Genomic DNA, 50,071 nt, shown 5'->3' on the forward strand with positions numbered 1-50,071 from the left:
GTCTTGCCATGATCGACGTGACCGATCGTGCCAATGTTCACATGCGGCTTGGTGCGCTCGAATTTACCTTTTGCCATAGTCTCTTTCCTTGGACGGCCTTGACCTTCAGTTCAGTCGAATGCGGGGCGATTAGCGACAACGGCTGAAAAACACAAGTACCTTGTGGCTGAGCGGATTCTTGCTCGACCCGAACCAATGGTCGATTTCGGTGGGATATGGCGCGGATATAGGGCTGCCGCGTGTAAAATCAAAGGCTCCGGGCTGGCCCATTGCCGCCACGACGCCGCTCTGATCTTGTTCGCCGATGCAGTTCATTCCATCCAATATCCGCGGCCCGCTGTTCATGATCGTCTCGACGGGGTCCTACCTCGTCAACGACACGATGATGAAGCTCGCCACCGTCGGATTGCCGCCCTATGAAGTTCTCCTGTTGCGGGGTGCTGCCGCCACGCTGTGGGGCGTGCCGCTGCTTCTGATGCTGGGCTATGCCAGGCAGATCCCGCTGCTCTTCGAGCGCAAGGTGCTGCGCCGCAACTTGTTCGAGCTGCTGGCGATCCTGTGTTACGTCGTCGCTTTAGCCAACATGCAGATCGCGGATTCCACCGCGCTCGGGCAAGTCACGCCGCTCATCGTGCTGGTCGGCTCCTCGATGCTGTTCGGCGAAAAGATCGGCGCCACGCGCATGGCGCTGATCGGCCTTGGCTTTGTCGGGGCGCTCATGGTGGCGCAGCCGACCATGCAGGGCATTTCGGTTTATGCGCTGCTGGCGCTCGGCAACGCCGCCTTCGCGGCGGTGCGCGACCTTGCCGGGCGCAAGGTGGGCGCCGAGGTACCGGGCATGATCGTCGCCATCTCCGCGGTCGTCGTGGTGCTGGCCGGCTCAGGCGCGGCGCATCTCGTCTCCGAGCAATGGGTAATGCCCGAAGGACATCATCTGCTCCTGATCGCCGGCGCCGGCCTGTTCCTGATCTTCGGCCATTTCTTCATCTTCATGGCCTACCGGGTCGGGCCGACAAGCGCGGTCGCGCCCTTTTATTACTGCTTCACCGTCTGGGCGGTCATTTCGGGCCTGCTGGTGTTCGGACAATTTCCTAACGCGCTCGCGGTCTGCGGCATCCTGCTGGTGCTAGCCAGCGGTCTCGCCATCGTCTCGCTCGACGAAAGAAAACGGCGGCTGGCCATGGTCGCCTGACGGCGCGAATCCAGCCTGGGTCGACCCGACCGGGTCGATCTCCAGCAGCCTACTGGCTGTTCCCTGGCCTTCTACAGCGTGCGCTTGCCCGAAAACTGGTGATAGGCCCAGAGCACGACGACCGAGCCGATGACGGCCACGATCAGGCTCCAGATGTTGAGACCGGTGACACCCGCCGAGCCGAAGGCGCTGAAGATCAGCCCGCCGACGATGGCGCCGACAATGCCGAGCACGATATCCATGATCATGCCCTGGCCTGTCTTGTTGACGATCTTGCTGCCGATGAACCCGGCGATAAGGCCGAGAATGATCCAACTAATAATGCCCATAATTCCCTCCAAAATTCCCCCGCCGCGCCATCATGGTCACATGATTGTCAAAAGCTCAAGTCAGCTTGAAATTCCGCCTGTTTGCGCCATTCTGGGGCCGGGCGGACTTGGCTGGACAAGGAGATCCATTATGGGCCTTTTCGACAATGCCGTTCCGGGCGGCAACATCACCAAACCCCTGATGATCGCGCTCGGCGCGCTTTTGGTCGGCAAGATGCTGAGCGGCAGAAGCGAAGAGGCGGCCGCGCCGCAAGCGCCGGCGCCGACGCCTGCGGGAACGGACGTGTCCGCCGATGGCGGCCTGCTCGGCGGTCTCGGCGGCCTGCTCGACAAGCTCAAGAACGCTGGCCACGGCAATGTCGCCGACTCCTGGGTCGGCACCGGCCAGAACCAACCGATCAACCCGGGTGATCTCGGCTCGGCGCTCGGGCCCTCGGTGATCCGCGAGATCGCGCAGCGCACCGGGATGAACGAGCAGGAATTGCTGCAGCAGCTCTCCACGGCGCTACCCGGCATCGTCGACAAGCTGACGCCAAACGGTCAGATCCCGCAGCACCATCAGGTCGCTTCCGCTTTCAACAGCTAGGGAGCGGCCTGCTAGCACGCCGCGTGCCACGGCGCGCGGCGTTTCATTTGAGGTTTCGCGGGAAGAAATCTGGAGCGGGTAGCGGGAATCGAACCCGCATATTCAGCTTGGAAGGCTGCTGCTCTACCACTGAGCTATACCCGCGCCTTGCACTGAGGTACCGGATTCATCCGAAAAGCGCCATGCACTTTCGGGTCCGAGACTTTTCGTTTCAGGGCTTCCGGGCCGGCAGTGGTGGAGAGGGTTGGATTCGAACCAACGTAGGCTAAGCCAACGGATTTACAGTCCGTCCCCTTTAACCACTCGGGCACCTCTCCAGTCTGCCGCCGGAGCCATGCAACGAGGCATTTCCGCCGATCCGGAGCCCGAGTAAGATCTTCTCCGAAATCAGCGAAGCGCCTTATGGCGGCAAGGCCGGTGGGTGTCAACCGGCGCGGCCAGGGTTTTTCGAGGATGTTCGGCATTCATTTGGCCAGCCCATATCCTTAGCCGGACGGGACGGCTATAGAGGCCGCCATGAGCGACGATAAAAGCAACAAGTCCGGCTCGCGCAAGGACACCCACTACGCCAAGCTGAGGCGCGCGCATCGCGACCAGAAGGCAGGCGGCGCGCTGGTATTCCGGCCGCGCCAGCCGGTGCCGCCGGGCGAAGTGCCCGGCGACGGGCTGGTGCGGCTTTACGGCCTGCATACGGTGCGGGCCGCGCTCGACAATCCGCGGCGCAAGATCAGGACGATGCTGGTGACGCGCAACGCCGCCGAGCGGCTTTCGATCGGCGATCTTGCCGCCCTGCCCTTCAAGGCCGAGCTTGTCGAGCCGAAGGACATCGACAGGATCACCGGGTCTGATGCGGTGCATCAAGGCGTGCTGATCGAGGCCGAGCCGCTTAAGCCGAAGCGTCTCGACGCGCTTGGCGACACCAGGCTGGTGCTGGTGCTCGACCAGGTGACGGACCCGCACAATGTCGGCGCCATACTGCGCTCCGCGGTTGCCTTCGGCGCCGGCGCGCTGATCACGACCGCCCGCCACAGCCCGCAGGAATCCGGCGTGCTGGCGAAATCCGCTTCCGGCGCGCTCGAGCATATCGACCAGATCGAGGTGAAGAACCTCGCCGATGCGCTGGGACAGCTGCACGAGGCCGGTTTCCAGACCATCGGGCTCGATTCCGAAGGGCCGGCCGAGCTCGAAAAGACCTTCGACGGCGACAAAATCGCGCTGGTGCTGGGCGCGGAAGGCAAGGGCCTGCGCCAGAAAACCCGCGAGACGGTGACGGCACTGGCCCGCCTCGACATGCCCGGCGCCATCCACTCGCTCAACGTCTCGAACGCGGCGGCGGTGAGTCTTTATGCGGCGAGGAAGTTCCTAGCGAGTAGTGAGTAGTGAGTAGTGAGTAGTGAGTAGTGAGTAGTGAGTAGGCTTGGACACGAATTCCCTACTGACTACTCACTAATTCCTACTCACTAATTCCTACTCACTCCTACCTCATGCCCCGCCATCCGCTCCAGTGCCCTGACCAGCGCGGAGTGATCCTCCTTGGCGCCGCCATTGGCGGCGCAGGAATTGAAGAGCTGCTGCGTGGTCGAGGTGTTGGGCAGCGAGACGCCGAGCGCCTTGGCGCCTTCCAGCGCCAGGTTGAGGTCCTTCTGGTGCAGCTCGATGCGGAAACCGGGCGCGAAGGTGCGCTTGATCATGCGCTCGCCATGCACTTCGAGGATGCGCGAGGCGGCGAGCCCGCCCATCAGCGCCTGCCTGACCTTGGCCGGATCGGCGCCGGCCTTCGAGGCGAAGACCAGCGCTTCGCCGACGGCTTCGATGGTGAGCGCCACGACGATCTGGTTGGCGACCTTGGTGGTCTGGCCGACCCCGTTCGGGCCGACCAGCGTGATGTTCTTGCCGATCTTCTCGAACACCGGCCTGGCGCGTTCGAACGACTTCTCCTCACCGCCGACCATGATGGTGAGCGAGGCCGCCTTGGCGCCAACCTCGCCGCCCGACACCGGCGCGTCGAGATAGTCGCAGCCGAGATCGTTGATCTTCTTGGCGAATTCCTTGGTGGCGATCGGCGAGATCGAGCTCATGTCGATGACGAGCTTGCCCTCGGTCAAGCCGGAGGCGACGCCGTTCTCGCCGAAGAGAACGTCGGCGACCTGGGGCGTGTCGGGCACCATGGTGATGATGATGTCGGCAACCCCGGCAACAGCGTCGTGGCCGGAAACGGTCTTCAGCCCTTTGGCAATCAGGTCAGCAGACGGCTTGGAGCGATGGTCGCTGGCGACGACCGTGTAGCCGGCATCGAGAAGATGGCCCGCCATCGGCGCGCCCATGATGCCGAGGCCGATGAAGCCGATGGTGTCCATGTTGTTCTCCGTCGTAATGTCGAGGTCGCGTTCCTTCGCGCCCCCCTCTGGCCTGCCGGCCATCTCCCCCACAGGTGGGGAGATTGGCAGCTTCGCCGCAGGCTCTTAAGCCGCCGCGCTCCCCTGCCCGGCGAATTCCTTGAACCAGCCGAGCCCGGCCTCGGTGCCTGCCTTCGGCTTGTATTCGGCACCGATCCAGCCGGAATAGCCGAGGCGGTCGATGTGGTCGTAGAGGAAGGGATAATTGATCTCGCCCGTCCCCGGCTCGTGACGGCCGGGATTGTCCGCAAGCTGGATATGCGCGATGCGGCCGAGGTTGGCCTCGATTGTACGGGCGAGATCCCCCTCCATGATCTGCATGTGGTAGATGTCGTATTGCAGGAAGATATTCTTCGAGCCGACGCGGTCGATCAGCGCCAGCGCCTGGTTGGAATAGTTCAGGAAGAAGCCGGGGATATCACGGGTGTTGATCGGCTCGATCAAGAGCCTGATGCCGGCCTGCTCCAGCTTCTCGGCCGCGAAGGCGAGGTTTTCGGCAAAGACGTTCTCCAGCACCGTGCGGTCGGCGCCCTGCGGCGCGATGCCTGCAAGGCAGTTGATCTGTTCGCAGCCCAGCGCATGGGCGTAGGTGATCGCCTTGGCGACCCCCTGGCGGAATTCCGGCACGCGGTCCGGCAGCACGGCAATCCCGCGTTCGCCCTTCGCCCAGTCGCCGGCCGGCAGATTGAACAGAACCTGTGTCAGGCCGTTCTTCTTCAGTCGCGCCGCCACGACATCCGGGGCATGCTCATACGGGCCGATATATTCGACGCCCTTGAAGCCCGCGCGGGCAGCGGCATCGAAACGGTCAAGGAACTCGTGCTCGCCGAAGAGCATCGAAAGATTGGCTGAAAAACGCGGCATTCCTTTTTCTCCTTCTCTCCGCCAAGCCTCAATCGAGCATCATGATGGCCGTCGGCGCATCCTCGTTGCGTTCGGCAAGCTCCTCGAATTCGGTGATCTTGTCGATTTCCGTGCCCATGGAAATGTTGGTGACGCGCTCGAGGATGAATTCGAGGACGACCGGAACCTGATGCTCCTTCATCAGCCGCTGCGCCTCCTTGAACGCGCCGGCGAATTCCTCAGGCTTCTTGACGCGGACCGCTTTGCAGCCCATCGCCTCCGCCACAGCGACGTGATCGACGCCGTAGCCCGCCTCCGGATCGCCTGCACGGTTGACGTTCTCGAAGGCGAGGCTCACCTCATAATCCATCGAGAAGCCGCGCTGCGCCTGGCGTATGAGGCCGAGATAGGCGTTGTTCACGACGACGTGGATGTAAGGCAGCTTGTGCTGGGCACCGACGGCCAGTTCCTCGATCATGAACTGGAAATCATAGTCGCCGGAAAGCGCGACGATGTCGCGGTCCGGATCGGCGGCGCGCACGCCGAGTGCTGCCGGCAGCGTCCAGCCGAGCGGGCCGGCCTGGCCGCAATTGATCCAGTTGCGCGGCTTATAGACATGCAGGAACTGCGCGCCGGCGATCTGCGACAGGCCGATCGTGGTGACATAGGTGGTGTCGCGGGCAAACGCCTTGTTCATCTCCTCATAGACGCGCTGCGGCTTCAGCGGCACCTGCTCGAAATGCGTCTTGCGCTTCATGGTCTTCTTGCGCTGCTGGCACTCCTTCGCCCAGCCCGACCAGTCGCGCAGCTTGCCGGCCGTGCGCCATTCGGTGGCGACGTCGAGCAGGATCTTCAGCGCGGCGCCCGCATCCGAGACGAGGCCTAGATCCGGCGCGAAGACACGGCCGATCTGCGTCGGCTCGATGTCGACGTGGATGAATTTTTTCCCCTTGGTGTAGACGTCGACCGAGCCGGTGTGGCGGTTGGCCCAGCGGTTGCCGATGCCGAAGACGAAGTCCGCCTCAAGCATCGTCGCATTGCCGTAGCGGTGTGAGGTCTGCAGGCCGCACATGCCGGCCATCAGCCGGTGGTCGTCGGGGATCGCGCCCCAGCCCATCAGCGTCGGGATGACCGGCACGCCGGTGACTTCCGCGAACTCGATCAAAAGATCGGAAGCGTCGGCGTTGATGATGCCGCCGCCGGCGACGATCAGCGGCTTTTCAGCCTCGTTGAGCATCGCCAGGGCCTTCTCGGCCTGGGCACGCGTTATCGCCGGCTTGAAGGCAGCGAGCGGCTCATAGGCGTCGATGTCGAATTCGATCTCGGCAAGCTGCACGTCGACCGGCAGGTCGACCAGAACCGGCCCGGGCCGCGAGGAGCGCATCAGATGGAAGGCCTTCTGCAGCGTCATCGGCACCAGATAGGGTTCCATGACGGTGACGGCCCATTTGGCGACCGGTGCTGCGATCGAGGCGATGTCGACGGCCTGGAAATCCTCCTTGTTGAGGCGCGCGCGGGGAGCTTGACCAGTTATACATAAGATCGGAATCGAATCCGCCGAGGCCGAATAGAGGCCAGTTATCATGTCGGTGCCGGCCGGACCTGAGGTGCCGATGCAAAGGCCGATATTGCCGGCCTTGGCTCGCGTATAACCTTCGGCCATGTGCGAGGCGCCTTCGACATGGCGCGCCAGCACATGGCGGATGGTGCCGCGCGCCTTCAGCGCCGAATAGAGCGGGTTGATCGCCGCGCCCGGCACGCCGAAGGCATTGGTAATGCCTTCCTTTTCGAGAACGAGAACCGCAGCGTCGACAGCGCGCATCCTGGCCATGGCAAGCCTCCATTTCGTTGGTTGGCTTGAGAATGCCAGTGTGCGTTCGATTTTTCAATTTTTTCAAAATATTTTTTCATTTCTAGAAAATCGCTGTTATCGGCTGATTTCGCCTCACTTTTCCTTTTCCAAAAAATCACTCAAGGCCATTACTGAAAAACTTTTTCATTGCATCCGATGTCAAATCGGCGAGAATGACCGGTATGGAAACGACGGAAAAACGCCAGCGCGGCCGGCCGCGCGCCTTCAACGGCCCATCCGAAGCGGCCTCGGTGCAGTCGCTCGACCGGGCGCTGCGGATCCTGGCCATCGTCGCCGAGGCCAGCGGGCTGTCGCTCAGCGAGATCGCGGCGCAAAGCGGCATTGCCGCCTCGACAGCCTATCGCATGCTGACGACGCTGGAGAACCACGGCATGGTCGAGTTCGATACGACCGACCAGCTCTGGTCGGTCGGCGTCGAGACCTACCGCATGGGGGCGGCCTTCCTGCGCCGCCGCAAGCTGGTCGACCGCGCCCGCATCGTCATGCAGGAACTGATGGAAAAGACTGGCGAGACCGCCAATCTCGGCGTCGCTGAGGATGACTGCGTCGTCTTCGTCAGCCAGGTCGAGACGCATCAGGCGATCCGCGCCTTCTTCCGGCCGGGCACGCGCAGCCCGTTCCATGCTTCCGGCATCGGCAAGGCGGTGCTGGCGCATCTCGAGCCCGAACGGGTCGCCGCCATCCTGCGCAAGGCGGGCCTGCAGCGCTACACCGACAAGACGCTTTCCGACATCTCGGCGCTTGCCCATGATCTGGCCGTTATCAAGCATCGCGGCTGGTCGGTCGACGACGAGGAGCGCCACCCCGGCATGCGCTGCGTGGCCGCCGCCATTTTCAACGAGTTCGGCGAGCCGCTCGGCGGCGTTTCGGTGTCCGGACCGACGGTGCGGGTCACGCCTGAGCGGCTGGCCGAGATCGGTCCGCTGGTGCGCGACGCCGCGGTCGAGGTGACGAAGATGATCGGCGGCGTGAAAGCCTACTAGAGCATTTCACCGTTTCATGGAAACGGAGAACCGCTCAAGCTCTTGTTTTTACGCAATTCCGAATGGAAAACCGCACACACTTTTCCTGGAATTGCTCTAGGACGCGCCTGGCAATGCGCTCTTTGCCGATATGTCGAAGAAATCGAGCAGGATCGCCAGGGCGACGCCACAGGCCGCGAAAATGAGGCCGGCGAGGAATATCCGACTGGCGCGGTCATGAATGCTTCGCTGCAGGGATTTGATGTCGAGCAGAATGGCCAGCGCCCGGATCTGCAGCGCAATGCCGACCAGGATCGGCAGGACGGCAATCAGATGGTAGCTCTGCCATGGGATGGGGTTGGCCGCCCAATGGGTGATGAAGCCTAGCGAGAACGCCAGCAGGATGCCGACGATGGTGATGGTGCCGTTGCGGAAAACCGGTTCGACCCGTTCTTCTTTGGGATCCTGATTGTCCAAGCGACCCTCCCCTCGATTGCCGTCAAAGCCAGACTAAACGCTTGCAAAATCGCTGTACATCGTTGGTTGCTCAGCAAGGCAGGCCGGCCATACCAGGACGGACGCCGGACTTGACCGGTCTTGCCGCGGCGTCGGAATGCATGCCAAAGGGCACGGATGCGGAAAACCCTTTACCTCCTATCCGCCGCTTCCCTTTGCGGATGCGTGGCGGCGACAGCGCCGCCGCCCTCGCCCAGCGGCAATCAACGCGTCGATCCTATTCCGATTTCGCTGGCCCTGGAGGAGATAATCACCGCCGGCGTCCGCCAGCATTTGAAGAACCCCATCGCTGCCAGATTCGGAACGATGCTCGCCGGAGAACGCACGTTGAACGGCCGACACGAAGTGGTGGCGTGCGGCTATGTCGACGACAAGGGCTCTCCCGGCGGCAACGAGCCATTCATCGGCAAGATCTATCCTGATGCCGGAAACAGCTTTGAACTGGTTGCGATAAATGACGTTTCGGTCATCGGCGCCTGCAAGGCGGCGGGATTGGCAATGCCGGAGCTGAAGCCCAATTCCTGAATTGCTGGAGGCCGAAACGTCGTCCGCTTCAAATCAAGCCAATCAGGCGGATGCTCAACGCAAGAAAAGGGGCTGCGGGCAGCCCCTCTTTCCAGCCGTTTGTTCAGCTCTCCTCTAGAGCCTGCAATAGCGCGGGCCGTCGTAGCTCATATAGGTGTCGGTGCGCTCGTCGTAGCTGGCGTAGCGGGCGTAGCAGCGGCGGACGTGGATCGAGTCGTAGCCGTCGTCCTCGACATAGACGGTACGAGGCTGCTGCTGGGCGAGCAGGCTGCCGAGAACGAAACCGCCGACGCCGGCGGCGATGCCGATGCCGAGCTCGCGGCGGTGATGATGGTCGTGGGCGGCCGAAGGCTGGACGGTGCCGACGAGCGAGCCGGCGGCGACGGTGGCGGCGATGAGGCCGGAAACGATGGTGCGCTTGAACATGACGATCTCCTGTTTCGTTGGAGAGGCGAACCATCCGCCTCTTGATCGTCTGTCGCTGCGGCCGGGAAAAAGGTTCGAAGTATTTTTGCGATTTTTTTCGCCGGGACTGAGCGAACAGGGAGTAGCGAATAGCGAGTGGGGAGAGCGGGGATATGCTGAATGCAAATCCCTATTCGCTATTCACTATTCGCTACTCGCTCTCTTTCACCCCATCCCCGTGACATGCCTCAGCCAGAAGGCCAGCACGATGAAGCCGATGAAGGTGGCGACGCCGGTCCAGTCGATGTTGGCCTTCTTCAGATCGCTGATGACCTTCACCAGCAGAAGCCAGGTCACGACGATGAGCGGCAGGATGATGACGAATCTGATCATGCGGCACCCGTTCGATGCGATTGCACCCGAGAACGATGTAGGAAGCGGCGCAGCGTTTTTCAGCATGCCGGCCAAGCCGCGCGGTCCATTGGGAACCCAAAACGGAGTTTTGTCTTTACTGGCGCACCAAATGTGCTACCGGAGCGCCGTGCCCTTGTAGCTCAGCTGGTAGAGCAGCGGTTTTGTAAACCGAAGGTCGCGGGTTCGATCCCTGCCGGGGGCACCATCCTGTAGCGGAGACGCCCGCAATGCCCTTCGAACAAACGCTGTTCGCGAGCGCACGCGGCTGAGCACGCCGGTTATGATCGCTAGTGGCGTGACGCAGACGCGGGGAAGCATGTCGCGAACCCTGATCATCGTTGGTCTCTGTTTGGTTGCCGTAGGTCTGCTATGGCCTTGGGTGGGCCGGATCGGCCTTGCCCGGCTACCAGGCGATATCGTGATCGAGCGCGAGCATTTCAGGCTCTACGTTCCCATCACCACGGGAATACTGATCAGCGTCGTGGTCTCGGCGATCCTGTGGCTGATCAACCGTTAGGGTCGCTTCGGCGGCAGCGATTTCGCTTCACACCCCAATCGCCACCACCAGCACCCTGTTTTGCCTTCGTATCGCAGCGCGCAGCTCTGGTATCTTCGCCTCGTCGCGCTTCACGAACTCGATGAACATCATGTTCATGTTGTTGAAGATCAGTTCGCCCACCGCCGGCCCGTCTATGTCCGAGCGCACAAGCCCGATCTCCTGCAGGCGGATTATTAGCGCGCTGATCTGCCTGGTCAGTTCCCGGTCGAGGGCGGTGTAGGCCTGGCCGAAGGGGCTGTCAGGCAGTTGCGTCGAGATCGCCATCGCCTGGCGCCACATCTCTTTGCTCAGATAGTTCAGCGAGTGCTCGATATAGATGCCGATCAGCGTGTCCAGCGCGTCGCCGACATTGGCGGGCGGGCTGGCGACAACCCCTCGCCCGGCATTCAGCACCTCGTTGACCTCCATGGAGACGATGGCGCCGAGGATGTCGCCCTTGTTCTCGTAGTAATTGTAGATCGTGCCGATCGAGACCTCGGCCTGCGCTGCGATCGCCTCGATCTTGGCGCCTTCGTAGCCGGCCTCGCGGAACAATTCCGTCGCCGCATCGATGATGCGCCTGTGCCGGTCCGCCTTCTGCCGTTCGCGCAATCCGCTCATATCGGCCTCTCTGCCACAAAATCATAATTGACTCAATTTTAGAATTGGTTCAACTTTTCTTCCAACAAGCCAGCAAGGCAGGGAGAACACTCAATGACCATCACCGCCCGGACTCCGCATTTCACCCTGAAGTCTTATCTCGCAGCGGCCTGCGCGGCTGCGGCGCTGCTCCTCGCGGCCGGAGGCGCCCAGGCGGCCGATCTCAACGCGCTGATCTGGTGCGATCATTCCGACCCGGCGCTGCTGCAGCCCTTCGAGGAAGCCAACAACGTCAAGGTCAACGTCAAGGAATTCGAAGGCACCGGCGCGGGGCTGGCCATCGTCGACCAGTCGCAACCGGGCGACTGGGACGTGATGGTGATCGATAGCATCGACGTGCCGCGCGGCGTCGAGAAAGGCCTGTTCGAGCCGCTGCCCGAGGACAAGCTGCCCTTCGCCGACCTCTTCCCGGAAGTGAAGATGGATAAGTCGACCGTCGTTAACGGCAAGCGCTACGGCATCACCGAAAAGTTCGGCTACAACACGATCGGCTTCAACAAGACCAAGGTCGATCCGGCCGACATGCAGTCGCTGGCCTCGCTCACCAGCGACAAATACAAGGGCAAGATCGCGATCTACGACTATTATCTGCCGGTGATTGGCATGGCCGCTCTGGCCATCGGCAAGAAGACCGCCGACCTCACCGAGGCCGACCTTCCTGCCCTCAAGGCCGAACTGCTCAAGATGAAGGCCAACGCCAAGCTGGTCGGCGAGGTCACCGCCAGCCAGACCGCTCTAGCCACCGGCGAAGTCGACATATTGGTCGGCGGCGGCGAATGGGTGACGGCCGGCCTTGCCAAGGAAAACCCGGCGCTCGATTTCTCGATCCCGAAGGAAGGTGCTGTGCTCTGGTCACAGTCGCTCGCCATGTTCAAGGATTCCAAGAACAAGGACATGGCGCTGAAATTCATCCAATACATCCTGAGCCCCGAGGGCCAGGCGCGGCTTGCCACCTCTTCCTGCTACTGGGGCATGCCGTCGAACAAGAAGGCGGCGCTCACCGATGATCAGAAGAAGATCCTGCGCTTCGACGAGCAGCCCGGCTTCCTCGCCCGCGCCCAGGCCTATCCGGCGCCGAACGCCGATCTCGACAAGAAGATGCAGGATATGTGGACCGAGATGCTGCAGGCACAGTAAACCGGCCGATGACATCAGCGGGAAACAGGTCGCGTGCCCTGCCCTGGGCGCTGGTCACGCCGGCGCTGGCATGGACATGTGCTTTCTTCGTGCTGCCCTTCATCGCCATGGGGTTTTTCAGCCTGACGGCGCATGAAGGCGGCGGCTTCACTCTGGCCAACTACAGCCAGTTCTTCACCGACGCGTCCTACTGGCGGGCGATGATGAACTCGCTGGAGGTAACGGCGATCGTCACCGTCATCTCGATCCTGCTTGCCTATCCCTTTGCCTGGATTCTTGCCGAGATGGTGCCGGAACGCTGGCAGCGGCTGGCGCTGATGCTGGCCGTGCTGCCGTTCTGGACCTCCTATGTCGTGCGCTCCTATTCCTGGCTGCTGGTGCTGGCGCAGAACGGCGTCATCAACCGGGCGCTGACCGGCATAGGGCTGATCGCCGAGCCGCTGCAGCTTGCCAACACGCGTTTCGCCACCGTCACCGGCTTCGTGCATTTTTTCGTCATGCTGTTGACGCTGACGATCTTCGCCAATCTGAAACAGCTCAGCCCAAGCTACCGCAAGGCTGCCGCCGACCTCGGCGCGGGGCCGGTGCGCACCTTCCTGCATGTCGTGCTGCCGCTCACCTTGCCCGGCATCATGGTCGGCGCCTTCCTCACCTTCGTGCTTTGCATCGGCGACTACATCACGCCGCAGATCCTCGGCGGCAACAACGAGCTGGTCATGCCGCAGCTCGTGATGATGCAGATCGGCCGCCGCGGCGATTTTCCGCTGGCTTCGGCGCTGTCGATCATCCTGATGGCTGTGGTGACCATCGCCTATCTCGCCTGCGCCCGCTGGCTGAAGATCGAGCGCGCCTGACCATGCGCGCCGCCGTTCGCCTTGTCGCCTGGGCCTACGCCATCGCCGTCTACGGCTTCATCTTCCTGCCGGTGGTCGTGCTGGTGCTGTTCTCGCTGCAGGCCACGTCCTTCCCGATCCCGCCCTTCACCGGCCCGTCGCTGCGCTGGTACCAGGCGGTGCTGTCGGATGCGCGGCTCACCTCGGCGCTCCTCAATTCGCTGCTGGTGGCGGTGCTCTCCTCGCTCGCTTCGGTCACGCTCGGCTTTCTTTCCGCCTGGGGGTTCGCGCGCTTCGTGCTGCCAGGTTCGGCCATCCTGCGCGGCCTGATCACGCTGCCGCTCACTGTGAGCTATCTCATCATCGGCATGGGCATGCTGGTGCTGTTCAACTGGGCCGGTGTGCCGAAATCGCTGCTCGCGGCCGGCATCGGCCATGTCGTGATCAACCTGCCGCTCTGCTTTGCCATCATCTACAGCCAGATGGGCGACCACCAGATCAACATCGAGCGCGCCGCACGCGACCTCGGCGCCGCCGAGTGGAAGGTGCTGCTCATGATCACCGTGCCGGTCATGGCGCCGGCGATCTTCGCCGGCTTCTTCCTGTCGATGACCTTCTCCTGGGATGAGTTCGTCATCTCCTTCCTGCTCACCCGCTTCGAGACGACGCTGCCCGTGGAGATCTGGAACCTGCTGCGTTCCGGCCTCAACCCCAAGACCAATGCCGTCGGCTCGCTGGTCTTCGCCGTCTCCATCGTCCTGGTGGTGCTTTTCGAGTTGACGCTGTTGCGGAGAAAGCCGGCATGAGCGCGCCCCTCGTCGACATTCGCAACGTCTCGCATCGCTTCGGCCAGCTACTGGTGCTGAAGAATGTCTCGCTGGCGATCGAGCCGGGCAGCTACACGATCCTGCTCGGGCCGTCCGGCTCCGGCAAGACGACGCTGCTTTCGATCCTCGGCGGCTTCGTCACGCCCAGCGAGGGCAAAGTGTTCATCCGCGGCGCGGATTGCACCGTCGTGCCGCCCGCCAGGCGGCCGACGACAACCGTCTTCCAGGATTACGCGCTGTTTCCGCATATGAGCGTCGGCGGCAATGTCAGCTTCGGGCTGCGCATGCAAGGCGTCGACGGCGCGACCAGAGCGACCAAGGCGCGCGAGGCGCTCGCTCTCGTCGGGCTGGCGGCCGCCTTCGACAAGAAGCCGCATCAGCTCTCCGGCGGCCAGCGCCAGCGCGTGGCGCTCGCCCGCGCGCTGGTCATCGAACCGGCGGTGCTTTTGCTCGACGAGCCGCTCGGTGCGCTCGATCTCAAATTGCGCCGGCAGATGCAGGACGAGTTGAAGGCGATCCAGAAGCGCGTCGGCACCGCCTTCATCCATGTCACGCACGACCAGGAAGAAGCGATGGCGCTGGCCGACCATTGCGTGGTGATGAATGACGGCCGCATCGAGGACGAAGGTCCGCCCGAGCGCGTCTATGCGCGGCCCGCGACGCGCTTTTCCGCCACTTTCATGGGCGAGAGCACGATTCTTGCCTGCACCGTGACTGAGGCGAGGAACGGGATCGTCACGGCCTCGACGGCGTTGGGGTCGATTTCACTGCCAGGTGCATCGCCTGCCGGCGCCAAGGTCACGCTCGCCATCAGGCCCGAGCATATCGCCCTCGGCGAAGCGAAGAGCGATGTCGCGCTCGGCACGGCCAAGGTCGGCGATGTCGTCTTCCAGGGCAGCTTCAAGCGTGTGCTGGCCATCTCGACGCAGGATACCGCGCTACAATTCATCGCCAAGGTGCCCGCTTCCGCCACCGTCCGGGCAGGCGACACGATCCCGGTTTCGTGCAACGTTCAAGACATCATCCTGCTGGCGGACTGATCCATGGGCACGCTCCCGGTCATCGAGGCTCCGGACTGGTACGAAACCATCCGCATGGGCGACGACATCACGCTCATCCATGAGCCGTGGATAAAACCGTTCTTTCGCTGCAACATCTGGCATGTTCGCGGGCGCTACCGCGACCTGTTGTTCGATACCGGCCTCGGCCATTTCAGCCTGAAACACCATGTGCCGCTGGTGAGCGAGCGCAAGCTGACTTGCGTCGCCAGCCACACGCATTTCGACCATATCGGCTGCCATCACGAATTCCCGGACCGCTGCGTGCACTCCGCCGAAGCGGCAATCCTTGCCGATCCACGCAATGAATGGACGGTGGCGGACCGCTACGCCAATGAGGAGATGTTCGACGGCGCGCCGGTGGGCTGGGATACGGCGCGCTACCGCATCCTGCCCGCGCCGGCGGGCCGGCTGCTCGAGCATGGCGATGTGGTCGACCTCGGCGACCGCGCCTTCGAGGTCATCCACACACCTGGACACTCGCCCGGCGGGATCGCGCTTTATGAGAGAAAGACCGGCATCCTGCTGTCCGGCGACATCGTTTATGACGGGCCGCTGATCGACGACGTCTATCACTCCGACATCGACGACTATGTCGAGACGCTGCTTGCGATGCGCGACCTCGACGTCTCGGTCGTGCATGGCGGCCATTTCCCGAGCTTCGGCAAGGTGCGCTACCGGCAACTCATCGATGAGTATGTCGCCGGCAAACGCAAGGCCGGGTGCCACTTGCAGAGCGGCTAAGCGATCAGGGAAGCGAAGCCTACAGCGCCCTTTGCGGGCAAAGTGTTCCCGTGGCGTCGCCGCAGCGGGAAGCTGTCGGCTGCGGCCGCTGGCTCATCTCTTCGGAATGACGCACCAGCTCGGCGAACATCAGCGCGAAACTTCCCATCATCAGGAAGACTATGATCAGACGCGTTACCGGCAATAGACAGGTCTCTCGACTGGCTAGCCCCCGCCAACCCATCCACTGTCGGCTAACATGATCGATCCGGCTTTACGAGTGTTTAAGCTTCGCCTTAACCATAGCAGCCATCACATTCATGTCGCGGCTGTCACGAAGCGCGATTGTCGGGTGTGACCGCCAGCTGGCGCACCCTTCACAGATGTGGGCGCCGCATGCTACGCCGTCGCCGGCGCGGCCCCGCAGACGGTCGCCCTCCGGGAGCCATGAGCAAAGCCGCCAGCCGTTTCGCCTTCGTTTCTTCCGACACCGACGACGCCCGCGCGGCGTTGGAAAGCCTGTCCGCGCGCTATGGACAGGTGCCTGTCGCGGATGCCGAGATCATCATCGCGCTCGGCGGCGACGGCTTTCTTCTGCAGACGCTCCGCGAGACGATGAGCACGGGCAAGAAGGTCTACGGCATGAACCGTGGCACCATCGGCTTCCTGATGAACGAATATCGCGCCGGCGGCCTCGAGGAACGCATCGCCAACGCCGTCTCCGAGACGATCCGGCCACTGGAAATGGTGGCCGTGACGCATGACGGCGAAACGATTTCGGCGCCGGCCATCAACGAGGTGGCGCTGTGGCGCCAATCCTACCAGACGGCGAAGATCCGCATCACCGTCGACGGCCAGGTGCGGCTGGAGGAGCTGAACTGCGACGGCGTGATGATCGCGACGCCCGCCGGTTCCACTGCCTACAATCTGTCGGCGCATGGGCCGATCCTGCCGCTCGATGCGCCGCTTCTGGCGCTGACGCCGGTCAGTCCTTTCCGGCCGCGCCGCTGGCGCGGGGCGCTGCTGTCCAACAAGGCGACCGTGCGCTTCGACATCCTGGAAGCCGAAAAGCGCCCGGTGAATGCCGCGGCCGATCATACCGAGGTCAAGGCAGTGGCCTCCGTCACCGTGCGGGAATCGCCGACGGCGACGGCAACTTTGCTGTTCGATCCGAACCATTCCTGGAACGAGCGTATCCTTGCCGAGCAGTTCCGCTACTGAGCCGGCGCAAGGATATTGTTTCGATCAATGCATATCGCCCAAAAGCGCGCAGCGGTTTTGGGCGATACGGCGTGATCAAGCAAAGACATAAAGCGCGAAGCCTCAAACCGTTTCAGCGCGACGCGCTTTAAGCATCGCGATTAAGGTTACGGCTTCACAATCGCTGTATTTCGGTCCGTTTCTGTTGACAAATCGAGGGCTTGCGCCTAACTGCAACACCGATCTTGCAGGCGCGCGGCGCCTGCCGCGGCTACTGTGTCGCGATTTTCCCAACCAACAAAGACAACAAACACTTGTCCTCAGACACCACGATCGCTCAAGAAGCGTTGACATTCTCAGACCTCGGCTTGTCGCCGAAGGTTCTCTCCGCCGTCACCGATGCCGGCTACACCACGCCGACTCCGATCCAGGCCGGCGCCATCCCGCATGCGCTGCTCGGCAAGGACGTGCTGGGTATCGCCCAGACCGGCACCGGCAAGACCGCTTCCTTCGTGCTGCCGATGCTGACGCGCCTGGAAAAGGGCCGGGCGCGAGCCCGCATGCCGCGCACGCTGATCCTCGAACCGACCCGTGAGCTCGCCGCGCAGGTCGAGGAAAACTTCATCAAATACGGCAAGAACCACAAGCTCAATATCGCGCTGCTGATCGGAGGCGTCTCCTTCGACGAACAGGACAAGAAGCTCGAGCGCGGCGCCGACGTGCTAATCGCGACGCCCGGCCGCCTGCTCGACCACCGCGAGCGCGGCAAGCTTCTGCTCAACGGCGTCGAGATCCTCGTCATCGACGAGGCCGACCGCATGCTCGACATGGGCTTCATTCCCGATATCGAGCGCATCTGCGAGATGATCCCGTTCACGCGCCAAACGCTGTTCTTCTCGGCGACGATGCCGCCGGAGATCACCAAGCTCACCGAGAAGTTCCTGCACGCGCCGGTGCGCGTCGAGGTTTCGAAGGCCGCCTCCACGGCGACCAGCATCACGCAGCGGCTGGTCAAGTCCGGCTCAAAACCCTGGGAAAAGCGCGAGACGCTGCGCAATCTGATAAAGGCCGAAGACGCCGATCTGAAGAACGCCATCATCTTCTGCAACCGCAAGGTTGAGGTGTCGGAGCTGTTCCGCTCGCTGTTGAAGCATGATTTCGATGCCGGCGCGCTGCATGGCGACATGGACCAGCGCGCCCGCATGCAGATGCTCGCCAATTTCCGCGACGGCAAGCTGCGCTACCTCGTTGCCTCGGACGTCGCAGCGCGCGGTCTCGACATTCCCGATGTCAGCCATGTCTTCAATTATGACGTGCCCATCCACGCCGAGGATTACGTCCACCGCATCGGCCGCACCGGCCGCGCCGGACGCGCCGGCAAGTCCTTCACCATCACCACCCGCTCCGACACCAAATATGTCGACGCCATCGAGAGGCTGATCGGCACCAAGATCGAGTGGCATGACGGCGACCTGTCGACCGTGACCGAGAGCGAGGGCGAGGAGCAGCCGCGCCGCGGCCGCGGGGCCCCGCGTCGCGCCGGCCGCAAGGACGAGGACCGCAAGGACCGGGGCGAGCGCAAGAAGGACCGTCCCGCCAAGCGCGACGAGACGCCCGATCCCGCGCGTGAGGAACAGCCTGTCGCCGAAGTGGCCGACATCGCCGAACGCCGCGCCCGCAAGGACGCGATCCGTTCCGAGAACGAGCGCAAGGGTCCTGGCAGCCGTCACGAGCAGCGCGGCGACGCCCGTCCGCAGCGCGACCGTCCCAGCCGCCATCGTCAGGAAGAAGACGACGCAACCGTCGGCTTCGGCGACGACGTGCCGGCCTTCATGCGGATCGTCGCGAAGGTCTGAAGCCGATATCAGCGTAGCCTGAATTGAAAACGGCCCCACATGGGGCCGTTTCGTTTTTGGCTTCGCCTGGAACAATTCAGCCAAAAGCGATGCCTACATCGGACCCGGCATCATCTTGGTCGGCTTCTCAAGCATCGGGAACTCGGCCTTGCTGCATTTCACGTTCGGGTTCGTCGGGCTGAACATGCCGTTCGGATTGTCCCTGAACAGCCATGCATGCAGGTCGTAATGGACGAACTCCCTCGGAATGAGCGGGTAGTGGCCTTCCATCGGCCCCATGAATTTCTGCCCGAACAGCGTCGGCACCTCCTTGGTGTCCGGCGTCAGCGGCACCAGCCATTCCACCCCGACCAGCTTCAAGCCTTTCTTGGTCGGCTCATAGATCAGAACGTTGGGCTTCATCGGGTCAAGCGGCTTGCCGACGCTCGGAACGTTGACGAAATGGATGCCCATCGCGCCCTTCTGATAGTACATAGCGCCGTCTATCTTCTCGCCGCCATAGTGGATGCAGCCGACGGTCGACAAATAGAGGTCACGAACAGCGGCGGTGTAATCTTCATACTTGGCCAGCGATTTCTTCAAGGCTTCGATGTCGGCCTTGTTGGCGTCCTCGGCCCGGGCCGAAGCGAGCCCGAACGATGTGCCGATAAGACATGCCAAAACGACGACGCTGCAGCGCCCCAAGCGAGCTGTTCTTGTCATGCATTCCTCCCAGATTCTCTTGATCTGGCCGTGCAAGACCGGGGCGGTAGATGTTGATTGCGCGGCCGATTGACCGCCCCATCCCCTCTGGAACAGCAGAATGTTAGTCCTTTCCCTGGCTCTGGAAAAGCATTAATTAGAACGAACTAATGTCCTAAGGCCTTCGACCCATCTTTGGACCATTTCAAACAAAAACGGCCCCCTTCGGAGCCGTTTGTCTTGATGGAATTGCGCCTCTGCGCGCCGTTTTCTCAGGTGAGCGGCGACAGCTGGATTTCGACGCGACGGTTCTGCTCGCGGCCGGCGGCGGTTGCATTGGATGCGATCGGGCGGGTCTTGCCGAAGCCGGTGACGGCGAAGCGGCGCTGATCGACGCCCTGGCCGGACAGGTAGTTGGCGACGGCAAGCGCGCGACGCTGCGACAGGTCGAAATTGTGCTCGTCGCCGCCTGTCGAATCGGTGTGGCCGAACACGTCCACAGTGGTCTGGCGGAATTTCTTCAGCACCAGCGCGACCGAATTCAGCACCGGATAGAAGCCCGGCTTCACCGCGTCCTGGTCGACATTGAAGGTGATGTCGGACGGCATGTTGAGGATGATCTGGTCGCCGCTGCGGGTGACGCTGACGCCGGTGCCCTGCAATTGGCGGCGAAGCTCGGCCTCGTTCTGGTCCATCGTCGCGCCGATCGCGCCGCCGGCGAGCGCGCCGATGCCGGCGCCGATCAACGCGTTGCGGCGGTCATTGCCACCGGCCAGCAGGCCAAGGCTGGCACCTGCCAGGGCGCCGAGGCCGGCACCGGCCGCCGTGTTGGAGATCTTCTGGTCGCCGGTATACGGATCGGTGGTGGTGCAGGCGCTCACCAATAGAGCCGTCGCCACGGCGACGAGCACAGTCTTCTTCATGAGATTGGTCCCTCTCCAATTCGCGGCCTTTGCGACCGCGCCAAATCAGCCCTTCCGCAGCCTTGTAGCATGAAATGCGGCGAAAAACGGAACGGGAATGCCGCCGGTAAAGTCCGGCGGTGGCTCCCGTGTCGGCTCTACCACAAATTCTTGCCGTCGATGACCACCACCTCGACCTTGTCCAGATCGAAATCATCGAACAGGCGCGAATTGACGCTGATCTTCGGGTTGTCGAAATCCGGCTCTCCGGTCGACCAATCAGGCGTCTCGGTGAAGGTGCCGCAGCCGCAAATGGCGCAGAAACCATGCTTCACCGTCTTTGAGCCCCAGCGATAGAAGGAGACATTCTCCGGCGGGCTCGTCAGCTTGAATTGCGACGGCACATAGTAGGCCCATAACGAGCCCCGCTTCGAGCAGAACGAGCATGTGCATTGCGTCACCGTCCGCGGCGCCTCGGCAACCTCGAAGGTTGTCGCCTTGCAGTGACAGCTTCCCCTGATGGTCATGGACTCAACCTCTCCGTTGTCCGCCGCGCCCTTAGTTTCATGCAATTCCGGGCGGAAAACCGCTACGCACTTTTCCTGGAATTGCGCACTCTGGATTCACGCAATTCCGGACGGAAATCCGCTGTGCACTTTTCCTGGAATTGCTCGTCCTGAGTGCACGCAATTCCGGACGGAAAACCGCTACGCACTTTTCCTGGAATTGCTTGATGCAAGGCAACATAAAGAAACCGTCCTGACAACCGTCTGTCAGCAAAGTCGGCAGCCTTCTCCTGCCGTGGATCGAGCCCCAGCGCCTCGCCTTCCGCGGCAGGTTCAGAGCCCTAGTAAGAGGGAGGCGGCACGAACAGGCAGATGGTCTTGCCGGCGTCGAGCCCGGCCTGGTGCGCACACCAGTGGTACTCGCCGTCGGGCGAATTCTTGACCCGCTTGTCGGCATAAGCCACCACCTCGCCCGTACCTTTTATGACGTAGCCCTCGGGCCGCTCGCTGATCGATGACTGCGGCACCTCCTTGCAATCGTAGTTGGCACAACAGGCAAAGGGGTATTTCCAGCCTTGCGGCATGGCCGCGGTGGGCTGGGCATCGTGCGCAGCAGCCGGCGGCGCCAGCGCCGCGATCGCTCCAACGGCGAACAGGGAGAACAAAAGTCGGCCAGCCGGTCGAACGGCTTGGGCCGATCTTGATATGGCAGCAGACATCGAAGCGTTCCTTTCGAGCATCAAGCGTTTTCGCTTGCCCGTTCCCGGAACGTGTCTTCCCAGTGGCCGGATCGTCGGTCGCAGATATGCCGCATCCGGCCATAAATGCTTTTTACCCAGCCCGAAGGCTGGGCTGATTCCCTGGCTGGCGCAAGCATCCGCTTGCAACGGCAATGCCGCGCTTCACGCCAACCTCTGCCATCCAGAATCGTGCGTCGGCTTGGTTAATGAGCGGTTAGCCGCGCGGATCTGGTGCCCGACAACGAGATTCGGCTCAAGCTGGTTCCAGACGTTCAGTCGGGAACGTGCTCATCATACTGCGGCAGGTCGTCAGCGATTGTGAACCACTTCGCCTTGGACCCGACAAAAATGTGCGCGCTGGGCCGTATCGTCGGCTCATCGACCAGCGTGCCCATGGCGACATGCACATAGGCGCCGTCGCGGACCAATGAATAGAGGAGCGAGCCGCATCGCCCGCAATGCGCGTCGTGGCCGCTCTCGTCGCCGAAGATCAGCAGCCCGCCCTCGCCCGCGATGAGACGGAACTTGTCGCGCTCGATACCGGCGAACGGCTTGAACGCGGAGCCCGTCGTGCGCCGGCAGTTCGAGCAATGGCAGTTCGCCGCGTAAACGAATTCGTCCGCAACCTCATAATGGACGGCGCCGCAGAAGCATTTTCCCGCAAGTACCGTAGACACCGGCTTCCTCCGCTCCTGCAACGGGTGCGTACTAGTCGAGGTCCGCCACCGCTTCGCCTGCGCCGCCCTCGATGCGATGCGAGAGCGAGGCTTCCATGAATTCGTCGAGGTCGCCGTCGAGCACGCTCGAAGGCGAGGTGCTTTCGACGCCGGTGCGCAGATCCTTCACAAGCTGATAGGGCTGCAGCACGTAGGAGCGGATCTGGTGGCCCCAGCCGATATCGCTCTTCGACGCCTCGGTGGCGTTGGCGACCGCCTCGCGCTTCTTCAGCTCTTCCTCGTAAAGCCGCGAGCGCAGCATTTCCCAAGCCTTGGCGCGGTTCTTGTGCTGGGAGCGCTCGGCCTGGCAGGCGACCGCTATGCCGGTCGCCAGATGGGTGATGCGCACCGCCGAGTCGGTGGTGTTGACGTGCTGGCCGCCCGAACCCGAGGAACGATAGGTGTCGATGCGCACGTCGGATTCGGAAACATTGATCTCGATCGAGTCGTCGATAACCGGATAGACCCAGACGCTGGCGAAGGAGGTGTGGCGCCGCGCGTTGCTGTCGTAAGGCGAAATGCGCACCAGGCGATGGACGCCGGACTCCGTCTTAAGCCAGCCATAGGCGTTGTGGCCCTTGATCATCACGGTGGCGGACTTGATGCCCGCTTCTTCGCCGTCATGGACTTCCAGCACCTCGACCTTAAACCGGCGGCGCTCGGCCCAGCGCGTGTACATGCGCAGGAGCATCGAGGCCCAGTCCTGGCTCTCGGTGCCGCCGGCGCCGGCATGGATTTCGAGATAGGTGTCGTTGGCGTCGGCCTCGCCCGACAGCAGCGTTTCGACCTGGCGCGCCTTCGCCTCGCCCTGCATCGAACGCAGCGCCGCCTCCGCTTCCGCGATGATGCCGTCGTCGCCCTCTTCCTCGCCGAGTTCAATCAGCCCGATATTGTCTTCCAGCGCCTGCGTCATCCCCTTGACGGCAGCGATGCCGTCCTCGAGCTCCTGGCGCTCCCGCATCAGCTTCTGCGCTTCGATGGGATCATTCCAGAGGCTGGAATCCTCGGCGCGCGAATTCAGGTATTCAAGTCGCTTTACAGCCTGATCCCAGTCAAAGATGCCTCCTCAGCAGGGTTATCGCCTGCCTGATCTCGTCGACGATGTTGAGCGTTTCCGCGCGCATGGCTCTTGGTTCGGTCCTGTTCTTTTCGGTCTTTTCGGAATAGGCGCGATACATAGGCACGGCATCGCTGCCTGTAAAGCGAAATGGGCCGGCACCACCCTGCCGGCCCATCGCCAAATCCGGCAACGTCAGTAGAGGCCGCCGCCGCCGTCCTGGATGGCCTGGTTGGCCTGCGGCGACAGCGCTCCGCCCGAACCGTTCGAGCCATCCGCGCCCATGCCGATCACCCAGTAGCTGTCAGCCGGACCGGTGCCAGGCTTGAAAGCCTCGATGATGGTGTTCGGATCGCCTTCGGCGGCGCGCATGCCGGTCTTGCGGTTGATTGCGATCAGCTTCATGCCGTCGGGAACCTGGAAGTCGGTGTTCGGCTTGCCGTCGAGCGCAACGCGCATGAAATCCTTGAAGATCGGGGCCGCCAAGCCGCCGCCGGTGGCGCCGTGGCCAAGGCCGCGCGGCGTGTCATAGCCCATATAGAGGCCGACAACGAGGTTCGGGGTGAAGCCGATGAACCAGGCGTCCTTCTCGTCATTGGTCGTGCCGGTCTTGCCGGCGATGTGGCGGCCGAGCTCGCCGATGGTGGCGCCGGTGCCGCGCTGCACGACGCCCTCCATCATCGAGGTGATCTGATATGCCGTCATCGGGTCGAGCACCTGCTCGGAATTGTCGACCAGCTCCGGCTCGGTCTGGTTCTTCCACTCAGTGGCGTTGCAGCCTTCGCAGCCGCGCTCGTCCTGCTTGAACACCGTCTTGCCGTAACGGTCCTGAATGCGGTCGATCAGCGAGGGTTTGATCGATTTGCCGCCATTGGCCATGATCGAATAGGCCGACACCATGCGCATGACGGTCGTCTCGCCGGAGCCCAGCGCCATCGGCAGATAGGGCGCCAGATGATCGTAGACGCCGAAGCGCTCGGCATATTCCACGACCAGCTTCATGCCCATGTCGTTGGCCAGCCGCACGGTCATCAGATTGCGCGACTTTTCGATGCCCGAGCGCAAGGTGGCCGGGCCCGCGACCGTGCCGTCATAGTTCTTCGGCGTCCAGGTGGTGTTGCCGCTCTGGATGGTGATCGGGCCGTCCATGATCACCGAAGCCGGCGTGTAGCCGTTGTCGAGCGCCGCCGAATAAACGATCGGCTTGAACGAGGAACCGGGCTGGCGCATCGCCTGGGTGGCGCGGTTGAATTCCGACTGCGCGTAGGAGAAGCCGCCGACCATGGCCAACACGCGGCCGGTATGCGGATCCATGGCGACGAGGCCGCCTTCGACCTCCGGCACCTGGCGCAGCATGTAGGTGTTGTCGGAGCCGTCGTTCTTCTGCACGAAGATCACGTCGCCGGGCTCCAGCACTTCCGCCGGAGACTTCGCCCTGACGGACTTGCCGTTGACGAAGTGGCGCATGGCGAAGCCCATGTCCTCCTTGCTGACGGTGCCCTGGACGCGCTCCTTGACCAGATCGCCGGAAATCTGCCGCGTCGGTTGGATGCCGATGGTCAGCCCGGTTGCCGAACTGTCGAGGACGACGGCCAGCGTCCATTCCGGAACATCCTCGAGACCCTTCACGTTGCCGAGCGGCACGCCCCAGTCGCCGGTGACGTCGATATGCGTCACCGGACCGCGATAGCCGCGCAGCATGTCGTATTTGAGCAGGCCGTTCTGCATCGCTTTGCGGGCGATAAGCTGGACATTCGGATCGAGCGTGGTGCGCACCGACAGGCCGCCCTCGTAAAGCGCATTCTCACCGTAGCGCGCGATGATCTGGCGGCGGACTTCCTCGGTGAAGTACTCGCCGGCAAAGAGGTAGGAACCGTTGCGGCGCGGCGTCACGCCGAGCGGTTCGGCCTTGGCCTTGTCGCCCTCCTCGCGGGTGACGTAGCCATTCTCGACCATCTGGTCGATGACCCAGTTGCGGCGCTCCAGGGCTCGGTCGGCGTGCTTGAAGGGGTGATAGTTGTTCGGGCCCTTCGGCAACGAGGCGAGATAAGCGGCTTCCGCGACTGTCAGCTCGTTGACGGACTTGTCGAAATAGGTGAGCGCGGCGCCCGCGACGCCATAGGCGCCAAAGCCGAAGAAGATTTCGTTGAGATAGAGCTCGAGGATGCGGTCCTTCGAATAGGCCTGCTCGATGCGGAAGGCCAGGATCATCTCCTTGATCTTGCGCTCATAGGTCTGATCAGAAGAGAGCAGGAAGTTCTTCGCCACCTGCTGGGTGATCGTCGAGGCGCCGACCTGGCGCCGGCCGGAACCTAAATTCTGCAGGTTGACGACGATGGCGCGGCCAAGGCCGGTGATGTCGATGCCGGGATGGTTGTAGAAGTTCTTGTCCTCGGCCGACATGAAGGCGGCCTTGACGCGGTCCGGGATAGCCTGGATCGGCAGATAGAGACGCCGCTCGCGCGCATATTCAGCCATCAGCGCGCCGTCGGAGGCATGGATGCGCGTCGTCACCGGCGGTTCGTATTTGGCCAGAACCTCGTAGTCGGGCAGGTCCTTGGTCAGATGGCTGATATAGATGGCAAGACCGGCCGCCACCAGCAGCGCCAGCGTCGTGCCGATGCCAAAGAAATAGCCGATGAGACGAATCATGCCCGCTCCAGTCCGAGGTTCGGGAATTTCCTAAACGAAGCCGACAGTCGCGCAAGCTTCCCGGGGCGGTCCCAATCCGCAATCGAAAAACCCATGTAGCGGCCATGTGGACAAAATACGGCAGCGCGAAATTTGAGGACTCGGTTGCCGAATAATAACGCCGGGTGTTGTCGTCATGCAACGCTGCTTGCGGTTGCAGGCGCCCGGCGGCTGCGGGCAGGTTCCGGCGGGTCAGCCGCCCGTCGCGGTTCCGGCCTTGGCGGCGGCAAACAGGGCGACCGCGTTGGTTATGCTTTGCGCCGCCTTGCCGCGCCAGTCGGCGTTCAGCAGTTGCGCCTCGTCCTTGTTATTGGAGAGGTAGCCGAGCTCGACCAGGACGGACGGCACGTCCGGGGCCTTGAGCACCCTGAAGCCGGCCGAGCGCTGCGGATTGTTGATCATGCCGACGCTGGTCGACAGCTGACCGACCAGTGTGTGGGCGAAGCTCATCGAGAAACCATGGGTCTCACGGCGGATCAGGTCGATCAGAATGTCAGTAACTTCCTTGTTGTCGTCCTCGATCTTCATTCCGGCGAACTGGTCGGACAGGTTCTCGCGATCGGCGAGCGCCTGGGCTTCCGGGTCGGAAGCCTTGTCGGAAAGCGTGTAGACCGTGGCGCCGCGAAGACCTTTGACGGCGATGGTATCAGCATGGACGGAGATCAAAAGATCGGCCTCGTGCTGGCGCGCGATGCGCACGCGTTCGTCGAGCGCCAGGTACACGTCGTTGTCCCGTGTCATGTAGACATCGTATTTGCCGACCGCGGCCAGCTTGTCGCGCAGTTCCTTGGCAAAAGCGAGCGTGACGTCCTTCTCGACCGTGCCGGCGGAGCTTTCGGCGCCGCCATCGACGCCGCCATGACCGGGATCGATAACCACCGTGAAGCGATGGCCGGGCGCCGAGACCGGTCCGGTGCCGACCCGTTCGCCTTTTTCGGTCGAAACCGTCGAACCAGTGGTCAGCGACTGGTTGGCGAGAGCTTCGTCGAACTCCCGCTCGGAGGCAGCCGACATATCGATGGCGATGCGGTAGCCGCTGCCGTCGTCATTCTTGAGCACGTCGAGCTTGTCGATGACGAAAGGGCCCTTGCCGGTGAGGATCAGGCGCGAGCCATGTCCCTGATCGCCGTAGCGAACTGCCCGTACAAGACCCCGCGGCTTCACATCCTTGGCGTCGAGCGCGAATCGCGTGCGCGGCAGATCGACGACCAGGCGATTGGGACCGCGCAGCAGGAACCATTTGACGTCCGGCTCGTGGTCGAAATTCACGACGATGCGCATCTTGGCGGCGTCGCCGGCCATCTTGTAGCCGGTCGCGCCAAGCAAGGTTTCGGCGTGCACGGCGGCGGCGAAACAGGACAGGACCGCCAGCAGCAAGCCAGTCCAGGTCACGCGCAGGAGATGCCCGGCGGCCCCACCTCTCTTGTTTGCGGCGCCCGCCGATCCCATCACTTATCCGTCGCTCCCGGTTTGACGCATTGCGCCCGGTCTTCTCGCAGAATGCCTGTCAGGCCGCCAACTCGATTAACGATTGGTATTCAGAGAAGGTTAACCAAGCCTTTCATAGAGCGGGATGAAGGCGCCTTCCCCAGGGGAAGCGCTTTTTGCCGGCATCCGAAATCGGGGTTGCCTTCCATCCCGCCAAATCATAAAAGCGACATTGGATCACTGCAATCCTGGAACCGCTCGCCTCAGCAGTTTCCTGCCAAAGGCTGGATGCAAAGGCGGCTCCTTTACCCTTCCAGGCTCAGGTGGTCGCGACGATTTTCGCAGGCGTGCCCTCGTGGCGGGGGAATCGCTTGCGTGAGGAAAACGGCCGGGATTGTCCCGCGCCGGCTCTTTATGAGCAAACAAGCTGGTCCGGCTTAGCCCGGGCTTTGGTTCAAAAGGTTCTGCCGGGTGCCGATGGCTTCAAGCGCAATCATGGAAAGGTCCGCATCAAACCGCGCCGTAATGGCTGCGGGCGGCACCGCCATTGCGCTCAAGCGGCGGCCGGCGGACATTCAATTATCCGGCATGCACACAGATACAGGCGCACAGCGGCGGGCATTGCCACGCCAGCTGCGGCCGTCGGCTGCCGGCAGGAAACAAAATAATGCCCAACAAGATGCTGATAGACGCCTCCCACCCGGAGGAAACACGCGTTGTTGTCGTTCGCGGTAACCGCATCGAAGAATTCGACTTTGAATCCCAGGACAAAAAGCAGCTCAAAGGAAACATCTACCTCGCCCGCGTAACCCGCGTCGAACCGTCCCTCCAGGCGGCCTTTGTCGAATATGGCGGCAACCGTCACGGTTTTCTCGCCTTTAGCGAAATTCATCCCGATTATTACCAGATCCCGGTCGCCGACCGTCAGGCTCTGCTGCGCGCCGAGGCGCAGGAGGCCGAGGACGAAGACGACGAGGAGGCCGAGAACGGCGAAGAGCAGCAGGCCCGCGACCGCGGCGGCCGGCGCAACCGCCGGCGCGGCGGCAAGAACCGCGACCGCGGCGAGCACAAGCACGCTTCCTCCGAGAACGAGGAAAGCCCGGTCGAAGCAATAGCCGTTGACGAAACCGCCGCTGCGGTTGCCGAGGGCGAGGAAGCCGCCGGCGAGACCGCCGCTACCCCGGCAGAAAATGCCGGAACAGCCTCCGAGGCCGTCGAGGCCGTATCGGAAGCGGCTGAAGGACCCGCCGCCGAGGCTGGCGGAGATGACGCCACGGACAACGACAATGGCAAGCCTTCCGAAGGCGGTCCTACTTCGATTGCCGCGAGCATCGATGCCGACGTGATTTCCGAGGCGATGCCGCAGGCGGATCAGCAGAGCGGCGAAGCAGCCGTTAGCGACGATGATCGCGGCATGCTGGAGGACGTCTCGGCCTCGCATTCGGACGAGCACGAGGTCGAATCGGTCGGCGCCGAGGACGCGCTCGAGGAAATCCGCAATCGCCGCAAGCCGGTGCGTCGCCAGTACAAGATCCAGGAAGTCATCAAGCGCCGGCAGATCCTTTTGGTGCAGGTGGTCAAGGAAGAGCGCGGCAACAAGGGCGCGGCGCTCACCACCTATCTGTCGCTTGCCGGCCGCTATTCGGTGCTGATGCCGAACACGGCGCGCGGCGGCGGCATCTCGCGCAAGATCACCAACGCCCAGGACCGCAAGCGGCTGAAGGAGGTCGTGGCCGATCTCGACGTGCCGCAGGGCATGGGCGTCATCCTGCGCACCGCCGGCGAGAGCCGCACCAAGGCCGAGATCAAGCGCGACTACGAATATCTGATGCGGCTTTGGGAAAACGTCCGCAACCTGACGCTGCAGTCCTCGGCCCCAGCCCTGGTCTATGAGGAAGGCAGCCTGATCAAGCGCTCGGTGCGCGACCTCTACAACAAGGACATCGACGAGATCCTTGTCTCCGGCGAAGACGGCTACCGCGAGGCCAAGGATTTCATGCGCATGCTGATGCCGAGCCACGCCAAGGTGGTTCAGCCATTCCGCGACACCACGCCGATCTTCGTGCGCAACGGCATCGAAGCGCAGCTCGACCGCATGCTGCAGCCGCAGGTGACGCTGAAGAGCGGCGGCTACATCATCATCAACCAGACCGAGGCGCTGGTTGCGATCGACGTCAACTCCGGCCGCTCCACCAAGGAGCATTCGATCGAGGAGACGGCGCTCCACACCAATCTGGAAGCGGCAGAGGAAGTCGCGCGGCAGTTGCGGTTGCGCGACCTTGCCGGTCTGATCGTCATCGACTTCATCGACATGGAGGAGAACCGCAACAACCGCTCCGTCGAGAAGCGGCTGAAGGATCACCTCAAGAACGACCGTGCCCGTATCCAGGTCGGCCGCATCTCGCACTTCGGCCTGATGGAAATGTCGCGCCAGCGCATCCGCGCCAGCGTGCTGGAATCGACCATGAAGCCTTGTCCGCATTGCGGCGGCACGGGCCATGTGCGCTCCGATTCCTCCGTGGCGCTGATGGTCGTGCGGGCGATCGAAGAATTCCTGCTCAAGGATTCGCGCAGCCACATCATCGTGCGCACACCGTCGGCGACCGCGCTCTATGTGCTCAACCATAAGCGCGCCAACCTGGTGGAGCTCGAAGCCCGCTTCGGCCTGACCATCACGATCGAGGCTGACGAGACGCTCGGCACCCAGCACTACGCGATTTTCCGCGGCGCCATTGCCGAGAAGCCGGAAGGCTTCGTCGAGGTGCGCAGCCTGCCGGCCTATGTCGAGCCGGAAGAGCCCGAGGACGAGATCGTCGTCGAGGAAGCGGAGGAGGAAGTCTCGGTCCAGCCCGAACAGCCGCGCCACGCGCAGCAGGGCCAGCACCAGCAGCGGTCCGAGGATGGCGAAGGCCGTGACCGCAAGCGGCGCAAGCGCCGGCGGCGGCGCGGCGGCAGGGATCGCGACCGCGAGCACAATGGTGACGTCGCGGCGGCGCCGATGGAAGCCGGCGAAACCGATGACGACGATATGAAGCAAGAGGCCGCCGACGAGGCAACCGCCGGCGGCGAGGCTGTAGCGGCCACTCCCGACGACGGTTCCGGAAAGAAGCGCCGGCGCGGGAAGCGCGGCGGTAAGCGCAACCGACGTGACGACGAAGCTTCGGAGGCCGTTGGCAGCGAAACCGTGGGCGACATCGAGGGTGAGCCGGTTGAAGGCCAGGATGCCGTAAGCGAGCCGGCGATGGCCGCTCCTGCGGAGGAACCTGCTGCTCCCGCCGCGGCTAATGACGATGCCGAGGCGGTCGAAAAGCCGAAGAAGCCCCGCCGTTCGAGGGCTAAGAAGGTGGCTGAGGAAGCCGCGGCCGAGACGGTATCGGAGCCTGTGGCCGAGGCTCAGGTCGCGCCCCCGGCTGTCCAGCCCGGGCCGGAGCCGGCCGCTGCCGCTCCCGCGGCCACCGAGGCGGAGCCTGCCACCAACGCCCATCCGACGCGGCGCAAGCCACAGTCAGTCGACGCGCCGGTTGTTCCCGTCGTGTCTTCGAACGTCTCCGACGAGGCCAAGACCGAAGAGAAGCCGAAGCGCGCCGGCTGGTGGCAGCGCAAGGGCTTTTTCTAAGCTCTTCATATCGTTAGGCTGATCTTTTGAGACAATCCCGCGCCCCATCAGGCGCGGGATTTTCATTTTCGCTGACTGCCTTTTCAGCGCAGCTCCGGGTGGCAAACCGCCAGCGCTTTGCTGTTTTACGGCGCGAAGATCGACCAGTTCATCATCCGGGCGAGCTTCTCCATAGCGATGGAGCCGAGCTTGGAGTTGCCGTTCTCGTTGAGGCCGGGCGACCACACCGCCAGCGAAGCAACCCCTGGCACGATGCCGAGAATGCCGCCGCCGACACCGCTTTTGCCGGGGATGCCGACGCGGAAGGCAAAATCGCCCGAACCATCATAGTGGCCGCAGGTCAGCATCAGCGCGCCGATGCGGCGTGCCCGTTCGGCCGAGACGACCGAATGCCCGGTCGCCGGGTTCCTGCCGCCATGGGCTAGAAACCGGCCGGCCATGGCGAGCTGACGGCAGCTCATGGCAACCGCGCAATGGTGGAAATAGACACCCAGCGCGAGCTCGGGAGCATGATGGAGATTGCCGAAGGATTTCATGTAGTTGGCCAGGGCAAAGTTGCGGTGGCCGGTGGCGCGCTCGGATGCCGCTACCTCGCGATCGATGATGATCGTCTCGTCATCGGCAAGGAACTGGATGAAACGCAGGATTTCGCCGATCGCCTCGCGCGGCTGATGGCCGGCGAGCAGGACGTCGGAGACCACGATGGCCCCGGCATTGATGAACGGATTGCGCGGGATGCCGTTCTCATGCTCGAGCTGGACGATCGAGTTGAACGGGTTGCCGGATGGCTCGCGGCCGACGCGATGCCATAACGCATCGCCGACCTTGCCCAGCGCCAGCGTGAGCGTGAAGACTTTCGAGACGCTCTGGATCGAAAAGGGCTGATCGGCATCGCCGGCCAGTATGACGCGGCCGTCATTGGTCACGGCGGCAATGCCGAATTTCTTCGGATCGACCTTGCCCAACTGCGGGATATAGCTCGCCACCTCGCCGCGATCGCTGCGCTCCGCCATTTCGGCGGCCACTTCCGCCAGTGCTTGCTCGAGTTCCGGCATGGCGGTTATTTCAGCCAGCGTTCGATGCGCGCCAGCGCCTCGATCATGTCGTCATGGCTGCCGGCATATGAAAAGCGCATGGTGCGATGGCCCTGCAGCGGGTCGAAATCGCGGCCGGGCGTTGCCGCGACATGCGCCTCGGCCAGCATCTTGCGCGCAAAGGCCATGCTGTCGTTGGTGTGGCGCGTGACATCGCAGAACGCATAGAAGGCGCCGTCCATCGGCGCGGCGAGCGCAAAGCCGAGTTCCGGCAGGCGCTTCATCAGAAGGTCGCGGTTCCAGGCGTAGCGCGCCTTCACCTTTTCCAGTTCCTGCGTTGCCTTGAATGCCTCGATCGCCGCGACCTGCGACAGTTCAGGCGGCGAGATATAGAGGCTCTGGGCAACACGCTCGACCGGCCGCACAAGCTCTTCCGGCAGCACCATCCAGCCGATCCGCCAGCCGGTCATGCAATAGTATTTCGAAAAGGAATTGATCGCGGTCACGCCGGCGCCATGCACCAGGGCGGTGACATCCGGCGCCGCGTAGGCCAGCCTGTGATAGATTTCGTCGGAGATCACGGCGATGCCGAGCTCCTCGGCGGTTTTCACCAGCGCGGCAAGCTCATCGGCCGGAATCACCGCGCCGGTCGGATTGGCGGGACTGGCGAACAGCACGCCCTTCAGCGGCCTCCCGCGATGGGCTGCCTTGAGGTGCTCGGCATGCAGGTAGGCATCCGAGCCGAGCTCTATCTCGACGATCTCGATGCCGAGCGCGGCCATGATGTTGCGGTAGGCGGGATAGCCGGGCGCGGCGATGGCGACACGGTCGCCCGGATCGAACATGGCCAGGAAAGCCAGGTTGAAGGCGGCAGATGAGCCGGTCGTGACGGCAATGCGCGATGGCGCGACGTCGATACCGTAGTGCTCGCCGTAATGCCGCGCGATCGCCTTGCGCAGATCGGCCAGACCCAAGGCGTCGGTGTAGCCGATGCGGCCATGCCGCAGGGCCGCGGCCGCCGCCTCGCGGACCCCGACCGGTGCGGGATCCGACGGCTGGCCGACCGCCATCGACACCACGGGCACGCCGGTGGCCTTCAGCCGGTTGGCTTCGGCCAGGATGTCCATGGCGTGGAACGGCTCGACTTCCCCGCGGCGCGAAAGCGAAACGACCATCTGACCTCTTCCAACTGCTCTATTTGGGCGAATTCTGGACGCAAGCCAGAGCAGACTTGCCCTAACTGCCCTAGTTGCGGGACAGCGCCGCACAAATGCCCGATTGATGTGGGGATCACAAGCGCGCAGGAAGTTGCCGGCGCCGACTTTTCATCTTTCGCCCGCTCGTCTACCAGTGGACCTATGTTGAGCCGACCCCGACCGTTAATTGGCAAAGCGATCTCACTCAGCCGAACCGCGCGCGGCTTCGCGACGCTTCTGCTGGCCGCCACGGTTGCTTTATCGAGCTCGGTCAGCGCCTTCGCGCAGGGCGTTCCGGTGGTGCGCGACGCCGAGATCGAGGCGCTGGTGCGCGATTATGCCCGGCCGATCTTCAAGGCGGCGGGGCTTGCCAATGACGGCATCGACATCGTTCTGGTCAACGACCAGAGTTTCAACGCCTTCGTCACCGGGCGGCGGCTGTTCATCAACACCGGCGCACTGGTGACCGCCGAGACGCCGAACGAGATCATCGGCGTCATCGCGCACGAGGCCGGCCATATCGCCGGCGGCCACCAGGAGAAATTGCGCGACCAGCTCGACCGCGCCAAGACCATGGCCATCATCGCCACGCTGCTCGGCGCCGGCGCCATGGTGGCCGGCGCCACCACCAACAGCCGCGGCCTTGCCGGCGCCGGCATGGGGGTGGCCGCCGGCGGTGGCGAGATGGCGCAGCGCTCGATCCTGGCTTATCAGCGCACCGAAGAGATCACCGCCGACCGTTCGGCGATCACCTATCTGAACGCCACCGGCCAGTCCGGCATGGGCATGCTGAAGACCTTCGCCCGCTTCCAGAGCGCTCTCTCGCTCGCCGGCACCCAGGTCGATCCCTACCGGATCAGCCATCCGATGCCGCAGGAGCGCATCGCCAACCTCGAAGTTCTCGTCAAGCAAAGCCCCTTCGTCAACGCTGTCGACCCGCCGGCACTGCAGCAGCGGCACGACATGATGCGCATCAAGATCGCGGCTTATATGCAGGGCCAGGCAGCCGTCGCGCGGCTGATGCGCAAGAACCCGACCAGCCTCGCCTCGCGCTATGGCGACGCGCAGCAGACCTATCTTTACGGCAATCCGGGCGCGGCGCTCGCCAAGACGGCGGCGCTGATCAAGGAACAACCGAAGAACCCCTATTTCCACGAATTGCGCGGCGACATCCTGATGAAGGTCAACAAGCCGAAGGACGCGGCGGACGCCTATGCCAAGGCGGCCAGCCTCGATCCCGCGCGCTCCGGCCTGCTGCTGGTTTCGGTCGGCCAGTCGCTGATGGCGGTCGGCACGCCCGATTCGCTGAAAAAGGCTGTCACGCAGCTCAACAACGGCGTCGCGCGGGACAGGGAGAATTCCGAGGCCTATCGTTTTCTGGCGCAGGCATATGGCGAGCTCGGCGACATTCCGGCTGCCGATCTTGCCACCGCCGAGGGTCACTATTATGCGGGCGACTACAAAAACGCTAAGATCTTCGCCATGCGCGCTCAACAGAAATTGAAGCGCGGCGAACCCCGCTGGGTCCGTGCGCAGGATATTATAAACTACACGCCATCGAACAAACTCAAATGAACCTCCCGGGCCCTGGCGACGACCAAGGCGGACCGGAACCGGCAAAAGGAACGACGATATGAACAAGGCAATCCTGCTTGGCAGCGCCGGCGGTCTGGCGGTGGCGCTCGGCATGCTGGCTTTCGGTTTCATGGCGGGAAACCCGCAGCCCGCGAGGGCCGACACCGTGCAAGTCGCCCAGGTCACGTCTTCCACCGATACCAAGGCCTCCGCCGATACCAAGATCGATCGCAAGGAGGTCGAAGGCATCATCCGCGACTATCTCTTGAAGAATCCGGAAGTTCTACTCGAGGTGCAGGACGCGCTCGAGGCCAAGCAGAAGGAAGAGCAGCGGCTCGCGGCGCTCGGCGTCATCAAGAACTCCAAGGACGAGATCTTCAACTCGACCTTCGACGGCGTCGTCGGCAACCCGAAAGGCAAGGTCACGATCGTCGAGTTCTACGATTACAATTGCGGCTTCTGCAAACGCGCCATCGAGGACATGCAGGCGCTGACCAAGTCCGATCCGGATCTGCGCTTCGTGCTCAAGGAGTTCCCGATCCTCAGCCCGGATTCGCAGAAGGCCAGCGTCGTCTCCATGGCGTTCCACCTGATGCATCCGGAGAAGTATCGTGAGTTCCACACCGCGCTGCTCGGCGGCCAGGGTCGCGCCACCGAGGCGACCGCGATCAAGGTGGCGCTTTCGCTCGGCGCCGACGAGGCAGCGCTGCGCGAGAAGATGAAGGACCCGCGCATCGCCGAAACGCTCTCGCGCACCTATGATCTTGCGACGAAACTGTCGATCACCGGCACGCCGTCCTATGTCGTCGGCAACGAGGTGATCTTCGGAGCGCTCGGCCAGCAGGTTCTGGCGGAAAAGATCGAAGAGGCAAAAAGCGCGCTCTAGGCGCGCCCGCGGTGTAAAAGCCGGCCGCTGTGGACAGCGAAAGAACGCACTTGCGCTCTTTTCGCGGGCGGCTATGCCCATTATAGAGGCCCAGTGCGCCGGCTTGGGGTCGGCGCAGAACAAGGTCGGCATATTGAAAACGATTTTCGTCCTCAACGGTCCCAATCTCAATGCGCTCGGCAAGCGCGAGCCGGGGATTTATGGCGGTAAGACGCTTGCGGCCATCGCCGAGGACTGCAAGGCGGCCGGCGCCGCGCTCGGGCTCGAGATCGATTTTCGCCAATCCAACCATGAGGGCGATCTGGTCGACTGGATCCAGGAAGCCAGCGAGAAGGCGGCAGGCATCGTCATCAACCCAGGCGCCTACAGCCACACATCGATCGCCATCCATGACGCCATCCGCGCCGCAGCACCGCTGCCCGTCGCGGAAGTCCATCTTTCCAACATCCACGCGCGGGAGCCCTTCCGCCACGTCTCCATGGTCGCGCCGGTCGCTGTCGGCATGATCTGCGGGTTCGGGCCTCTTGGCTACACGCTCGCGCTGCAGGCACTGGCGGCACGCCTGTGACCGACCCCCAAACAGAAGGCTCGAAAATGTCGATAAAAAAGAACGGTGTTGACCAGCAGCTGATCCGCGATCTGGCGGGCATTCTGAACGACACCAATCTGACCGAGATCGAGGTCGAGCTCGGCGACCTCAAGGTGCGCGTCTCGCGCCAGGCGCAGGCCGTCCATGCGGTTGCAGCGGCGCTGCCGGCGCCCGCCGCGGCTCCTGCGACCGCCGCGGCTCAGCCAGCAACGGCAGCCGCGGCCGCCGATATGTCCAAGAACGCAGTGCCCTCCCCGATGGTCGGCACCGCCTATCTGGCACCCTCACCCGACGCCAAGGCGTTCATCGAGGTCGGCCAGAAGGTCAAGGAAGGCCAGACGCTGCTCATCATCGAAGCGATGAAGACGATGAATCAGATCCCCTCGCCGCGTGCCGGCACGGTGACGGCGATCCTCATCGAAGATGCCCAGCCGGTCGAATACGGAATGCCGCTGGTGGTTCTTGAGTAGAGCCGGGAACAATCAGGAGATGTTCCAGAAAATCCTCATCGCCAATCGCGGCGAAATCGCGCTCCGGGTGCTGCGCGCCTGCAAGGAGCTCGGCATCCAGACGGTGGTGGTCCACTCGACCGCGGATTCCGACGCCATGCATGTGCGGCTTGCCGACGAGAGCGTCTGCATCGGCCCGCCGCCGTCCCGCGAAAGCTATCTCAACATCCACCAGATCGTCGCCGCCTGCGAGATCACCGGCGCAGATGCCGTGCATCCGGGCTACGGCTTCCTGTCGGAGAACGCCAAGTTCGCCGACATCCTAGCGGCCCACAACATCACCTTCATCGGCCCGTCAGGCGACCATATCCGCGTCATGGGCGACAAGATCGAGGCCAAGCGCACGGCGAAGCGTCTCGGCATCCCCGTCGTGCCTGGATCCGATGGCGCGATCAGCGAAGAGAAGGAAGCCAAGCGCGTCGCCGCCGAGATCGGCTATCCGGTGATCATCAAGGCCTCCGCCGGCGGCGGCGGCCGCGGCATGAAGGTGGCGCACACCGAGGCGGACCTCGAAGTCGCCTTGCAGACGGCCAAGTCGGAAGCGGGGGCGGCCTTCGGCGACGACGCCGTCTACATCGAGAAATATCTGCAGAAGCCGCGCCATATCGAGGTGCAGGTGTTCGGCGACGGGGCCGGCCGAGGCGTGCATTTCGGCGAGCGCGACTGCTCGCTGCAGCGGCGCCACCAGAAGGTCTGGGAGGAAGCCAATTCGCCGGCGCTCAATGCCGAGGAGCGTTCGCGCATCGGCGGCATCTGCGCCAGGGCTATCGCCGATCTCGGCTATTCGGGCGCCGGCACGATCGAGTTCCTCTACGAGAATGGCGAGTTCTATTTCATCGAGATGAACACGCGTCTTCAGGTCGAGCATCCAGTGACCGAAGCGATCACCGGCATCGACCTCGTGCATGAGCAGATCCGCGTCGCCTCGGGCGGCGGGCTGTCGGTCAGGCAGGAAGACATCAAGTTCAACGGCCATGCCATCGAGTGCCGTATCAACGCCGAGGATCCGCGCACCTTCACGCCCTCGCCCGGCACGATCACGCATTTCCATACGCCCGGCGGCCTCGGCATCCGTGTCGATTCCGGCGTCTATTCGGGCTACAAAATCCCGCCCTATTACGACAGCCTGATCGGCAAGCTGATCGTGCATGGCCGCAACCGCGTCGAATGCATGATGCGGCTGCGCCGCGCGCTCGACGAATTCGTCGTCGACGGCATCAAGACGACGCTGCCGCTGTTCCGCGACCTGGTCGGCAATCCCGACATCGCCAATGGCGACTACGACATCCACTGGCTGGAAAAATACCTGGCCAAGGGTGAATAGCACGGGGATGCGATGACCCGCCCCTACGCACCAGGCTATCGCATTCCGACCGACCTGCTGCTTCGGGCTTACGCTTCCGGTGTCTTCCCGATGGCCGAGAGCGCCAACGACCCGGAAGTGTTCTGGGTGCGGCCGGAAACGCGCGGCATCATTCCGCTGGACGGATTCCACACACCGCGCAGCCTGAAGAAGACGATCCGCAAGCATCCGTTCGAGATCCGCTACGACTTCGATTTCGAGGCGACGATCGACGGCTGCGCCGAAAAGCGCGAGGAGCGCCGCTCGACCTGGATCAACGCGCCGATCCGCGAAGCCTATGTCGAGCTCTATCGCCTGGGCCACTGCCATTCGGTCGAAGCATGGCGCGAGGAACGGCTGGTCGGCGGCCTCTATGGCGTCTCGCTCGGACGCGTGTTCTTCGGCGAAAGCATGTTCGCCAGGGAGACCGACGCGTCGAAGACCTGTCTCTACCATCTCGTCGAGCGGCTGAGGGCGCGCGGCTTCGCGCTGCTCGACACGCAGTTCACGACCGAGCATTTGAAGCGCTTCGGCGCTGTCGACGTGCCGCGCGGCCAGTATGAGAAGCTGCTCGCAGAGGCGCTGAAGGGCGAGGCCGTCTTCTATCCTTGAGCCCGCGCTGCCGCCTCGATCGGCGTTTGCGAATGGAACATCATCTTCCAGCCGTCGGCGCGATGGACATAGCCGGTGCTGACGAGGGCAGCATAGGATTCGCCGTTCTCGCGCGTCGCGCGCGCCTCGTAAGTCAGCATGACGATGTCGCTGCCGGGCTCGACCATGCCCTTCAACTTGATGTCGAGGTCGCGCCATCTGTTGGGCTTGGCCGCGGTCTTTGCGAGATCGGCATTGGTCATCGCCTGCGCCATCTGCGGGAACGCCACCAGGCAATCCACATCGGCATTGGCTTCATAGTAAGCGGAATCGCCTGTCCAAAAGCCCTTCTCGATATCGAGAAGCTCCTGCTTGTTGGCCGTGATCGATCTGGTGGTCATCGCAGAATCCTCCTCGCCTGTCGCCGATCTGGAACGGCTCAAAGACGGGCAGGTTCCGAGATCAGTTCGTGTCGGTCGTGTCGTCCGGTGCCGGCGCCGCGTCAGTCGGTTCGGAGGCGGCGTCCGCCGGCTGCGCCGCAGCCCTGGGCTTGGCGGCTTCGGTCTTCGGCTTGCCTGTGTCGGCCTTGGCCGCGGTCGGCGGCGGCACGTCCGACTTCTGCTTGCAGCCCTTGAGCCAGACGTCATAGACGGCGTGCTCGACGGCGTTGAGGCCGGGGCTTTCGGCAAACATCCAGCCGGTGAAGATGCGGCGGATCTTGCGGTCGAGCGTGATCTCGTCGACCTCGACGAAGGAATCGGTCTTCGGCTGCTCCGTGTCCGGCCGCGAATAGCAGACGCGAGGCGTCACCTGCAAAGCGCCGAACTGAACGGTCTCGTCGATATAGACGTCGAAGGTGATGATGCGGCCGGTGATCTTGTCTATGCCGGCGAACGCGGCCACCGGATTGGTGATGCGGTCGGAGGCCGCAGGTGCCGCGGCCGGCGCCTGTGCGGCGGCGAATACCGCAGTCGAGGCAAGCAGAACGGACGTCGCCGCGATCAGCGCCTTTGAGATGTGGCCGAAAGAGCTCATGCAAAATACCGGTGGTTGCGCCCGGGTGATTCTCTCAACGCCCAAGGCTAGTCATGGCTGCGCAGTCAGCAAGCAGCTAAACGCCAATTGTGGCGACAAAGGACCGAAGCGGCGTCGTGGACGCGGATTACGATCCGGGCGTCCAGGCGTCGTAGTCGCCGGTCACCTGCGGGCGATGCTGGTTGGTCAGGATGGAACCCTGCGGACGATAGGCGCCGGGCGTTCCGGTCAGGTTCGGCCGATGCTCCTTCTGCCACTCGCGCGCTTTGTAGTTCTCGCTCGAGGGAGCGGTGTCGACCCGGTGGTGGATCCAGCCATGCCAGCCCGGCGGGATCTTCGAGGCTTCCGAATAATCGCGATAGATGACCCAGCGGCGGGTGCGGCCTTCCGAATCGATGCCGCCCTCGTAATAGACGTTGCCGGCTTCGTCCTCGCCGACCCGCTTGCCGAAGCGCCAGGTGTGGAAGCGGGTGCCGAGCGTCTGGCTGTTCCACCAGGTGAAAAACTGCAGCAGGAAAGTCTTCATCCAAATCCTCGCGGCGGCAGCGGCTGCGCCTTTCCTTTGCTTATGGCGTCACGTCATCGCGAAGGCAAGGGTTTTGCCATGTGCCGAAAGGAAATGCTCCATGCGTTCATATCTTGATGCATGTCGTCATCCCAGAACCGCTCCACACCTCTGGGCGACATGCATTAATCGATGCAGTTGTCCTGCCGGCGGCAGTACGGCTTGCCAAGCGCCGCCCGTCTTTCTAAAGCTCGGCCCGCCCGTTTCGGGGCACGCCTTGAGGAGGTGACGATTGAGCCGGGATCCGTCCGCCGACAGCCGGATCAGCGCCGAAGACATTCGCCGCCGCAAGGGCGGCGTGCCGATCGTTTGCCTTACCGCCTACACCTATCCGGCCGCCCGCCTGCTCGATCCGCATGTCGACCTGCTGCTGGTCGGCGACAGCGTCGCCATGGTCCTGCACGGCCACGCCACCACGCTCGGCGCCTCGCTGGAGATGATGATCGCGCACGGCCAGGCTGTGATGCGCGGCTCGGCCAAGGCCTGCGTGGTGGTCGACATGCCTGCGGGCAGCTACGAGACGTCGGCCGCCCAGGCCGTCGCTTCGGCGCGGCGCATCGTCGGGGAAACAGGCTGCCAGGCCGTGAAGCTCGAGGGCGGCGTCGACATGGCAGCCCAGATCGCGGCGATCGTCGCCGAAGGAATACCGGTCATGGGTCATATCGGCCTGCAGCCGCAATCGGTGGAGAAGGACGGCGGCTACAAGATCAAGGGCCGGACAGACGACAATATCGCAGCGCTCTTGCGCGATGCAGAGGCGGTGGAAAAAGCCGGCGCCTTCTCGGTGGTCATCGAGGGCACGATGGAGGCCGTGGCTGCGAAGCTTACCCGTCACATTTCCATACCGACCATCGGCATCGGCGCCAGCGCCGACTGCGACGGCCAGATCCTGGTGATCGACGACATGGTCGGCATGACCGTCGACCGCGTGCCGAAATTCGTCAAGGAATACGCCGACTTGCGCAGCATGATTGCGAATGCGGCGGCCCGTTATGCCGCCGAGGTGCGCAGCCGTGCCTTTCCTGGCCCCGACCACGTCTTCACGACAGCATCCGGCAAGGACGACACATGAACGCGCCAATCGTCGTCGACAGCGTCGCCGCGCTTCGGACACAGGTCAGGAACTGGCGACAGGCCGGCCTGAAGGTCGCCATGGTGCCGACCATGGGTGCGCTGCATGACGGCCATATCTCACTGGTCAGGATCGCGCTCGAACGGGCCGATCGCTGCGTCGTCTCGATCTTTGTCAACCCGGCCCAGTTCGCGCCGACGGAGGATCTCGACAAATACCCACGCCAGCTGGCGCACGATCTCGACCGGCTGCGGGATGCGGGTGCGCATCTCGCCTTCACGCCGGGCGTAAACGAAATGTACCCCGCTGGCTTCGCCACGAAGATCTCGGTGGGCGGCCCCTCTCGCGGCCTGGAAACCGACTTCAGGCCGAGTTTCTTCGACGGCGTCGCGACCGTGGTAGCAAAACTCTTCCTGCAGGCGGCGCCCGATTGCGCCGTGTTCGGCGAGAAGGACTACCAGCAGCTTTGCGTCGTCAGGCAGCTCTGCCGCGACCTCGACCTGCCGGTCGAGATCGTCGGCGCGCCGACGGTGCGCGACGTCCATGGCCTCGCCATGTCGTCGCGCAATGCCTATCTGGGCGAAGCCGAGCTCGACATCGCACGCGAGCTCAACGTGATCCTGCGCCGCACCGCGGCGGCGCTTGCGGGCGGCGCGGATGAAACCGGCGCCACCGATGCCGCAGCGAAGGCCCTCGTCTCCGCGGGCTTCCAGAAGGTCGACTATGTCGCCGCGCGCGAAGCCGCGACGCTCAGCCCCTGGCGGAAAGACCGCGACGGCCGCCTGCTGGCGGCCGCCTGGCTCGGCACGACACGCCTGATCGACAATGTGGAAATTCCCTCCGCCTGATCGGACCTTCGTTCGACCAGGCTCGCCGCCTACTCTTCCGACGGCATATGCAGATACATCGACTGGATGCCGACGCGGCCTGGCCCGGTGAAGCGATTGACGATGAAATTCATGGCGGCGCCGAAGAAGCCGCTGGAAAGCCGGTCGATCCTTGTATCCATCTTCACCGAGGCGTCCTTGAACAGCCAGCCGCCCGGCTCGATGTCGATGGTCTCGCCGGGCGCCAGCACCTTCTCGAAGACATTGCCGTAACCGTGCAGCCAGACGATGCCGTCGCCTGTCTCGCCGCGGAAGCGGTCGATGAAGAAGCCGCTCTGGCCAAACAGCATCGTTCCCAACCCGCGCACGCGCTCGAACGTGTAGTCGACGCTGGCGGTCGCGGCGAGGAACTGGTGCTCGCGCACCTGGATCTCCTCGCCGCGCCGAAGATGGATCGGCACGATGTGGCCCGGTCCGTCGCGGCTGAAGGCGATGATGCCCGGCCCCGACGCCTCGGTGACGAATATCTGCATGCCGGCGATCATGCGCTTCAGCGCGCCCTTCAGCGATTTCAGGCCGATGGTGATGGCGGTGTTCTTCCAGAGCAGGATATGGTGCTCGAAATAAACCGGCATGTTGGTCACATCGACCGACAGCACCGGCACCAGTTCTCCGGCGACGTGATAGGTCACGCCGCCAAAAGTCTCGTCCGACACCTCGGTCGGCATCAGTTCAGGCAAGCTCGGCATGGCAATCCCCCATTTGCCGGCGACGCCTCTGGCTAGTGGGAGCGGGACACCGGAGATGCGCAGCCTTGACCACGCGGGTCGGCGCGATCAAATCAAAACCGCGCGATGAATGGGGGCTCGCCGCCGACCTAGCGAAGCCGCTTCTCCATGATGAGGGCGGGCAATCCCGAGTTGCCGCCGCAATCGGCGGTTCTGCCTGCCGGGCGGAACCCGTTCGCCTCGTAGAAGGCGATCGCCGCGGCATTTGCTTCTTCGACCTCGAGGCGCAGCGTATGCATCTCCGGAAAGCTGGCTTCAACTTCATCGAGCAGCGACTGGCCAATCCCCTGCCGTTGGCAGGCCGGATGGACGTAAAGCTGGTTCAAAAGGACGATCTTCGGGTCGGTGGTGGCGGCAGCGAACGCCATGCCGCCGAGCCGCTTGCCGTCGTCAGCCACCAGGAACTCGGAATTCGGCCGCGCCAGCCGCGCCTTGAGCGAGGCGATCGAATGCCAGTCATCCGTGATTTCAGTTACCCGCTTGGTGCCATAGACGGCGTCGTAAGTGGCATGCCAAGTCTCGACCAGCAACGCACGGACGGCTGCGAGATCGCGTTCGCTGGCCGTCCGCACGAACATCGCTAGCCCTCGATGCCGAGCTTGGCCTTGACGAGGTCGTTGACCGCCTGCGGGTTGGCTTTGCCGCCGGTCGCCTTCATCACCTGGCCGACGAACCAGCCGGCCATGGTCGGCTTGGCGCGCGCCTGCTCGGCCTTGTCGGGGTTGGCGGCGATCACCTCGTCGACGGCCTTCTCGATGGCGCCGGTGTCGGTGACCTGCTTCATGCCGCGGCTCTCGACGAGCTGGCGCGGATCGCCGCCTTCGTTCCAGACGATCTCGAACAGGTCCTTGGCGATCTTCCCGGAGATGGTGCCTTCCTTGATCAGGTCGATGACGGCGCCTAGCTGCTCTGGCGAAAGCGGAGCATTTTCAATGTCTTTGCCGGCTTTGTTGAGAGCGCCGAGCAGGTCGTTGATGACCCAGTTGGCGGCGAGCTTGCCGTCGCGGCCGGATGCCACCTTCTCGAAATAGTCGGCAATCGGCTTTTCCGACACCAGCACCGAGGCGTCATAGGTCGACAGGCCAAGCGACGAAATCAGCCGCGCCTTCTTGTCGTCGGGCAGTTCCGGCAGGTGTTGCGCCAACGCGTCGACATAGGCCTGGTCGAATTCCAGCGGCAGAAGATCGGGATCCGGGAAATAGCGATAGTCATGCGCCTCCTCCTTGGAGCGCAATGAGCGCGTCTCGCCCTTGACCGGGTCGAACAGGCGGGTCTCCTGGTCGATTTTGCCGCCATCCTCGAGGATGGCAATCTGCCGGCGCGCCTCGGATTCGATCGCCTGGCCGATGAAACGGATCGAGTTGACGTTCTTGATTTCGCAGCGTGTGCCGAATGCGCCGCCCGGGCGGCGCACCGAGACGTTGACGTCGGCGCGCAGCGAGCCTTCGTCCATGTTGCCGTCGCATGTGCCGAGATAGCGCATGATGGTGCGCAGCTTCGTCACATATGCCTTGGCCTCGTCGGCCGAGCGGATGTCGGGCTTGGAGACGATCTCCATCAGCGCCACGCCGGAACGGTTGAGGTCGACATAGGACATGGTCGCATGCTGGTCATGCATCGACTTGCCGGCATCCTGTTCCAGATGCAGGCGCTCGATGCCCACCTCGATATCCTCGAACTCGCCCTGGCGGTCGGGCCCGACGGAGACGATCACCTTGCCCTCGCCGACGATCGGCTGCTTGAACTGCGAGATCTGGTAGCCCTGCGGCAGGTCCGGATAGAAATAGTTCTTCCGGTCAAAGACCGATTTATGATTGATCGCGGCCTTCAGGCCGAGCCCTGTGCGGATCGCCTGCTTGACGCATTCCTCGTTGATGACCGGCAGCATGCCCGGCATCGCCGCATCGACAAGGCTGACATTGGCATTGGGCGCCCCGCCGAACGACGTCGAGGCGCCGGAAAAGAGTTTTGCCTCCGAGATCACTTGCGCATGCACTTCGAGCCCGATGATGATCTCCCAGTCGCCGGTGGCGCCAGGGATCAGGCGTTTTGCGTCGGGGGTGCGGGTGTCGATGATGCTCATGGATGGCCTGCGTACTTAGAATTCGCGATATGCAGAACGCATATTTCGGTGCGCAACTTCGCTAGTGCAAACCGCCCGGCGAGACAAGCGCAAAGCCGCGTACAGGCCTTTTCCGCCACTTTCGCCTAAAAGCATCCACTCCCAATGGAGAGTGGATGTCCACTTACGCTCAGTCCCGGTGAAGCCCTGACCTCCTAAGCGAGGCAGGGCAGAAAAACCTGAAACCCCGTGCCGCGAAGTCTCGCGGCGGCGGCTCTTGTTGTTTTTCCCGGGAATTCTCCAATGGACATTCCGCGCAACGAACAGCGCATCCTGCACCTGCTGGCGCAGGGCGGGCGTATCGAAATCGAAAAGAACGAGAGCAGGAAGATCGCCTCGGTCCAGTGCCTGACCCGTGACGGCTGGCGCTATCCGGGTTTCGACCTGAAACTCTTTCGGAAGCTGAGGCGCAAGAAGGCGGTTTCCTCGACGAACGGCGGTCCTTACCGCATCACACGACGCGGGCTCGAGCTCGTGCGCGCCGAGCTCGACAATCGCTAATGTCCAATGCCGCCGGACGAAACGCCGGCGGCACCTTCCGTTTGCTTCAGGCCGTGGCGATATAGGCCCTGATCTCCTCGGCCTCGCGCTCGACATCCTCGATGCGGCGCTTGACCACGTCGCCGATGGAGACGATGCCGTCGAGCAGCCCATTTTTCTCCACCGGCAGATGGCGGAAGCGGCCTCGCGTCATGATCTCCATCACCTCGTTGACGGTGTGGTTTTCGTTGCAGATCTTGACCTTCGGCGTCATCGCCGAGCGCACGGGGACGTCGAGCGCGGCGGCGCCCTCCTTGGCCACGACCCTAACGATATCACGCTCAGAGAGAATGCCGACGATCTTTCGGTCGCCATTGGTGATGACGAGCGCGCCGATCCTGTGCTCGGCCAGCATGCGAATGGCCTCGCTGAGTTTTTCATTGGGCCCGAGCGTGAACACGTCATGGCCCTTGCTTTCAAGAATTGCCTTAACCGTCATGGCGTCCTCCACTGCCTTTGACGCCCCCGGCGCCCTTAGGAAGACACTGGGTGCTTGGGCAACATCGTGCGCCGTGATTGGTTGCATTTCAAGTGCGCCTAAGGACTAGATCAGGAAGGCGTCTCGTTGAATCGCCATCCTGATCTATCTCTTGTTGGAGCATGATCTTCTCCGAAACCGGTTCCAACTTTTCGGGATCATGCCCTAGGCGGCAGCCAGCGGACGGTCGAAGAAACGCAATCCGAAAAAGCCGGCGACGAAGCCGCCGATATGGGCTTCCCAGGCGATCTGGCCGTCGATGCCCGGCGCGAAGCCGAGCAGGCCCGTGGCCAGATTGATCACCATCCAAACGCCAAGAAAGGTCATGACGCCGCGCGAACGCAACACCGATGCGACCGGCAGCGGCTCGCCGGCGAAGGCACCCCGGCCCGACGAACGGTCGACGTGGAAGCCGTAGCGCGCGGCCGCGCCCATCATCCCGGAGATCGCGCCCGATGCGCCGACGAGCGGCATCTCGCCATAGGGATGCAGTGCCCAGAACAGAGCGACCGAGGCCAGTCCGGTCACAGCGTAGAACATTGCGAAACGTAGCGCGCCAAGACGATTGGCGAGCGGCGAGCCGAAGGCTGCAAGCCAGATCATGTTGATGGCGATATGGGCGACGCCCCCATGCATGAACGCATAGGTGAACGGACGCGTGAACAAGAACCAGTCGAAGCCGTATTGGCCGGTGTACAGCACCGGAATGAAGGCGCCGTCATAGAGCAGCGTCATTTGCTGCGTTTCGTTCAGCACATATTGCTGCAGCAGATAGACGACCGCGCAAATGCCGATCACGGCAAGCACCACCGGCGGCAGATTGAACACAGGTTCGCGCCGCCGCGGCTCGAGCGCCTCGTCTGGCTGTGGTTCGTTTTCAGTGGGGCTTACGGGCTCGCTCATGCACCCTTGCAGGTCCGGGACTCGGCGTTTTCGACGAGCATGTAGATCACGCGCTTTGGAATCACAAACAGCTAATCGCCACAGCGCCCGCGCAGAAAAAGGCGAATCAGAGCAAGGGCCGAATCAAAAAGAAGGCCGTTCAGGTGTCCCCCTGAACGGCCGGTCGAGCCCCCTGCTCCCCATAAACTCGTGACTGAAGTGCTGCCGATCGCTGCTGAAACGACCGTTTTGGAGTGGTTCTGATGTGCCACAGGCCTCGGCGGCACGCAATGTAAACCGTTTGTTAACCTTAACGACCCCGAGGCGTGAACAAACGTTAACGATAGTGGCACGCATCCTGCTCCGCACCGCATGAAGGTCATCGGAGGGCGCCCTGTCTGTTCGCCGATGGGACATCAAAAGACAGGTTGTGCGGAGCAGGATGGACATGAACGAAAAAGGATCGATCGCGCTGTTCCAATATTGGAACCAGCTGCGTGATGGCCGCCTTGCCCCGAAGCGATCGGAGGTGGAGCCGGCGGACATCAAGTCGCTTCTGGCCGACACCTTCATCCTCGAGCGCGACACGCGCGGCGAGGCGGTGTTTCGGCTCGCGGGCACACGGCTCTGCGCCTATTATGGCCGGGAGCTCAAAGGCTTCTCCTTCCCTTCGCTCTGGCGCGAGAAGGATCAACGGCTGGTGTCGCGGCTCATGCAGGGCGTTTTCGATCAGAAATCGGTTCTGCTCATGACCTATGAGGGATTCAGCCGTAACGGCCGTTCCAACAAATTCGAGCTCCTGGCGCTGCCGTTGGACGGCGGCGCCGAGAACCCACGCTGCCTCGGCATCATCAGCACCGCCGACAAGCCGTTCTGGCTTGGTGCCGACCCGCTCGCCGACGCACTCATCGATTCGATTCGGGTGATAGACCCCGAGAAGGAGCCGATGTTCCTGAAGAACCGTCCGGCGATCGACGTCCCCTCGCTCGTTCCGACCGAATTCGATGCTCCGGAGACCATTTCGGCGCTCGGCCGCGTGCGTCGCATCCGCCATCTCGTCGTCCTCGACGGCGGGCGTCACGAGTGAGCCCCGCCGTGTGAGGTTTCCCGTCGCTCTCGCTAGATTTTTCAGCGCTGCGCGTGCCCCAGGCCCAGGCTTTTGCGGCCGACTTTTCCCGTTTGTTAACCTGCTTTGCTGTAGCTTTTCGGGCGAAATTCCTCGCATCGTCGCGCGGAATGCCAACCGGGTGTAGGCAGTCATGAGGTCAGCGGCGGTAGAATATGCGCCGTCACGAGCTGAGCGGCGCAACTTTCAGCGTGTCCGTGTCAAGATCTACGGACGTTTCATGCTGGAAGACCGCACCGAGCATCCTTGCCAGGTGATCGATATGTCGCCCGGCAACGTTGCGTTGCGCACGGACCGGATCGGCATGCCGGGCGAGAAGGTGATCGCCTATATCGACCATATCGGTCGTGTCGAAGGCATCGTGACGCGTACGTCGCAGGACGGGTTCGCCATGACCGTCATCGCCTCGGAGCGCAAGAAGGACAAGCTTGCCGCGCAGCTCACCTGGCTTGCCAACAAGCATGAACTCGACCTGCCCGAGGACCGCCGCCACGAGCGCGTGGCGCCGCGCAATCCGATGAGCGTCCTGCAGCTCACCGATGGGCGCCAGTATCAGTGCCGCATCATCGACCTGTCGCTCTCCGGTGCCGCCATCGAGATCGACGTCAAGCCGGCAATCGGCGTCCAGGTCACGTTAGGCACGATGCGCGGCCAGATCGTGCGCCATTTCGAGGACGGCGTCGCCATAGAATTCGCCGTCATCCAGCGGCCGGAAACTCTGGATCAGGAATTCAACGCGCCGCGGTCCTGACGCAAACCCGCACCGCAAGCGCGAAGCGAGCCGGCCGGTAGCGGCCGGTTTTTTGTTGCCTGATTTTGGCGGGTCGGACGCGGATCGCCAGCGCTATCAACACCTCACGCGAGCCGGCGAAATCTGAATAATCCGAAATCGCGGTAGTTCAAATTTTATGTTTATTCTACTGGCGTTTTACTCAATGTCTACTTCGGGTTTTTGCGTCAAATAAATCCCAACGTGGCACAGTCTCCTCAAACGGGGAGACTACAACAATGAAAATGACGAGGGGCAAGCTGTTGCTCTTGGCAATGGCGATGCAGCTTTCCGCCTGGGGTACGGCAAGCGCAGGACCGGCTTTCATGCATACGGGTGGCCGCACCACCCAGCCGGTCGGTCACTACGATTTCTGCCAGCGCATTCCGGTCGAATGCAATGAACGGACGCCGAAGGGTCCGCCGGTCGAGCTGACGCGCAAGCTGTGGGCGACGATGGTCAACGTCAACAATACGGTCAACACCCGCGTCAAGCCGCGCACCGACATGGAAATCTACGGTGTCGAGGAATACTGGGCCTATCCCGACAAAGGTTATGGCGACTGCGAGGACTACGCGCTGGAGAAGCGCCGTGAGCTGATGGCCGTGGGCGTGCCAGCCGGCAATCTGCTGATGACGGTGGTGCGCCAGCCGAATGGCGACGGCCATGCGGTGCTGACGGTGCGCACCAGCCTCGGCGAATTCATCCTCGACAATCTCGAGCCGAAAGTGCTCGCCTGGAACGACACCGTCTACACCTACCTCAAGCGTCAATCGACGGAGAATTCGGGCGTTTGGGTGACGATCAACGACGGCCGCGACGACGCGGTCGCCAGCGTCCGCTAAGGCGCCAAAGCGATCGGGTACGTCGCCGTGACGCGGCGTGATTTATTGCCATTGTTCACAATGCCGCAAGCAGAGCGGCCATTTCTACGC

54 protein-coding genes, 3 tRNA genes and 1 pseudogene are annotated in these 50,071 nt (G+C 63.0%); 27 read left to right on the plus strand and 31 right to left on the minus strand.

Annotation, left to right across the window (positions count from 1 at the left end):
• Positions 1 to 77, minus strand: a pseudogene (locus LB529_RS27305) (elongation factor Tu); the annotation flags it as partial.
• Positions 78 to 304: 227 nt separating this feature from the next.
• Here LB529_RS27305 and LB529_RS27310 point away from each other — a divergent pair.
• Positions 305 to 1,192 (plus strand): DMT family transporter, encoded by an 888-nt coding sequence (locus LB529_RS27310; RefSeq protein ID WP_140842891.1) that lies wholly within the window; start codon positions 305 to 307, stop codon positions 1,190 to 1,192.
• Between the two features lie 71 nt (positions 1,193 to 1,263).
• Here LB529_RS27310 and LB529_RS27315 read toward each other — a convergent pair whose 3' ends face one another.
• Positions 1,264 to 1,521, minus strand: coding sequence for a GlsB/YeaQ/YmgE family stress response membrane protein (locus tag LB529_RS27315; RefSeq protein WP_040999817.1), 258 nt, complete (start codon positions 1,519 to 1,521; stop codon positions 1,264 to 1,266).
• Between the two features lie 130 nt (positions 1,522 to 1,651).
• Here LB529_RS27315 and LB529_RS27320 point away from each other — a divergent pair, with 130 nt between their 5' ends.
• Positions 1,652 to 2,107, plus strand: coding sequence for a YidB family protein (locus tag LB529_RS27320; RefSeq protein ID WP_224712821.1), 456 nt, complete (start codon positions 1,652 to 1,654; stop codon positions 2,105 to 2,107).
• A gap of 70 nt (positions 2,108 to 2,177) precedes the next feature.
• Here the strand turns inward: LB529_RS27320 and LB529_RS27325 are convergent.
• Positions 2,178 to 2,251 (minus strand) — tRNA-Gly (locus LB529_RS27325).
• A gap of 88 nt (positions 2,252 to 2,339) precedes the next feature.
• Positions 2,340 to 2,424: transfer RNA gene (locus LB529_RS27330), tRNA-Tyr, on the minus strand.
• Between the two features lie 199 nt (positions 2,425 to 2,623).
• Between LB529_RS27330 and LB529_RS27335 the strand changes: the two genes are divergently transcribed.
• Complete coding sequence (locus tag LB529_RS27335) at positions 2,624 to 3,487, plus strand: TrmH family RNA methyltransferase (protein ID WP_224712822.1); 864 nt, start codon at positions 2,624 to 2,626, stop codon at positions 3,485 to 3,487.
• A gap of 80 nt (positions 3,488 to 3,567) precedes the next feature.
• On the opposite strand, the gene LB529_RS27340 is transcribed toward LB529_RS27335, so the two are convergent.
• The 3 genes from LB529_RS27340 to gcl all read right to left on the minus strand — a co-directional run bounded on the left by LB529_RS27340 (position 3,568) and on the right by gcl (position 7,177).
• Positions 3,568 to 4,464 (minus strand): 2-hydroxy-3-oxopropionate reductase, encoded by an 897-nt coding sequence (locus LB529_RS27340; protein WP_224712823.1) that lies wholly within the window; start codon positions 4,462 to 4,464, stop codon positions 3,568 to 3,570.
• Between the two features lie 105 nt (positions 4,465 to 4,569).
• Positions 4,570 to 5,367 carry a 2-oxo-tetronate isomerase gene (gene otnI / locus LB529_RS27345; RefSeq protein WP_224712824.1) on the minus strand — a complete coding sequence of 266 codons (798 nt, stop codon included), beginning with the start codon at positions 5,365 to 5,367 and terminating at the stop codon, positions 4,570 to 4,572.
• A gap of 28 nt (positions 5,368 to 5,395) precedes the next feature.
• On the minus strand, positions 5,396 to 7,177 hold the full coding sequence (gcl, locus tag LB529_RS27350; protein WP_224712825.1) for a glyoxylate carboligase: 1,782 nt from the start codon (positions 7,175 to 7,177) through the stop codon (positions 5,396 to 5,398).
• Between the two features lie 203 nt (positions 7,178 to 7,380).
• Here gcl and bhcR point away from each other — a divergent pair, with 203 nt between their 5' ends.
• The gene (gene bhcR / locus LB529_RS27355; RefSeq protein WP_140698754.1) at positions 7,381 to 8,202 is read left to right on the plus strand and encodes an HTH-type transcriptional regulator BhcR; all 822 of its coding nucleotides are present in this window, start codon (positions 7,381 to 7,383) and stop codon (positions 8,200 to 8,202) included.
• A gap of 96 nt (positions 8,203 to 8,298) precedes the next feature.
• Here the strand turns inward: bhcR and LB529_RS27360 are convergent, their stop codons facing one another.
• Entirely contained in the window at positions 8,299 to 8,658 is a 360-nt protein-coding gene (locus tag LB529_RS27360) for a hypothetical protein (protein WP_224712826.1), read from the minus strand.
• Positions 8,659 to 8,862: 204 nt separating this feature from the next.
• Here LB529_RS27360 and LB529_RS27365 point away from each other — a divergent pair, with 204 nt between their 5' ends.
• Positions 8,863 to 9,222: a hypothetical protein gene (locus tag LB529_RS27365; protein WP_224712827.1), complete on the plus strand. Its 360-nt coding sequence runs from the start codon at positions 8,863 to 8,865 to the stop codon at positions 9,220 to 9,222.
• Positions 9,223 to 9,336: 114 nt separating this feature from the next.
• Here LB529_RS27365 and LB529_RS27370 read toward each other — a convergent pair whose 3' ends face one another.
• Both LB529_RS27370 and LB529_RS27375 read right to left on the minus strand, forming a co-directional pair.
• Positions 9,337 to 9,648: a BA14K family protein gene (locus LB529_RS27370; protein ID WP_224712828.1), complete on the minus strand. Its 312-nt coding sequence runs from the start codon at positions 9,646 to 9,648 to the stop codon at positions 9,337 to 9,339.
• 204 nt (positions 9,649 to 9,852) lie between these two features.
• Positions 9,853 to 10,020, minus strand: coding sequence for a hypothetical protein (locus tag LB529_RS27375; protein WP_140842871.1), 168 nt, complete (start codon positions 10,018 to 10,020; stop codon positions 9,853 to 9,855).
• A 150-nt stretch (positions 10,021 to 10,170) separates the two neighbouring features.
• Between LB529_RS27375 and LB529_RS27380 the strand changes: the two genes are divergently transcribed.
• Both LB529_RS27380 and LB529_RS27385 read left to right on the plus strand, forming a co-directional pair.
• A tRNA-Thr gene (locus LB529_RS27380) sits at positions 10,171 to 10,246 on the plus strand.
• A gap of 111 nt (positions 10,247 to 10,357) precedes the next feature.
• The gene (locus LB529_RS27385) at positions 10,358 to 10,558 is read left to right on the plus strand and encodes a DUF2905 domain-containing protein (RefSeq protein WP_224712829.1); all 201 of its coding nucleotides are present in this window, start codon (positions 10,358 to 10,360) and stop codon (positions 10,556 to 10,558) included.
• A 27-nt stretch (positions 10,559 to 10,585) separates the two neighbouring features.
• Here the strand turns inward: LB529_RS27385 and LB529_RS27390 are convergent, their stop codons facing one another.
• Positions 10,586 to 11,200: a TetR/AcrR family transcriptional regulator gene (locus LB529_RS27390; protein WP_224712830.1), complete on the minus strand. Its 615-nt coding sequence runs from the start codon at positions 11,198 to 11,200 to the stop codon at positions 10,586 to 10,588.
• A 93-nt stretch (positions 11,201 to 11,293) separates the two neighbouring features.
• Here LB529_RS27390 and LB529_RS27395 point away from each other — a divergent pair, with 93 nt between their 5' ends.
• Genes LB529_RS27395 through LB529_RS27415 form a run of 5 tightly spaced genes read left to right on the plus strand, consistent with a single transcriptional unit; the run spans position 11,294 to position 15,838 of the window.
• On the plus strand, positions 11,294 to 12,376 hold the full coding sequence (locus LB529_RS27395) for a spermidine/putrescine ABC transporter substrate-binding protein (RefSeq protein WP_224712831.1): 1,083 nt from the start codon (positions 11,294 to 11,296) through the stop codon (positions 12,374 to 12,376).
• A gap of 8 nt (positions 12,377 to 12,384) precedes the next feature.
• Positions 12,385 to 13,230, plus strand: coding sequence for an ABC transporter permease (locus LB529_RS27400; protein ID WP_224712832.1), 846 nt, complete (start codon positions 12,385 to 12,387; stop codon positions 13,228 to 13,230).
• 2 nt (positions 13,231 to 13,232) lie between these two features.
• The gene (locus tag LB529_RS27405) at positions 13,233 to 14,015 is read left to right on the plus strand and encodes an ABC transporter permease (RefSeq protein WP_224712833.1); all 783 of its coding nucleotides are present in this window, start codon (positions 13,233 to 13,235) and stop codon (positions 14,013 to 14,015) included.
• On the plus strand, positions 14,012 to 15,076 hold the full coding sequence (locus LB529_RS27410) for an ABC transporter ATP-binding protein (RefSeq protein ID WP_224712834.1): 1,065 nt from the start codon (positions 14,012 to 14,014) through the stop codon (positions 15,074 to 15,076). Before LB529_RS27405 ends, LB529_RS27410 begins: the two co-directional genes overlap by 4 nt.
• Before the next feature lie 3 nt (positions 15,077 to 15,079).
• Positions 15,080 to 15,838 (plus strand): MBL fold metallo-hydrolase, encoded by a 759-nt coding sequence (locus LB529_RS27415; protein ID WP_224639033.1) that lies wholly within the window; start codon positions 15,080 to 15,082, stop codon positions 15,836 to 15,838.
• Between the two features lie 19 nt (positions 15,839 to 15,857).
• Here LB529_RS27415 and LB529_RS27420 read toward each other — a convergent pair whose 3' ends face one another.
• Positions 15,858 to 16,022: a hypothetical protein gene (locus LB529_RS27420; RefSeq protein ID WP_224532355.1), complete on the minus strand. Its 165-nt coding sequence runs from the start codon at positions 16,020 to 16,022 to the stop codon at positions 15,858 to 15,860.
• Positions 16,023 to 16,264: 242 nt separating this feature from the next.
• Between LB529_RS27420 and LB529_RS27425 the strand changes: the two genes are divergently transcribed.
• Entirely contained in the window at positions 16,265 to 17,038 is a 774-nt protein-coding gene (locus tag LB529_RS27425; protein ID WP_140842832.1) for an NAD kinase, read from the plus strand.
• 293 nt (positions 17,039 to 17,331) lie between these two features.
• Positions 17,332 to 18,873 carry a DEAD/DEAH box helicase gene (locus LB529_RS27430; RefSeq protein WP_224712835.1) on the plus strand — a complete coding sequence of 514 codons (1,542 nt, stop codon included), beginning with the start codon at positions 17,332 to 17,334 and terminating at the stop codon, positions 18,871 to 18,873.
• Positions 18,874 to 18,966: 93 nt separating this feature from the next.
• Here the strand turns inward: LB529_RS27430 and LB529_RS27435 are convergent, their stop codons facing one another.
• The 9 genes from LB529_RS27435 to LB529_RS27475 all read right to left on the minus strand — a co-directional run bounded on the left by LB529_RS27435 (position 18,967) and on the right by LB529_RS27475 (position 28,169).
• Positions 18,967 to 19,575, minus strand: coding sequence for a hypothetical protein (locus tag LB529_RS27435; protein ID WP_224712836.1), 609 nt, complete (start codon positions 19,573 to 19,575; stop codon positions 18,967 to 18,969).
• Positions 19,576 to 19,826: 251 nt separating this feature from the next.
• Positions 19,827 to 20,477 (minus strand): OmpA family protein, encoded by a 651-nt coding sequence (locus LB529_RS27440; RefSeq protein ID WP_027170410.1) that lies wholly within the window; start codon positions 20,475 to 20,477, stop codon positions 19,827 to 19,829.
• A gap of 137 nt (positions 20,478 to 20,614) precedes the next feature.
• The gene (locus LB529_RS27445; protein WP_095767598.1) at positions 20,615 to 20,983 is read right to left on the minus strand and encodes a GFA family protein; all 369 of its coding nucleotides are present in this window, start codon (positions 20,981 to 20,983) and stop codon (positions 20,615 to 20,617) included.
• Positions 20,984 to 21,303: 320 nt separating this feature from the next.
• On the minus strand, positions 21,304 to 21,681 hold the full coding sequence (locus tag LB529_RS27450; protein WP_095767886.1) for a hypothetical protein: 378 nt from the start codon (positions 21,679 to 21,681) through the stop codon (positions 21,304 to 21,306).
• 293 nt (positions 21,682 to 21,974) lie between these two features.
• Positions 21,975 to 22,379 (minus strand): GFA family protein, encoded by a 405-nt coding sequence (locus tag LB529_RS27455; RefSeq protein WP_224532352.1) that lies wholly within the window; start codon positions 22,377 to 22,379, stop codon positions 21,975 to 21,977.
• 31 nt (positions 22,380 to 22,410) lie between these two features.
• Positions 22,411 to 23,542, minus strand: a protein-coding gene (gene prfB, locus LB529_RS27460; protein ID WP_140636761.1) for a peptide chain release factor 2 whose coding sequence is annotated in 2 segments (ribosomal slippage) — positions 22,411 to 23,475 and positions 23,477 to 23,542 — 1,131 coding nt in all. Because the reading frame shifts where the segments join, the coding sequence is not laid out codon by codon here.
• Positions 23,543 to 23,670: 128 nt separating this feature from the next.
• Entirely contained in the window at positions 23,671 to 26,127 is a 2,457-nt protein-coding gene (locus LB529_RS27465; RefSeq protein WP_140842825.1) for a penicillin-binding protein 1A, read from the minus strand.
• A gap of 231 nt (positions 26,128 to 26,358) precedes the next feature.
• Positions 26,359 to 27,615 (minus strand): N-acetylmuramoyl-L-alanine amidase, encoded by a 1,257-nt coding sequence (locus LB529_RS27470; protein ID WP_095767602.1) that lies wholly within the window; start codon positions 27,613 to 27,615, stop codon positions 26,359 to 26,361.
• A 416-nt stretch (positions 27,616 to 28,031) separates the two neighbouring features.
• On the minus strand, positions 28,032 to 28,169 hold the full coding sequence (locus tag LB529_RS27475) for a hypothetical protein (protein ID WP_176477023.1): 138 nt from the start codon (positions 28,167 to 28,169) through the stop codon (positions 28,032 to 28,034).
• Between the two features lie 92 nt (positions 28,170 to 28,261).
• Here LB529_RS27475 and LB529_RS27480 point away from each other — a divergent pair, with 92 nt between their 5' ends.
• Positions 28,262 to 31,210, plus strand: coding sequence for a ribonuclease E/G (locus LB529_RS27480; RefSeq protein ID WP_224712838.1), 2,949 nt, complete (start codon positions 28,262 to 28,264; stop codon positions 31,208 to 31,210).
• A gap of 125 nt (positions 31,211 to 31,335) precedes the next feature.
• Here LB529_RS27480 and LB529_RS27485 read toward each other — a convergent pair whose 3' ends face one another.
• Together LB529_RS27485 and LB529_RS27490 are read right to left on the minus strand one after the other, a co-directional pair.
• Positions 31,336 to 32,265 carry a glutaminase gene (locus tag LB529_RS27485; RefSeq protein WP_224712839.1) on the minus strand — a complete coding sequence of 310 codons (930 nt, stop codon included), beginning with the start codon at positions 32,263 to 32,265 and terminating at the stop codon, positions 31,336 to 31,338.
• A 5-nt stretch (positions 32,266 to 32,270) separates the two neighbouring features.
• On the minus strand, positions 32,271 to 33,419 hold the full coding sequence (locus LB529_RS27490) for a pyridoxal phosphate-dependent aminotransferase (RefSeq protein ID WP_224712840.1): 1,149 nt from the start codon (positions 33,417 to 33,419) through the stop codon (positions 32,271 to 32,273).
• Positions 33,420 to 33,602: 183 nt separating this feature from the next.
• On the opposite strand from LB529_RS27490, the gene LB529_RS27495 reads away from it, so the two are divergent.
• The 6 genes from LB529_RS27495 (at position 33,603) to aat (ending at position 38,953) form a co-directional block, all read left to right on the plus strand.
• Positions 33,603 to 35,015: a M48 family metalloprotease gene (locus LB529_RS27495; RefSeq protein ID WP_224712841.1), complete on the plus strand. Its 1,413-nt coding sequence runs from the start codon at positions 33,603 to 33,605 to the stop codon at positions 35,013 to 35,015.
• 58 nt (positions 35,016 to 35,073) lie between these two features.
• Positions 35,074 to 35,901, plus strand: a complete 828-nt coding sequence (locus LB529_RS27500; protein WP_140842817.1) for a DsbA family protein — start codon at positions 35,074 to 35,076, stop codon at positions 35,899 to 35,901.
• Positions 35,902 to 36,034: 133 nt separating this feature from the next.
• Positions 36,035 to 36,469: a type II 3-dehydroquinate dehydratase gene (gene aroQ, locus LB529_RS27505; RefSeq protein WP_095767887.1), complete on the plus strand. Its 435-nt coding sequence runs from the start codon at positions 36,035 to 36,037 to the stop codon at positions 36,467 to 36,469.
• A gap of 26 nt (positions 36,470 to 36,495) precedes the next feature.
• Positions 36,496 to 36,960 carry an acetyl-CoA carboxylase biotin carboxyl carrier protein gene (accB, locus tag LB529_RS27510; RefSeq protein WP_095767608.1) on the plus strand — a complete coding sequence of 155 codons (465 nt, stop codon included), beginning with the start codon at positions 36,496 to 36,498 and terminating at the stop codon, positions 36,958 to 36,960.
• A 19-nt stretch (positions 36,961 to 36,979) separates the two neighbouring features.
• Positions 36,980 to 38,323: an acetyl-CoA carboxylase biotin carboxylase subunit gene (gene accC / locus LB529_RS27515; RefSeq protein ID WP_095767609.1), complete on the plus strand. Its 1,344-nt coding sequence runs from the start codon at positions 36,980 to 36,982 to the stop codon at positions 38,321 to 38,323.
• A gap of 12 nt (positions 38,324 to 38,335) precedes the next feature.
• Positions 38,336 to 38,953 (plus strand): leucyl/phenylalanyl-tRNA--protein transferase, encoded by a 618-nt coding sequence (gene aat / locus LB529_RS27520; RefSeq protein ID WP_224608871.1) that lies wholly within the window; start codon positions 38,336 to 38,338, stop codon positions 38,951 to 38,953.
• Here aat and LB529_RS27525 read toward each other — a convergent pair.
• The 3 genes from LB529_RS27525 to LB529_RS27535 form a co-directional block, all read right to left on the minus strand.
• A complete protein-coding gene (locus LB529_RS27525; RefSeq protein WP_095767611.1) occupies positions 38,944 to 39,333 on the minus strand; it encodes a hypothetical protein in 390 nt (129 codons plus the stop codon). The genes aat and LB529_RS27525 overlap by 10 nt on opposite strands.
• A gap of 61 nt (positions 39,334 to 39,394) precedes the next feature.
• Complete coding sequence (locus LB529_RS27530; protein WP_224712842.1) at positions 39,395 to 39,967, minus strand: DUF2155 domain-containing protein; 573 nt, start codon at positions 39,965 to 39,967, stop codon at positions 39,395 to 39,397.
• A gap of 127 nt (positions 39,968 to 40,094) precedes the next feature.
• Positions 40,095 to 40,493 carry an NADH:ubiquinone oxidoreductase subunit NDUFA12 gene (locus LB529_RS27535; RefSeq protein ID WP_140541355.1) on the minus strand — a complete coding sequence of 133 codons (399 nt, stop codon included), beginning with the start codon at positions 40,491 to 40,493 and terminating at the stop codon, positions 40,095 to 40,097.
• Between the two features lie 271 nt (positions 40,494 to 40,764).
• Between LB529_RS27535 and panB the strand changes: the two genes are divergently transcribed.
• Positions 40,765 to 41,604, plus strand: a complete 840-nt coding sequence (gene panB / locus LB529_RS27540; protein ID WP_224712843.1) for a 3-methyl-2-oxobutanoate hydroxymethyltransferase — start codon at positions 40,765 to 40,767, stop codon at positions 41,602 to 41,604.
• Positions 41,601 to 42,452, plus strand: a complete 852-nt coding sequence (gene panC / locus LB529_RS27545) for a pantoate--beta-alanine ligase (RefSeq protein ID WP_224712844.1) — start codon at positions 41,601 to 41,603, stop codon at positions 42,450 to 42,452. Before panB ends, panC begins: the two co-directional genes overlap by 4 nt.
• A gap of 29 nt (positions 42,453 to 42,481) precedes the next feature.
• Here the strand turns inward: panC and LB529_RS27550 are convergent, their stop codons facing one another.
• From LB529_RS27550 to gatB, 3 genes are all read right to left on the minus strand, one after another.
• Positions 42,482 to 43,180: an AIM24 family protein gene (locus LB529_RS27550; RefSeq protein WP_224712845.1), complete on the minus strand. Its 699-nt coding sequence runs from the start codon at positions 43,178 to 43,180 to the stop codon at positions 42,482 to 42,484.
• A 128-nt stretch (positions 43,181 to 43,308) separates the two neighbouring features.
• A complete protein-coding gene (locus tag LB529_RS27555) occupies positions 43,309 to 43,797 on the minus strand; it encodes a GNAT family N-acetyltransferase (protein WP_224608310.1) in 489 nt (162 codons plus the stop codon).
• Between the two features lie 2 nt (positions 43,798 to 43,799).
• On the minus strand, positions 43,800 to 45,302 hold the full coding sequence (gene gatB, locus LB529_RS27560) for an Asp-tRNA(Asn)/Glu-tRNA(Gln) amidotransferase subunit GatB (RefSeq protein WP_095767618.1): 1,503 nt from the start codon (positions 45,300 to 45,302) through the stop codon (positions 43,800 to 43,802).
• A gap of 282 nt (positions 45,303 to 45,584) precedes the next feature.
• Between gatB and LB529_RS27565 the strand changes: the two genes are divergently transcribed.
• A complete protein-coding gene (locus tag LB529_RS27565) occupies positions 45,585 to 45,842 on the plus strand; it encodes a YjhX family toxin (RefSeq protein WP_224712846.1) in 258 nt (85 codons plus the stop codon).
• Between the two features lie 46 nt (positions 45,843 to 45,888).
• Here LB529_RS27565 and LB529_RS27570 read toward each other — a convergent pair whose 3' ends face one another.
• Positions 45,889 to 46,320, minus strand: coding sequence for a CBS domain-containing protein (locus LB529_RS27570; RefSeq protein WP_224712847.1), 432 nt, complete (start codon positions 46,318 to 46,320; stop codon positions 45,889 to 45,891).
• Positions 46,321 to 46,524: 204 nt separating this feature from the next.
• Positions 46,525 to 47,262, minus strand: coding sequence for a rhomboid family intramembrane serine protease (locus tag LB529_RS27575; RefSeq protein WP_224712848.1), 738 nt, complete (start codon positions 47,260 to 47,262; stop codon positions 46,525 to 46,527).
• A gap of 427 nt (positions 47,263 to 47,689) precedes the next feature.
• On the opposite strand from LB529_RS27575, the gene LB529_RS27580 reads away from it, so the two are divergent.
• The 3 genes from LB529_RS27580 to LB529_RS27590 all read left to right on the plus strand — a co-directional run bounded on the left by LB529_RS27580 (position 47,690) and on the right by LB529_RS27590 (position 49,981).
• Complete coding sequence (locus LB529_RS27580; RefSeq protein ID WP_224532340.1) at positions 47,690 to 48,328, plus strand: PAS domain-containing protein; 639 nt, start codon at positions 47,690 to 47,692, stop codon at positions 48,326 to 48,328.
• Between the two features lie 172 nt (positions 48,329 to 48,500).
• Complete coding sequence (locus tag LB529_RS27585; RefSeq protein WP_095767620.1) at positions 48,501 to 49,118, plus strand: PilZ domain-containing protein; 618 nt, start codon at positions 48,501 to 48,503, stop codon at positions 49,116 to 49,118.
• 257 nt (positions 49,119 to 49,375) lie between these two features.
• The gene (locus tag LB529_RS27590) at positions 49,376 to 49,981 is read left to right on the plus strand and encodes a transglutaminase-like cysteine peptidase (protein WP_224712849.1); all 606 of its coding nucleotides are present in this window, start codon (positions 49,376 to 49,378) and stop codon (positions 49,979 to 49,981) included.
• Positions 49,982 to 50,071 lie beyond the last annotated feature (90 nt).

It is taken from the genome of Mesorhizobium sp. CA5, from assembly GCF_020165105.1.
In the GTDB taxonomy this organism is placed as follows: Bacteria; Pseudomonadota; Alphaproteobacteria; order Rhizobiales; family Rhizobiaceae; genus Mesorhizobium.

Excerpts from the sequence above, each read along its gene's own strand:
- LB529_RS27310 (WP_140842891.1), top strand. The coding sequence starts at position 305 with ATGCAGTTCATTCCATCCAATATCCGCGGCCCGCTGTTCATGATCGTC.
- LB529_RS27315 (WP_040999817.1), bottom strand. The coding sequence starts at position 1,521 with ATGGGCATTATTAGTTGGATCATTCTCGGCCTTATCGCCGGGTTCATC.
- LB529_RS27320 (WP_224712821.1), top strand. The coding sequence starts at position 1,652 with ATGGGCCTTTTCGACAATGCCGTTCCGGGCGGCAACATCACCAAACCC.
- LB529_RS27335 (WP_224712822.1), top strand. The coding sequence starts at position 2,624 with ATGAGCGACGATAAAAGCAACAAGTCCGGCTCGCGCAAGGACACCCAC.
- LB529_RS27340 (WP_224712823.1), bottom strand. The coding sequence starts at position 4,464 with ATGGACACCATCGGCTTCATCGGCCTCGGCATCATGGGCGCGCCGATG.
- otnI (WP_224712824.1), bottom strand. The coding sequence starts at position 5,367 with ATGCCGCGTTTTTCAGCCAATCTTTCGATGCTCTTCGGCGAGCACGAG.
- gcl (WP_224712825.1), bottom strand. The coding sequence starts at position 7,177 with ATGGCCAGGATGCGCGCTGTCGACGCTGCGGTTCTCGTTCTCGAAAAG.
- bhcR (WP_140698754.1), top strand. The coding sequence starts at position 7,381 with ATGGAAACGACGGAAAAACGCCAGCGCGGCCGGCCGCGCGCCTTCAAC.
- LB529_RS27370 (WP_224712828.1), bottom strand. The coding sequence starts at position 9,648 with ATGTTCAAGCGCACCATCGTTTCCGGCCTCATCGCCGCCACCGTCGCC.
- LB529_RS27375 (WP_140842871.1), bottom strand. The coding sequence starts at position 10,020 with ATGATCAGATTCGTCATCATCCTGCCGCTCATCGTCGTGACCTGGCTT.
- LB529_RS27385 (WP_224712829.1), top strand. The coding sequence starts at position 10,358 with ATGTCGCGAACCCTGATCATCGTTGGTCTCTGTTTGGTTGCCGTAGGT.
- LB529_RS27390 (WP_224712830.1), bottom strand. The coding sequence starts at position 11,200 with ATGAGCGGATTGCGCGAACGGCAGAAGGCGGACCGGCACAGGCGCATC.
- LB529_RS27395 (WP_224712831.1), top strand. The coding sequence starts at position 11,294 with ATGACCATCACCGCCCGGACTCCGCATTTCACCCTGAAGTCTTATCTC.
- LB529_RS27400 (WP_224712832.1), top strand. The coding sequence starts at position 12,385 with ATGACATCAGCGGGAAACAGGTCGCGTGCCCTGCCCTGGGCGCTGGTC.
- LB529_RS27405 (WP_224712833.1), top strand. The coding sequence starts at position 13,233 with ATGCGCGCCGCCGTTCGCCTTGTCGCCTGGGCCTACGCCATCGCCGTC.
- LB529_RS27410 (WP_224712834.1), top strand. The coding sequence starts at position 14,012 with ATGAGCGCGCCCCTCGTCGACATTCGCAACGTCTCGCATCGCTTCGGC.
- LB529_RS27415 (WP_224639033.1), top strand. The coding sequence starts at position 15,080 with ATGGGCACGCTCCCGGTCATCGAGGCTCCGGACTGGTACGAAACCATC.
- LB529_RS27425 (WP_140842832.1), top strand. The coding sequence starts at position 16,265 with ATGAGCAAAGCCGCCAGCCGTTTCGCCTTCGTTTCTTCCGACACCGAC.
- LB529_RS27435 (WP_224712836.1), bottom strand. The coding sequence starts at position 19,575 with ATGACAAGAACAGCTCGCTTGGGGCGCTGCAGCGTCGTCGTTTTGGCA.
- LB529_RS27440 (WP_027170410.1), bottom strand. The coding sequence starts at position 20,477 with ATGAAGAAGACTGTGCTCGTCGCCGTGGCGACGGCTCTATTGGTGAGC.
- LB529_RS27445 (WP_095767598.1), bottom strand. The coding sequence starts at position 20,983 with ATGACCATCAGGGGAAGCTGTCACTGCAAGGCGACAACCTTCGAGGTT.
- LB529_RS27450 (WP_095767886.1), bottom strand. The coding sequence starts at position 21,681 with ATGTCTGCTGCCATATCAAGATCGGCCCAAGCCGTTCGACCGGCTGGC.
- LB529_RS27465 (WP_140842825.1), bottom strand. The coding sequence starts at position 26,127 with ATGATTCGTCTCATCGGCTATTTCTTTGGCATCGGCACGACGCTGGCG.
- LB529_RS27470 (WP_095767602.1), bottom strand. The coding sequence starts at position 27,615 with ATGGGATCGGCGGGCGCCGCAAACAAGAGAGGTGGGGCCGCCGGGCAT.
- LB529_RS27475 (WP_176477023.1), bottom strand. The coding sequence starts at position 28,169 with ATGTCCGCCGGCCGCCGCTTGAGCGCAATGGCGGTGCCGCCCGCAGCC.
- LB529_RS27480 (WP_224712838.1), top strand. The coding sequence starts at position 28,262 with ATGCCCAACAAGATGCTGATAGACGCCTCCCACCCGGAGGAAACACGC.
- LB529_RS27485 (WP_224712839.1), bottom strand. The coding sequence starts at position 32,265 with ATGCCGGAACTCGAGCAAGCACTGGCGGAAGTGGCCGCCGAAATGGCG.
- LB529_RS27490 (WP_224712840.1), bottom strand. The coding sequence starts at position 33,419 with ATGGTCGTTTCGCTTTCGCGCCGCGGGGAAGTCGAGCCGTTCCACGCC.
- LB529_RS27495 (WP_224712841.1), top strand. The coding sequence starts at position 33,603 with ATGTTGAGCCGACCCCGACCGTTAATTGGCAAAGCGATCTCACTCAGC.
- LB529_RS27500 (WP_140842817.1), top strand. The coding sequence starts at position 35,074 with ATGAACAAGGCAATCCTGCTTGGCAGCGCCGGCGGTCTGGCGGTGGCG.
- accB (WP_095767608.1), top strand. The coding sequence starts at position 36,496 with ATGTCGATAAAAAAGAACGGTGTTGACCAGCAGCTGATCCGCGATCTG.
- accC (WP_095767609.1), top strand. The coding sequence starts at position 36,980 with ATGTTCCAGAAAATCCTCATCGCCAATCGCGGCGAAATCGCGCTCCGG.
- aat (WP_224608871.1), top strand. The coding sequence starts at position 38,336 with ATGACCCGCCCCTACGCACCAGGCTATCGCATTCCGACCGACCTGCTG.
- LB529_RS27525 (WP_095767611.1), bottom strand. The coding sequence starts at position 39,333 with ATGACCACCAGATCGATCACGGCCAACAAGCAGGAGCTTCTCGATATC.
- LB529_RS27530 (WP_224712842.1), bottom strand. The coding sequence starts at position 39,967 with ATGAGCTCTTTCGGCCACATCTCAAAGGCGCTGATCGCGGCGACGTCC.
- LB529_RS27535 (WP_140541355.1), bottom strand. The coding sequence starts at position 40,493 with ATGAAGACTTTCCTGCTGCAGTTTTTCACCTGGTGGAACAGCCAGACG.
- panC (WP_224712844.1), top strand. The coding sequence starts at position 41,601 with ATGAACGCGCCAATCGTCGTCGACAGCGTCGCCGCGCTTCGGACACAG.
- LB529_RS27550 (WP_224712845.1), bottom strand. The coding sequence starts at position 43,180 with ATGCCGAGCTTGCCTGAACTGATGCCGACCGAGGTGTCGGACGAGACT.
- LB529_RS27555 (WP_224608310.1), bottom strand. The coding sequence starts at position 43,797 with ATGTTCGTGCGGACGGCCAGCGAACGCGATCTCGCAGCCGTCCGTGCG.
- gatB (WP_095767618.1), bottom strand. The coding sequence starts at position 45,302 with ATGAGCATCATCGACACCCGCACCCCCGACGCAAAACGCCTGATCCCT.
- LB529_RS27565 (WP_224712846.1), top strand. The coding sequence starts at position 45,585 with ATGGACATTCCGCGCAACGAACAGCGCATCCTGCACCTGCTGGCGCAG.
- LB529_RS27570 (WP_224712847.1), bottom strand. The coding sequence starts at position 46,320 with ATGACGGTTAAGGCAATTCTTGAAAGCAAGGGCCATGACGTGTTCACG.
- LB529_RS27575 (WP_224712848.1), bottom strand. The coding sequence starts at position 47,262 with ATGAGCGAGCCCGTAAGCCCCACTGAAAACGAACCACAGCCAGACGAG.
- LB529_RS27580 (WP_224532340.1), top strand. The coding sequence starts at position 47,690 with ATGAACGAAAAAGGATCGATCGCGCTGTTCCAATATTGGAACCAGCTG.
- LB529_RS27585 (WP_095767620.1), top strand. The coding sequence starts at position 48,501 with ATGAGGTCAGCGGCGGTAGAATATGCGCCGTCACGAGCTGAGCGGCGC.
- LB529_RS27590 (WP_224712849.1), top strand. The coding sequence starts at position 49,376 with ATGAAAATGACGAGGGGCAAGCTGTTGCTCTTGGCAATGGCGATGCAG.